This window comes from Pseudomonas viridiflava, assembly GCF_001642795.1.
GTDB lineage: Bacteria > Pseudomonadota > Gammaproteobacteria > Pseudomonadales > Pseudomonadaceae > Aquipseudomonas > Aquipseudomonas viridiflava.
On sequence record NZ_LKEH01000038.1, the window covers coordinates 461 to 42,587 of the forward strand.

Sequence of the window (42,127 nt, forward strand, 5' to 3'; positions counted from 1 at the left end):
GCTCTCGCAGGCCACGTGCATCAACTGCTTGAACGCCGACGGCGTCTGGTTCAGCACAGTGACCTGCTGCTCGACCAGCAAGGCGTGGAAGTCTTCCGGAGAGCGGCTGGTTTCACGGGGCACGATCACCAGTCGGCCGCCATGCAGCAGCGCGCCGAAGATTTCCCAGACCGAAAAGTCGAAGGCAAAGGAATGGAACAGCGTCCAAACGTCACGTTCGTTGAAGGCGAACCACTCATCGGTGGCGGCGAACAGGCGCATCAGGTTGTGGTGTGCGAGNTTTGGGCTTGCCGGTCGAGCCTGAGGTGTAGATGACGTACGCCAGATTGTCCGGCGTCGTGTGGTTGATCAGGTTCTCGGCGCTGTAGCCATCCAACGAGGTCTCGATCAGCAGGCACTGCACGTTCGCCGGAACCGGTAAGCCATTCATCAGATGACCTTGAGTCAGCAGCAGCTCAATACCGCTGTCCTGCATCAGGAAACTCAGCCGGTCCTGCGGGTAATCCGGGTCCAGCGGCACGTAAGCGCCACCGGCTTTGAGGATTGCCAGCAGGCCGACGATCATCTCCAGACTGCGCTCGGCCGACAGGCCCACGCGCACGTCAGGGCCGACACCCTGCTCGCGCAGTTTGTGGGCCAACTGATTGGCCCGTTGATTGAGCTGGTCGTAGCTCAATTGCTCGCTACCCAGACTCAGGGCGAGGGCCTGCGGTGTTTCTGCAGCCTGCGCCTCGAAACGCTGATGAGCGCACTGCGTGGTCGGCCAGACCTGCACAGCCTGCGTCCAGCCGACCGGCAGCGACAATTCACCGAGGCAGGCCGAAGGTTCGGCACTCAGGCTTTGCAACAAGTGATCAAAGTGCGCAGCCAGTTGCGCGACGGCTTCGGCGCTGAAGTGCTGACGGTCGTAACTGAAGCGTACCGACAGCACGTCGGCAGCCTCGATCACCAGTGTCAGCGGGTAATGCGCCTGCTCCTGATTGCGCAGCTCGCTGAACGTCAGACCGTCCGGTGCACGTTGCAACGCCTCGGACATCGGGTAGTTCTCGAACACCAGAATGTTGTCGAACAGCGCTTCGCCGCCGGTCCGCGCCCAGCGCTGGATGTCGTACAGCGGCGTGTGTTCATGTTCGCGCAGCGCGAGGTTTTTCGCCTGCACCTGCTGCACCCAGTCGGCAACGGTCTGCTCTGGGCGCGGGCTGGCGATGACCGGCAGGGTATTGATGAACAGACCGAGCTGTTCCTCGACGCCTGGCAGATCCGACGGACGTCCGGCCACGGTGGCGCCGAATGTCACGCTCGACTGACCGGTGTAGCGTTGCAGCACCAGCAGCCACGCCGACTGCACCAGCGTGTTGAGGGTCACGCGTTGCTCACGGGCAAACTCGGTCAGGCGTCGGGTGCCGTCGGCATCGATCAGTTGCACGTAATCGGCATGCCCCTGCCCGCTCGGCGACGACTTGAGCGCTTGCGCCAGCCGGGTCGGCTCGTCGAGTTCGGCCAGTTGCTGCGTCCAGAAACGCTGGCTGAGATCAGCGTCCTGAGCGCTCAGCCACTGGATGTAGTCGCGATATCGCCCGGCCTGTTTCGGAAGTGTCTGGCCACTGTAGCGTTGCAACACTTCGCCCAGCAGGCGCGAGCTGCTCCAGCCGTCCATGAGGATGTGATGGCTGGTGTAGATCAGTTGATAATTGTCTTCGCCGGTCTGTAGCAGTGCCAGACGCAGCAGTGGCCCCTTGGCCAGATCGAAGCCCCGCTGACGGTCATCGTTGGCCCAGTCGTCCAGCCAATGATCCGGCTTGCCACGCGCATCCAGCACCACAAATGGCACATCGGCCTGACGCTGCACCACTTGCAGCGACTGCTCTGCATGGCTGACAAAACTGCTGCGCAGCACGTCATGGGCGTCCACGGCAGACTGCCAGGCCGCCTTGAAACGCGGCACATCCAGCCCGCTTACGGACACGCGAAGCTGATTGATGTAATGACCCGCGTCCTGTTCGAACAGGCTGTGAAACAGCATGCCCTGCTGCATCGGAGCCAGCGGGTAGACGTCCTGAACGTTGCTGGCAGGCATCGGCAGACGATCAAGCTGCGCCTGACTCACGCGGGCCAGCGGGAAGTCCGACGGCGTGACGCCCTGATGCCCGGCCAGACAATGTTCGATCAGGGTGGTCAGGGCCTGCTCGTAACGACGCGCCAGCGCGTCGATGGTCGAGGGCTGGTATTGCTCGCGGCTGAAGGTCCAGTTCATCTGCAACTGGCCATCGAACACCTGGCCGTTGAGGCTCAGACTGTTGGCCAGCGGGCCGTCCTCGTCGAGCGCGACACCCGTGTTGTCTGAACTGGGCAGCCATAAGGCGTCCTTGCTGTCGAAGCTGCCATCGAACTGGCCCAGGTAGTTGAACGTGACCTGCGCTTCGGGCAGTTCAGCCAGTTGGCGGGCGAACGATGGCTCGCCCAGATAACGCAGCACGCCATAACCGATGCCCTTGTTCGGCACGGCTCGCAGCTGTTCCTTGATGCCGCACAGGCTCGCCCCCAGCGCGGGCCGGGGCGTCAGCCGGACCGGAAACAGACTGCTGAACCAGCCGACTGTGCGGCTGAGGTCCATGTCGTCGAACAGGTCCTCGCGGCCATGTCCTTCCAGCTGGATCAGCATCGACGGCTGTCGGCTCCACTCGCAAAGCACCTGCGCCAGCGCGGTCAGCAGCAGGTCGTTGACCTGAGTGCGATAGGCCGACGGCGCGACTTTCAGCAACTGATGCGTCAGCTCCCTGCTCAGCCAGGACGATGCGTGGGCCGCATCGCGGTTGCGCTGCGAGCCTTGCGGGTTGTCGCGTGGCAGCGGTTGATCGGTGCCCTGCAGGGCCTGCAGCCAGTAATCACGCTCGGTTGAGAGCGCGTCGCTCTGTGCATAGCGCTGCAACTGTTCGGCCCAGCGCTGCAACGCGCTGGTTTTTGCGGGCAATGTCAGTGGCTGACCAGCCGCCAACGCCTGATAACCCTGTTGCAGGTCTTCCAGCAGCACACGCCATGACACGCCATCCACAGCAAGGTGATGAATGACCAACAGCAGGCGTTGCTCGCCTTGCGGCAAGTTCACGAGCACGGCGCGCAGCAGTGGGCCGGTGTGCAGATTCAGACTGCGCTGGGCCTTGTCGGCCAGCTCGGTCAGCTGCTCGCGATTGTCCAGTTCATGAATCCACAGCAGATTGCGCGAGTCGTGCGCATTAAAGCTCGCGTGCCACTGGCCGTCCTGCTGAACGAAGCCGAGGCGCAAGGCGTCATGTTGTTCGATCAGCGCAGTCAGCGCGCCTTGCAGCAATGTCGCGTCGAGTACCGTTTGCGGTTTGAGCATCACGGTCTGATTCCAGTGATGTCGCTCGGCGATCTCCAGTTCGAAAAAGCGCGCCTGAATCGGCAGCAAGGGGAGCGTACCGCTGCTCTGCTCCACCGTTGCCACCGGCTTTTTCTGAATCAGCCTGGCGACCGACGCCAATTGGGCAATGGTCTGTTTTTCGAACAACTGCTTGGGGCTGAGCTTGATGCCCTGCCGCTTGGCGCGGGCGATGATCTGCAGACTGAGAATCGAATCGCCGCCCAGTTCGAAGAAGTTATCGGTGCTGCCGACCTGTTCCAGCTTCAAGACGTCGGCCCAGACCGCTGCGAGCTTTTCCTCGACCTCGCCGACCGGCGCGGTGTAGCGCTGCTGCACCACGCCCGGCTTGGGCAAGGCACGCTTGTCCAGCTTGCCGTTGGCGGTCAGCGGCAGGCGGTCGAGCAGCACAATCTGCGCGGGCACCATGTAGTCCGGCAACCTTGTCGACAGTTGTTCGCGCAAGATTTCAGCGCTGGCAGACGCTACGCAATACGCCACCAGTTGCAGGCGCGACTCATCACCTTCCATCGGCAGCGGCAGCACGCAGGCCTCGCTCACCGTTTCAAGCGCCAGCAGCACCCGCGCCACTTCGGCAGGCTCGACCCGATAGCCGCGCACCTTGACCTGATCGTCGGCGCGACCGATGAATTCCAGCAGTCCCTCATGATTGCGGCGCATGCGGTCGCCGCTGCGGTAGACCCGAGCGCCATCCTGCGCAAACGGGTCCGGCACGAAGCGTTCGGCGGTCAGCCCGGGTTGTCCGAGATAACCCAGCGCCACGCTGTCGCCGCCGATGTACAGCTCGCCCGCCACCTGCGTGTCGCTCAGGTTGAGCACGTCATCCAGCACATACGCCTGCGCCCCCGGCAAAGGTTTACCCACTGGAACCGGACGCATCGGGTCGAAGACGAGCACTTCATGAGTCAGCACCCCGACCGTGGTCTCGCTCGGGCCGTAATGGTTGATCACCCGGCATTCCGGTTTGAGCTGGCGAATCTGCTCGACCAGCGCCGACGAACAGGTTTCACCGCCAACGATCAACGCATGCTGGGGCAGCACGTCGGCGGGCTGGCTGGCCTGCATCAGTGCCGCCAGATGGCCGGGCACGATCTTCAGCACGCCGACCTGATGTTCGGCCATGTAACGGGCAAAACCGTCCGGGTCGAAACCCAGCGCTTCAGGCAGCACGTGCAGGGTGCGACCGGAACACAAGGCACCGAACAACACGGTGTGGCCCAGGTCGGCGGCGATGGTCGAGACCAGCGCCATGCTCGCCTCGGGAGCCAGTTGCAGCCTGTCCAGCAGACCCCGCACGTAACTGGCCAGCGCGCCGTGGCTGACCAGTACGCCCTTGGGCCGGCCGGTGGAACCGGAGGTGTGGATAACGTAGGCAGGCGACTCGGCGGCAAGCGTCGAGTCGAGGGTAGTGGCTGGCAAATCCTGCCACACCGCAGGCGTCCAACTGACGCCCTGACAACCCTCGACTTTCAGCGACTTGGCCCGCGCATCGCCTTCGGCACACAGCACTACTCTGACTTTCGCATTGACAAGCATCTGCTGCAGGCGCGCATCCGGTGCCTTCACATCCAGCGGCATGTAAACGCCACCGGCCTTGAAGATCGCCAGCACTGACGTCAGCCACTCCAGCGAGCGCTCCATCAGCACGGCGACCGGCTGGCCTTGCTGTACGCCCAGCCGAATCAGATGGCGGGCCAGTTGATTGGCGGCCTGATCCAGCTCCAGCGTGCTCAATGTGCAGTCCAGATAACGGGCCGCAAGCGTATGCGGCTGCCGTTCGACCTGACGATCCCACTGCTGCAGCACGGACAGCGCGGGCTCAAGCGGACATGGTGCCTGCTCGACGGCCAACGCGCCCAGGCTGAACAGCGGCGCGTCGGGCGCAGCCAGCAGGGTCTGGAACAGTGCCAGCAACTCGGGCACGAAACGCTCGACGGTAGAGCGGCGATACAGGTCGCTGGCAAAGGCCAGGTCGCCGTGAATCAGCGTGCCGTCGTCGGTGATGTCCAGTGCAAGGTCGAAGTGCGCGCCCTGTTTATCGAACGGATACTCGCTGACTTGCAGACCCGGTAGCCTGAGCGCGGTCTTCTGCTTGAGCACCACGTTCTGGTTGAACTTGGCCTGGAACAGCGGGTTGTGGCCCAGATTGCGTTCGGGTGCGAGATGGTCGACCAGTTGTTCGAACGGTACGTCCTGATGGGCCTGTGCGCCAAATGAGGTGTCGCGGATCTGAGCCAGCAGATCGCGGTAGCTCAGGCGTTCGTCCACCTGGCAGCGCAGCACCTGGGTGTTGATGAAGAAGCCGATCAGCCCTTCCGTCTCGGCCGTGCCGCGATTGGCGTTGGGCACACCGATGCGGATGTCGCGTTGCCCGGCCTTGCGCGACAGGAACAGCGAGAAACCGGCCAGCACCAGCATGAACAGGCTCATGCCGTGAGCGCGGGCAAAGGCATTGAGCTGACGCGAGAGGTCGGCACCGAAATCAAAGCGCAGGTGCTCGCCCTGATAGCTCTGCGCGACCGGCCGCGGGAAGTCCTGTGCGGCGTCGAGCAGCGGTTGTTCGTCGCCCAACTGATCGCGCCAGTAAGCCAGTTGCCGCTCGCCCTCGCCCGCCTCCAGCCAGCTGCGTTGCCAGATCGCGTAATCGGCGTATTGCAGCGGCAACGCCGCCAGGCTCGGCTCGCGGCCTTCGCTGTACGCCTGATAGGCGTGGACGAACTCCTGAATCATCACGTCCATCGACCAGCCGTCGGAGACGATGTGGTGCATGCACACCACCAGCACATGCTCGTCACTGCCCAGACGGAACAGATGGGCACGCAGCAAAGGACCTAAGCGCAGATCGAAAGGCTGCGCAGTGACCGTCGCCACCTGCAGGGCCAGTTCGGCGTCGCGCTGTTCGCTGTCCAGCGCAGACAGATCGATGCGCTCAAGCGCCACGTGCTGGTCATTCAGCACCACTTGCAGCGGCTGGTCGCCGTCGGTCTGAAACACCGTGCGCAGCACTTCGTGACGCTCGATCAGATGGTCGAATGCGCGGGTCAGCGCCGTCTCGTTCAGAGTGCCATGCAGACGCAGGCCTGTGGTCATCTTGTAGGCATCGCTCGACGGATCGAGCTGCCAGAGGAACAGCAGGCGTTGCTGAGCGAAGGACAGCGGGATCGCAGTGAAATCGTGGCGACTGACCGGCACCGGCAGCAGACTGAAGTCCTTGCCGTCCTGACGCAGCCGGGCGAGAAACTGTCGGCGTTGCTCCAGCGACAGGCCGACAAAGCGCTTCGCGATACGTGCAGCAGTGGTCCCGGTCATGCTTCAAATTCCTCCAGCGAATCCATGAACTGGTCCATGTTGCTCCAGTCGTTGTCAGGGGTATTGGCGGTCAGCAGCGCGACCTCGGCAGACAAATCGTCCAGCACCGGTTTTTCGAACAGCACGCGCAGCGGCAGGCTGACGCCCAGTTGCGTCTTGATACGGGCAATGACTTGCGCGGCCAGCAGCGAATGGCCGCCCAGTTCGAAGAAGTGATCATCGAGCCCGACCCTCGGCGCATGCAGGACTTCCTGCCAGATGGCGGCGAGGCAGACTTCCACCTCGCTGACCGGCGCGCGATATCGGGCCTGCAACTGGCTGACGTCCGGCGCGGGCAAGGCCTTGCGATCCAGTTTGCCGCTGGGCGTCAGCGGCAGGGTCGGCAACAGCAGCAGGTGGGTCGGCACCATGTAATCCGGCAGGCTGGCCTGCAACTCGGCCTTGATGCGCTGGCGCAACGTCAGTTGCTCGGCTTCGCTGACGGTCGCGGCTTGCGGCACGATGTACGCCACCAGTTGTGTGCTGCTCGCCAGAGGGACGGCCAGCACCACGGCTTCGCGCACGTCATGACACTGTTGCAGGCGCGACTCGATCTCTCCCAGCTCAATGCGGAAGCCACGAATCTTCACCTGATGGTCGACTCGACCGATGTATTCGATGGCGCCATTGAGACGCTGCCGGGCGCGGTCGCCAGTGCGATACAGGCGCTCCCCCGCCACGAACGGATCAGCGACAAAGCGCTCGGCACTCAGACCCGGTTGGCCGTGATAACCCCGCGCCAATCCCGGCCCGCCGATGTACAACTCGCCCACCGCGCCTTGCGGCAGCAGATTCAGATCGTCGTCGAGCACATACAGACGACGACCGGCCAGTGCATGACCAATCGGCACGCCACGCCAGGACACCGCTTCCGGCGTCAACGCGCTGCAATCGTGAATGCTCGACACCACAGTGGCCTCGGTCGGGCCGTAGGTGTTGAGCAGGCGCACATGACCCAGACCTGCGTCGCGCCACAGACGCAAGCCTTCGATGGCCATGGCCTCGCCGCCCACATGAATCTGCCGCAGCGCGCCGTAATGCGCAGGCGGACTGGCGGCGAAGTCCTGAACCAGCGTGAGCCAGTAGGCTGCGGGCAAGTCGGCCAGCGTCACGCCATGCTCGACGACTGTTTGATGGAAGGTCGCGCTGTGCCACACACGTTCGTCACGCAGCACCACGGCGGCGCCTCGGCACAGTGGCGGGTAGAACTGCTCGACGAAGCCGTCGAAGCTGTGGGTCGCGAATTGCAGCACCCGGTCGCCTTCGCGCAAGTCGCTGTAATCGGCACCCAGGGTCACAAATTCGGCGAGCGCTCCATGACTGATCGCCACGCCCTTGGGCCGCCCGGTGGAGCCGGAGGTGTAGATCACATACGCGAGGCTGGCCGGATCGACAGGGACATGCAGATCGCTTATGTCGGTCGTCATGTTGTCGACTTCATCGATGCACAGGTAATCGAGCCCCTCAGGCATCGGCAAAGCGGCGAGACGGTCACTGTGGGTCAGCAGCAGTTTGAGGCCACTGTCGTCCATGACATGCCGCAGACGCTCGCTCGGCGCCGACAGGTCCAGCGGCACGTAAGCGCCCCCCGCCTTGAGCACGGCCAACAGCGCTACGGGCGTATCCAGCGAACGCCCCAGCGCCACACCGACCAGCACATCCGGCCCTACGCCGCGTTCGCGCAAACGTCGGGCCAGTTGATTGCCGCGTGCGTTCAGTTCGGCGTAGGTCAGGCTCGGCGAGTCGCCGTGCCGAGGGAGGATCAGCGCAATGGCATCGGGCGTACGCCTGACCTGCGCTTCGAACAGTTGGTGCGCAGGCGTGCTGCTATCGGCTTTGATGAGGTTATCGACGTCCAGTAACAGCGCGCGCTCTTCTGCCGCCAGCATCGACAGTTGCGACACGGTTTGCAGCGGGTCGGCACAGACCGACACCAGCAGGTTGCGCCAGTGCGCGGCCAACCGGGCGATGGTTGCCGCGTCAAAGATGTCGGTGGCGTAAGTGAACGCGGCGTTCAACTGCTCGCCTTCGCCGCTGGTGGCCAGCATCAGGTCGCTGGCTGCGGCATGGGAGCGCTGGGCGAGTGCCTGTTGCTCGGCAGGCAGGTTGGCCACACGCAGACCGCAAGCCAGTGGCTTGTCGAGCAGATCGGCGACCACCGGCTGGTGATTGAACATCACCTGGAACAGCGGATTGTGGCTTTGACTGCGCTCGGGCTGGAGCGCGTCGATGACCGCGTCGAAGGGTAATTCCTGATGCGACTGTGCGCCGGTCGAGGCTTTGGCCACGGTTTGCAGCAGATCGACAAAGCGCGTCTGTGCCGTGACTTCGCTGCGCAGCACCTGGGTGTTGATGAAGCAGCCGACCAGCCCTTCGGTTTCGCTGCGGGTGCGGTTGGCAATCAGCCCGCCGACCCGGATATCGGTCTGTCCACTGTAACGGTGCAGCAGGCTCTTGAAGGTCGCGAGCAGGACCACGAACAGCGTCACGCCCTGACGCTGGGCCAGGGTTTTAAGGTTGCGCAACAATTCGGGCTCCAGCGCCAGTTCGAGGCGTGCGCCTTCGTGGCTGGGCAAGGCCGGGTATGGACGGTCGGTCGGCAGCTCCAGCACCGGATGTTCATCGCCCAGATGCGCGCGCCAGTAATCCAGCTGCCGTGCCTGCTCACCCGCTTCCAGCCAGCTGCGTTGCCACACGGCGTAGTCGCGGTACTGCACGACCAGCGGCTGGAACGGAAGCGGCTGACCGGCGACCAGCGCGTCGTAGCCTCGCAGCCATTCGTCGATCAGTACATTCATCGACCAGCCGTCGGTGATCATGTGGTGCAGGTTGAGCAGCAGCACATGCTCCTGCCCGGCCAGGCGCAAGACGCGCAAGGTGAACAGCGGCCCGTGTTGCAGATCGAACGCCTGCACCGCCTGCTCGGCCATGGCCTGACGCGCCGCAGCCCAGCGCTGATCGACAGGCATTGCACTCAGGTCAGTCAATTCGATACGGACGGGAGCCGCCGGCGCGACGCGCTGAAACGCCCGGTCGCCTTCCTGACCAAAGGTCGTGCGCAGGCTCTCGTGGCGCTCGACCAGCGCGCTGAAGGCCTGCTCGAGCAGCGGCAGCTCCAGCGCGCCGTTCAGGCACACCGACATCGGCAGGTTGTAGGCCGCGCTGGTCGGGTCCAGTTGCCAGAGAAACCACATGCGCTGTTGCGCATAAGACAGCCCGTCCCGCTCGGCCAGCCCTTCGCACGACGGAATCGGGAACAACGAGAAATCCATGTCTTCACGACGCATACCGTCGAGAAACAAGCGACGTTTTTCCAAGGGTAACTCGACAAAACGGCGAGCGAGTTTCTGGGCGTGTTCGGGGTTCATGGGGGCATGTCCTTGCTGAATGGGGCTGACCGTGTGGCGCGGCCGTCTCAACAAGAACGAATTGGCGGGGAAATATTTAGAAAGGTTTTGAGGGTATTGGCAGATGCTCCGGTGCGTCTTGCAGATCGGACGCGGAGCGTCCTGAGCGGCATTCCCACGCGGAGCGTGAGGAACGATCAGTAACGTACACTGATCGTGCCCATCGCTCCGCGTGGGCATGCGTCCCGTGACGCTCCGCGTCACAAATGGCGCAGACCGAGCGCTCGCTTGAAGTCATCTTCTACGCAGTAGACGAGGAACCCGGCGCTTATTTGTCCGAATGCCCCTGCGCCATGGCCACCACCACTTTGCGCTTGCCGGTGAACGGGGCGCGGGAGTGGGCGGTGAGCATGTTGTCGAGCATCAGCACGTCGTTTTCCAGCCACGGGAAACTCACCGTGCAGTCGTCCAGCGCGCCGCGAATCTCGTCCAGCAGGGTCTCTTCGATGGCCGAGCCGTCGCCGTAGTACACATTGCGCGGCAGGTCTTCCTCGTCCACGACGTCCAGCAGGGTTTCGCGCACTTCCGGCTGCAGGTTGGAGATGTGAAAAAGGTGCGCCTGATTGAACCAGACCGTGTCCTGAGTGACCGGATGGCGCGACACCGCCTGACAAATCTGCCGGGTGCGCAGTTCGCCGTCGTCCTTCCACTCGCACTCGATGGCGTGGGCGCGGCAGTAGGCTTCGACCACGCTTTCATCTTCGGTGTTGAACACCTGACTCCATTCCACGTCCAGCCCATTGCCGTAATTGCGCACGTACATCAGTTTCTTTTCGATGAAACGGTCACGGATGCGCGCCGGAATGCGGCGGTAGATCTCCCGGCTGTCGGCAATCGGCGTTTCGCCGCCGGTCTGCGCGGCAATCATGCTGTAGAACCAGATCTTCATCGGCCATTCCAGGGTGTAGGCCTGCTCGTTGTGCAGCGGAATGCTCTGGTGCGCCGGGTATTCGGTGGAGGTGTACACACCTTTGGTCACGTTGCTGCGCGGCGTGGAACCGAATTCGTAATTGAGCAGCGGATCGCCGAAGCCAGCAGCAAACTCGCGAAACACTTCAGGGCCGCCCACGTCGAAGCCGCGAAACAGAATGCCCCCGGCGCGATAAAGGTGTTCTGCGACCAGCGGCTTGAATTCGCCCAATGCTTCCATCAAGTCCAGACCTGGCTCGGGCGCCTGTACCAGCATTGGCAATGTGCCCGCCCCCGCCAGCAATGGCCGGATATCCAAACTCAACGCATGACTCATGATGACTCTCCCTTGATGGCAAAAGCGCCTGATCCCCTGCGGCCGGACGCAACGCCAATGTCCAGATTGAACGTAACCGGCGGGCGGAAAATTAGCCGGCACACGACATTCACCCTCCCCAAAACCTGCTCTGAAACATTTCCTTTCATTTAAGCGCGAGAAAAAACTACATCTTTCGTATTCTCATTCGTCTTTAACTGGATGCAGGGCCTGTCGGTAGAACCGCGCCCGTTTTTCAGATATTGCCCCACAGAGAGCCCATGCCTGACTGAAGGCCGCTCCATACCGTGAATCGAGACCGTTTACCCATGTCGAAGAAATCCCGCTCGAAAATCTGGTTTCTCGTCCACAGCTGGCTGGCCCTGCCCATCTGGTTCTTCGTGCTGATTGTCTGTGTGACCGGCACCCTGGCTGTGGTCAGCAAGGAAATCATGTGGCTGGCGATGCCGGAAATACGTGACAACCCGCCTTCGGACACGGCCGAGCGGATGAGTTTCGAGCAGATTCGCGCCACCCTCGAGCGTAACGAGCCGGACCTGATCGTCGGCACGATCATGCAGCCCGACGGCGACTATTTTGCCCTCAGCGTGTTCGTGACTTACCCCGACGGCCGTTCAGTCCCGGCCTACGTCAATCCGTATACCGGGGTGATTCAGGGCCTGACGCCGTCGTTCGATTTCCGCCGCTTCACCCGCGCCCTGCATGGCTGGTGGCTGGTGCCGTTCACCAATGGCTACTCGTGGGGCTGGTATCTGGTTTCCATTCTCGGCCTGCCGCTGCTGGCGTCGCTGGTGACCGGGCTGGTGGTCTACAAGAAGTTCTGGAAAGGCTTTTTCAAGCCGCTGCGCTTCAGCCAGGGACCACGGATCTTCTGGGGCGACCTGCACCGGCTCAGTGGTGTCTGGTCGATCTGGTTCATTGCGGTCATTTCCATCACCGGCACCTGGTTTTTGATTCAGGCAATCCTCGGTGACAACCAGATCAGTATCTCCAGCCGTTCCCAGGTCGCTTCGATCATTCCCCACAGCGCGGTGCCGCTGACCGCCGATGGCAGCCCGGCACCGACCATCAGCCTGGAAAAGGCCGTGGAAATCGCCAAGGAGCGCATTCCAGGCCTGGAAGCCAGTTTCATCACACCGCCGTTCAACGCCTACAGCAACCTGCAGGTCGGCGGCCGCAGCTGGTATCCGCTGATGTACCAGACCGCCGAGATCAACCCGTACAGCGGTGAGATCGCCGCCTCTCATTTGCTGTCGGACCGCAACAAGCTGGAGTTCGTGACCGAGTCCATGCGTCCGCTGCACACCGGCGACTTCGGCGGCATCTGGATCAAGCTGATCTGGGCGTTCTTCGGTCTGGTGCTGAGCATGATGGTGCTCAGCGGCCTGCTGATCTGGAGCAAGCGCACCGCACTGGCCACGCTCAATGCCTTGAAGCGCGAGAACAGAATCCAACCGCTTTCCACCCGGCAAACCCCTCGGCCGCCGCTGGCGACCGGCACCCCGGAGAACAACCTGTGAGCAAGGCCGCTGTCGCGCAACCCGCTTCGTCACTGAGCCGTTTCTGGCACAAATGGCGTTTCCACATCAACGTACTGCTGATCCTGATTCCGCTGGGTTTCATGCCCAAATACTTTGCCGACAACGCGCTGGATCGCGGCGACACGGGCCTCGGGCAGCGGGAGATTGGCGAGTTCAAGGTCGGCCCGTGGAGCCTGCGTCTGGCCGAAGACCGCAACGAAGCGCCGCGTCTGTCCGGTGCGTCGGGCTACATGAAAAGTTTCAATGCCGCGCTATGCAACGCCTGCATCGATCGGGTCAAGGCGACTTACCTGCGCATCGGCAAGCCCCGCAACCTGCGCACCGCCGGGGTAATTTTCTTCGGCGGCGGCTATCGCATGGGCGCCTTCATGCAGATCCCGGAAACCACCAGCCCCGACTCGGAACTGTGGATCACCATGGAAGGCTGGGACGGTTCCGTGCATCAAACCTCCATTCCCCTGCAACAGGCCTCGCCCACCACCGTGGCCTGGCTGAAAAAACAAGGAGCCAAACCATGAACGCCCGCTTCTCCCTCCGGCGGCTGACGGCCGCTGCGCTCTGCCTGATCGGCCTTGGCCTGAGCGCCAACGTGCAGGCCCATAACCCGATGTGTGAGTGCAAACAGATCGACAATGAACAGATCCGCTGCACCGGCGGTTTCTCTGATGGCAGCGGCGCGCCGGGTGTGACCCTGGATGTGATCGGCTATGACGAGACCATTCTGGTGCCCGGCAAGCTGGGTGAGGATTCCACCGTCACCTTCAAGCGCCCCGCCTCCGAGTTCTACGTGCTGTTCGATGCCGGTCCCGGCCATGTCGTGGAGATCGACCAAGCGGACATCCCGGCCCCATGAGCGCGCCGACCCGACAGATCGTACGGCCGGCCGGTGCCGGGCATGAAACCCTCTACGTCCTCCTGTTGTGTCTGGTGATTCTGGCGGCTGCAGCAGGTGTCGTCAGCCTGCACGGTGAGCGTCAGGACGACCACAGTGTCGCCAGCCATCAGCTCGATGCGCGTCGCGACCTGACGGCAGCCGAACAGGGCATCTATGCCGACCTGCGCGTGACGCTGGATGAAATCCGCCTGCTGACTCAGGAGCAATCAACGCCGGTCACGCCGCAGCAACTGGGCGAGGAAGGTTTTGCGCCGTTCGCTGAAGACGCAAGTTCCGTGAGCCGTGGCGCCCATGCGTGGCAGATGCTGGAGCAGTCTTATCTGGGGCTGAGCCAGACGCCGACGGTGGCGGGCTCGTTCCTGATGCGGGTGGGCACCTCGTCTGACGCTCAGGCCGACATCTGGATCAACCGCAAGGCCACGGCGGCACCGGCCGACCTCAGTGACAAGACCCTGATCGGCGCAGGCTGGCAGCAGGTTGTCGCGCAATTCGACGCTGGTGTCACTCGCCAGCATCAGCACTGAAATCATCAGAGAAGATCGCTCGCCCATGCCTAATTTTTTCAAACGCCGCCCCTTGCTGCGTGTTCTGCTGATCGGCCTGTGCGCCACGCTGATGACGCCGCTGAGCCACGCCGCCGACCCGGCCAAGCGCCTGCGCATCGGCATCACCCTGCACCCGTATTACAGCTACGTGGCCAATATCGTGGGCGACAAGGCCGAGGTCGTACCGCTGATTCCAGCGGGTTTCAATCCCCACGCCTATGAGCCTCGCGCCGAGGACATCAAGCGCATCGGTTCGCTGGATGTGGTCGTGCTCAATGGCGTCGGCCATGACGACTTTGCCGACCGCATGATCGCCGCCAGCGAAAAGCCGGACATCAAGACCATCGAAGCCAACGCCGACGTGCCGTTGCTGGCTGCCACCGGTGTTGCTGCACGCGGCGCGGGCAAGGTGGTCAACCCGCACACCTTCCTGTCGATCAGCGCATCCATCGCACAGGTCAACAACATCGCCCGTGAACTGGGCAAGCTCGACCCGGACAACGCCAAGACCTACACCGCCAACGCCCGCGCCTACGGCAAACGCCTGCGACAGATGCGTGCCGATGCCCTGGCCAAGCTGACCAAGGCACCCAACGCCGACCTGCGTGTGGCCACGGTGCATGCCGCCTACGATTACCTGCTGCGCGAGTTCGGCCTTGAGGTTACGGCAGTGGTGGAACCGGCCCATGGCATCGAACCGAGCCCGAGCCAGTTGAAGAAAACCATCGATCAATTGCGTGAGCTGGACGTGAAAGTGATCTTCTCGGAAATGGATTTCCCGTCCACCTACGTCGACACCATCCAGCGTGAGTCCGGGGTCAAGCTGTACCCGCTGTCGCACATCTCCTATGGCGAATACAGCGCCGACAAGTACGAAAAGGAAATGGCCGGCAACCTCGACACCGTGGTCCGGGCGATTCAGGAGGCAGGCGCATGACGGTTGCGCAAAACCTTGAGATCACCCATCAGGGGCCTGGCATTGAATTCAGCGACGTGAGCCTGACGCTGGGCCGCACCACGATTCTTGATCGCATCACCTTCAACGTGCGGGCAGGCAGCTTGCATGCACTGGTCGGCCCCAATGGCGGCGGCAAGAGTTCGCTGATCAAGACACTGCTTGGCCAGACCCCGCATCAGGGCCAGCTCAGCCTGCAATGGCCCGGCTCGCCCGGCCTGATCGGCTATGTGCCACAGGCGCTGGAATTCGACCGCGGCCTGCCGATGACCGTCGATGACTTCATGGCCGCCATGTGCCAGCGACGCCCTGCCTTTCTGGGCTTGTCGAAGCACTACGCTGCGGCCATCGGCGAAGCACTGGAGCGGGTCGGCATGCAGGACAAGCGCAAACGCCGCATGGGCGCGCTGTCGGGCGGCGAACGCCAGCGTGTGTTGCTGGCGCAGGGCCTGATTCCGGCTCCGCAGCTGCTGGTGCTGGATGAACCGATGTCGGCGCTGGATGAAGCCGGCATTCAGGTCTTCGAACGCCTGCTGGGCGACTGGCGTCGAGCCGGAATTACGGTGCTGTGGATCGAACACGATCTGGAAGCCGTGAAGCGGCTCGCCGATCAGGTGACCGGACTCAATCGTCGGGTGTTGTTCGATGAATCGGCGCAAACAGCGCTCACGCCGGAACGGCTGCTGACCCTGTTTTCCGCGCATCCGCGTGCGGCAGACGTCAAGAACGGGAGCGCTGCGTGATGGATTACGAGAGCTTTCGACTGTTCATTCAAGGCTTGGCGTCGTCCGGCTATCTGCCTGAAGCGCTGGCCTACGGCTTCGTGGTCAATGCCTTGCTTGCCGGGTTGCTGATCGGTCCGGTGCTGGGTGGTCTGGGCACGCTGGTGGTGGTCAAGCGCTTCGCGTTCTTCTCCGAAGCGGTAGGCCATGCGGCGTTGACGGGCGTGGCCATCGGCATCCTGCTCGGCGAGCCTTACACCGGCCCATATGGCAGTTTGTTCGGCTACTGCCTGCTGTTCGGCATCGTGCTCAATTACCTGCGCAACCGCACCGGCCTAGCGCCCGACACGCTGATCGGCGTGTTCCTGTCGGTGTCGCTGGCGCTGGGTGCGAGCCTGCTGCTGGTGCTGGCAGGCAAGATCAACGTGCACATCCTGGAAAACGTGCTGTTTGGCTCGGTACTGACCGTCAACGGCAATGACCTGCTGGTGCTGCTGATCGTCGGCTCGCTGGTCATGGGCCTGAGCCTGCCGCTGTACAACCGCATCATGCTGGCCAGCTTCAATCCGCAGCTGGCCGCTGTGCGTGGCGTGGCGGTGAAGACGCTGGATTACCTGTTCGTGATTCTGGTGACGCTGATCACTGTGGCGGCGGTGAAGGTCATTGGCGCGATTCTGGTCGGCGCCCTGTTGGTGATTCCAGCCGCCGCTGCTCGCCTGTTGAGCCAGTCGCTGAAGGGCTTCTTCTGGATCTCGGTGGCGATTGCGACCGTCAGCACCCTGTGCGGCATTCTGCTGCCCATCGTCTTCGACCTGCCTGTACCTTCCGGCGCAGCGATCATTCTGGTGGCCGGCGTCGCGTTCGCCCTGGCCGCCATCGCTCGCGGCACGGTGCCCAGCCTCAAAGGAAATATCGGATAAATGTTCACTCTGCGACGTATGACCCTCGCGCTGGCCATGACCGGCCTGCTCTGCAATGCCGTCTCTGCGGCTGATGCCACAGCGCAATCCGCCCAGCCGGTACGCGTGCTCGCCAGCCTGCCGATCACCTATGGCCTGGGGCAGATTCTGCTCAAGGACAGCGGCGTAGTGCTGGAGCGGGCTGCAGCAGCCAACCTGCCCGGCTCTCGCCAGACTGCCTACTTCACCGGGCGTGGTGCCGAGGCATTGCGTGGGCTGGCGGTCAACGCTGATGCGGTGATCGGGCTGCGCTCGATCTGGGCCGATGACCCGCTCTACCCCAATGCGCGCCGCAGCAACATTCGTATCGTTGAGATCGACGCCGCGCGTCCCGTGGACGGCAGCCTGCCCGGCATCGCGGTTCAGCCGGGGCAAGGTGTCGATGGCCTGAACAGTCAGCCGTGGCTGGCGAGCAACAACATGGGTCGCATGGCCGACGTCATGGCGGCAGACCTGGTGCGACTGGCGCCCGCCGCCAAGCCGAAGATCGAGGGCAATCTGGCAGCGCTCAAGCAGCAACTGCTCAAACTCAGCGCCAGCAGCGAAGCGAGTCTGGCCAGCGCCGACAACCTGAGCGTGGTGAGCCTGTCGGACCGGTTCGGTTATCTGGTCAGCGGGTTGAATCTGGAGCTGATCGACAACCTGGCATTGACCGACGAACAATGGACGCCAGAAGCGGTGCAGAAGCTGGCGAAGACTCTCAAGGACAACGACGTGGCCCTGGTACTCGACCACCGCCAGCCCCCCGAGCCGGTCAAGGCCGCGATTGACGAGGCAGGCAGCAAGTTGCTGGTACTGGGGATCGATGGCGCTGATCCGCTGGCGGAATTGCAGGGGGATATCGAGCAGATCATCGGGGCGCTGAAGTGATACTGATTGGGCGCAGTCGCGCTCATTGATATCCCCTGAGCATTACCACGCTTCGCGTGGTAATGCTCTCAGGACGCTCCGCGTCTGAGTGCCTGCACTGAATCATCGGCCTGAGTGATTGGCGTCGCCTGACCCATGGGACGCAGAGCGTCCCTGGCTGAATGCATACCCCGTGGGAGGCGGCTTGCCGGCGATGGCGTCTGTTCAGTCACTGATAGGTCGCTTCAGAAAAAGTATCGCCGGCAAGCCGCCTCCCACAGTCCGTGGTCGCAGCAAGACTCGGGCATAACGCTGAGCACAAGCATGGGCATGATCGGCGTGCTTCAGATCACGCTGATCGTTCCTACGCTCCGCATGGGAATGCCGCTCAGGACCGCTCCGCGTCCGCTCTCGAATGTGGCGCAGATGTGTGCCCAAGCTCCAGCGTTATCCACGTCATGCGCTCGGCTCACTGAATCCGCAATCTGTGCCATGTGTGACGCGGAGCGTCACGGGCGGCATGCCCACGCGCAGCGATGGGCACGATCAGTGTCGAGGCGGACCTGTGTATAACGACGAGCGCGAAGCATGGGCACGATCGTTAATCCGACTTGATCAGTGGCTCGCCGCCGTCTGCGCGTCCATCTTCTGGCGCAGGCTCAGGGGGCGCATGTCGGTCCAGACTTCTTCGATGTAGGCCAGGCACTCTTTCTTGAAGCCGCTCTTGCCCACGGTGCGCCAGCCGTTGGGAATGGCTTTGTAGTCGGGCCAGATCGAGTACTGTTCTTCGTGGTTGACCACCACTTGAAAGACGATGTCTTCCCGGTCGAATACTGAAGTCATTGTTGCTCTCCATGAGGGTTCAGCGCCGCCGTGCCAATTCATGGCGGCTATAGGGATTGAACGTATCGCTACGTCGAAAAATTAAAGCTGAGCGACTGCGGCGTTCAGCGCGCGGCCGAAGATGCCGGCGACTTCGTCGATCTGTTCGGCGGTGATGACCAGTGGCGGCAGGAAGCGCACGACGCTGCCGTGCCGACCACCCAGTTCCAGAATCAGCCCGCGCTTGAGGCATTCGCGCTGGATCAGCGGCGCCAGGCGTGCAAACACCGGCGGATGACCCTGAGCGTCACGCGTACCGGCCGGGTCGACCAGTTCAACGCCAAGCATCAAGCCACGTCCGCGAATATCGCCCAGTTGCGGGAAATCACGCTGCAGCTCGCGCAGGTGTGCAACCAGCCGCGCGCCCATCGCGGTCGCGTGCGCGCAAATGTTGTGTTCCTTGAGATAACGCATCACCGCAGAGCCGGTGGCCATGGCCATCTGGTTGCCACGGAAAGTCCCGGCATGCGCGCCCGGCAGCCAGGTGTCGAGCCACTGGCGATAGACAACGACCGCCAGCGGCAGGCTGCCACCGATGGCCTTGGACATCACCACCACGTCCGGAATGATTCCGGCGTGCTCGAAGGCGAACATCCTGCCGGTGCGGGCAAAACCGCTCTGGATTTCGTCGACGATCAACGCCACGCCTGCCTTCTCGGTGATACGACGCACGCCACGCAGCCAGTCGAGGTCAGCAGGAATCACGCCGCCCTCGCCCTGCACCACTTCGACAATCACCGCTGCAGGCAGTTGTACACCGGCTTCCGGGTCGTTGAGCAGGTTTTCCAGGTAATGCAGGTTGGCTTTCACGCCCTGCGCGCCGCCCAGCCCGAACGGGCAGCGGTAGTCGTAGGGATACGGCAGAAACTGCACGCCGGCACTGAGTAGCGCACCCAGCGGCTGCTTCGGACCCAGGCTGCCCATCAGGCTCAGCGCGCCCTGGCTCATGCCGTGGTAACCGCCCTGAAAGGACAGTACGGTGCTGCGTCCAGTCGCCGTGCGCACCAGTTTCAGCGCGGCTTCCACCGCGTCAGTGCCGGTCGGCCCGCAGAATTGAATCTTCGCTTCACGAGCCAGTTCTTCGGGCAGCAGACCGAACAGGTCCTGCACGAACTGATCCTTGACCGGCGTGGTGAGGTCCAGCGTGTGCAACGGCAATTCGTCGCTGATGACTTGCTGAATCGCTTCGATCACCACCGGGTGATTGTGACCCAGCGCCAACGTGCCAGCGCCTGCCAGGCAATCGATGAAACGCCGTCCTTCGACGTCTTCGACATGAATGCCCTTGGCGCGCTTGAGTGCCAGCGGAATGCGCCGCGGGTAGCTGCGGGCGTTGGACTCCTGGCGACTCTGGCGCGCCAGCAAGGGCGACTCGTCGAACTGGTAGAGCGTCTCGACCGGCGCCGGGGCAACCCGTGCCGGTTGATCATCGATAAACCTGGTAGCGACTGACATCTGTGCAACCCTCAATACGCTGTCTGATGAGCGAAACCGTTGTATGACCTGGGTCGACCGGGTACAGGCCCCGGCCGATTCAGGCATTTATTCCTTCACTTGAAAACGCGCCAGCGACCTGCGGATTTACACCCGGTAACGAGTTTTTCATCCGCAAGGCCGATGGCCCGACGACAGGCCGATCAGAGCCCTTCCAGTTCCGCCATCAGGTCGGCCAGCCGGTCGAATTTCTGCTCGTCGACCTTCTGTCCGCCCAGGCTTTCCAGATGCTGTGCCAGCGCCTGAACCGTGTTGAACTCGAACATTGCCCTTAGTGGCACGTTGCGCTGCAACTGTTTCTGCGCACGGGTCACCACTTGGGTGGCGAGCAGTGAATGGCCGCCCAGTTCGAAGAAGTTGTCGGTGATACCGACCCGCTCCACCTTGAGCACATCGGCCCAGATCGCGGTCAGTTGCTGCTCCATTTCGCTTTGTGGCGCGACGTAATCCTGCTGCGCCAGGCTGACGTCCGGCGCAGGCAGGGCCTTGCGGTCCAGCTTGCCGTTCGGGGTCAGCGGCATCTGCTCCAGCAGCACCATATGCGAGGGCACCATGTAGTCCGGCAGGCTGGCCCTGAGCTGGTTCTTCAGGTCGTCACGCAAGGCGTCGGGGTCCTGCACCACACCGTTGGGCACCAGATAGGCGGCGAGCACCTTACCCAGCGGACCGTCGATATCCAGCACCACCGATTCGCGAATCGCAGCATGCTCCTGCAAGCGGGTTTCGATCTCGCCCAGTTCGATGCGGTAGCCACGGATCTTGACCTGATAGTCGACCCGACCGACGTATTCCAGGACGCCATCACGGCGACGGCGTGCCAGATCGCCGGTGCGATACAGCCGCTCGCCCGGCGCACCGAACGGGTTGGGCACGAACACCGGCACGGTGCGCAGCGGATCGCCGACATAACCGCGTCCGACCCCTGTACCCGCCACGCAGAGCTCACCGACGGCGCCCAGCGGCACAAGCTCCAGCGCTTCATCGAGCACATACAAACGGTTGTTGTCGGTCGGCAGGCCGATGGGCAGGTAGGTGCTACGGGTGGACGCCGCATCGACCCGGAAGAACGCCACATCGTCCGAACATTCAGCCGGACCGTAGGCATTCACCAGCCCGATATCGGGATAGCGTTGCAGCCACTGGCTGGCCAGTTCCGGCGGCATCGCCTCGCCCGTCGGCAACATCCAGCGCAGTCCGTCGAGCGTCGCCTGCTCTTCGGCCAACAGCCCGGTGATCAGTGACGGCACGCTTTCCAGCACGCTGATGCCCTGCACCTGAACATGTTTGAGCAGCGCCTGAGGATCGCGAGCGATGTCGTTGGGGACGATATCGACCCGGGCGCCAAACAGTGGCGCAGCGAGGAACTGCCAGACCGAGATGTCGAAGCTCTGCGAAGCGGTCTGGGCAATCACATCGGCAGCGCTGAGGTTCAGGTAAGGCACCTTGCTCAGCTGATTGTTGAGCATGCCGCGCTGCTCGACCATCACGCCTTTCGGTTGCCCGGTCGAACCCGAGGTGAAGATCACATAGGCCAGGTTGTCCGGTGCGCTGTAGCGTCCCGGATTGTGCTGTGCGGTTTCCTGCTGCTGCACGGTTTCCCAGACCAGCAGGTGCGGACGATTGGCTTCGGGCAGCGCCTCCAGCAAGGCCCTGCCCTGTCCCACACAGTGCTCGGTACACACCAGAACCGGCGTACGGCTCTGAACGATGATCCCGGTCAGTCGTGGATTCGGCAACGCCGGGTCCAGCGGCAGGTAACCGGCGCCGGCCTTGAAGCTGCCGATAATCATGCCCAACAGCTCAGGCCCGCGCTCGGCCAGCAGCGCAATCGGCTGATCGAACCCGACACCGGCCCCGATCAAGGCATGGCCCAGTCGGTTGGCAGAGTGGTTCAGCTCGACATAGCTGGCGCGATGTTCCAGACAGCTGACGGCGATGCGCTCGGGATGCGCGGCAACCTGCGCCTCGAACAACTCGACGTAGCTGCGCTCCAGCGGGTAGGCGCGCTCGCTCTGATTACAGCCTTCCAGCAGGAATTCACGTTCCGGGTCGCCGAGCAGCGCCAACTCGGCCATGTCGCCGTGGAAGCCTTCGACCAACGCCAGCAGCAAGCGCTTGAACTCGCCAAGCATGCCCTGCACAGTCGGCTCATCGAAATAGCGCTGGTCGTAGGACAGGTGCAGACCCAGGTCATCGCCGGGGTAGCAGACCGCCGTCAGCGGGTAGTTGGTGTGGGTGCGACCTGAATCGGAGGTGGCGTTCAGGCTTTGGGCGCGGTCCAGCACCGAGACTTCCACCGGCGCGTTCTCGAAGACAAACAGGCTGTCGAATAGCGGTTGGCCCTTGGGCAGCTCGCTGTTTTCCTGAATGGTCACCAGCGGCAGGTATTCGTACTCGCGCAGTTGCATGTTGCTGTCCAGCAACTGACTCAGCCACTGGCGCACGCTGCAACGCTGCTCGTCCCCCGGCATGCCGATGCGCAGCGCAATGGTGTTGATGAACAGCCCGACGGTGCGCTGCATCTGCGGCAATTCCACCGGACGGCCCGCCACGGTGACACCGAACACGACGTCGCGATCGCCGCTCATACGCCGCAGGGTCAAGGCCCACGCGGCCTGGGCGAAGGTGTTGACGGTCAGTTGGTGCTGCTGCGCCAGTTCACGCAGCCGTGCGCCGTCCGCGACATCGAGACGGGTGTAGCAGTCGCCGACCACCATACCGCCGCTCTCGCCCGCGTGTTCCCGCAGGAACGGACGGTCGCTCGGAATCGGCGTCGGCCGTTCGAAGCCCGCCAGATTCTGACGCCACCAGTCGCGAGCCTGCGTCAGCCCCCGGCGTTGCAGCCAGCCGATGTAGTCGCGATAACGTGGCGCGGGCGCCAATTGCGCGTCACGGCCCTCGCCCAGCGCAGTGTAAATGTCGAAAAAATCGTTCATCAGCAGCGAGCGGCACCAGGCATCGATGAGGATGTGGTGGTTGCTCATCATGAACCAGTAGCGCGCCTCGTCCACACGGATCAGGCGCAGGTGGAACGGCGGTTGACGCAGCAGATCGAACCCGGCCTCACGTTCGGACTTGAGCAGGGCCTGCAGTCGCGGTTCCTGCTGGTCGCTGGCCACGTCGCGCCAGTCCAGGTAATCGATGGGCGTATCGCCCGGTTTGTGAATGACCTGCAACATGGTTTCGCCGATGTCCCAGCAGAACGAGGCCCGCAGCGCTTCATGCCGAGCGATCACCGCCTGCCAGGCTTGCGCGAAACGTTGCGGGTCCAGCGCGCTGTTGATGCGGTAGCGGTCCTGCATGTAGTACAGGCCGGTGCCCGGCTCCAGCAGCGTGTGCAGCAGCATGCCTTCCTGCATCGGTGTCAGCGGGTAGACGTCTTCGATCCGGGCGGCCGGAACCGGTAACGCGTCCAGCTGCGCCTGATCCAGTTCAGCCAGCGGGAAGTCCGACGGCGTCAGACCGCCGCTGCCTTCGGTCAGGCAATGGCTGATCAGCGCCTGCAGCTGCTTCAGATAATCCTGCGCCAGGGCTTCAATGACTTCAGGCAGATAACGCTCGGCGCTGAACGTCCAGCGCAGCACCAGTTCGCCGCCGTACACCTGACTGTCGATGCTCAGCTCGTTGGGCAGCGGCGCATGGGGGTCATGGGCCGCGCCAGCGGAATCTTCCAACGGCCGGAACAGCGCGTCGTCAGCGAAGCTCTGGTCGAACTGGCCCAGGTAGTTGAAGGTGATCGGGGCGACCGGCAACGCCTGCATGGCGCTGCGACTGCCCTCATCGGCCAGATAGCGCAGCACCCCGTAACCCAACCCCTTGTGCGGCACCTGACGCAGCTGTTCCTTGATGGCCTTGATGGACTCACCCGGTTCGGCATGGTCGAGCGCAGGGGTCAGGCGCAACGGATAGGCACTGGTGAACCAGCCGACGGTGCGGGTCAGGTCAATGTCATCGAACAGGGTTTCGCGGCCGTGCCCTTCGAGCTGGATCAGGGTCGAGACTTGCCCGCTCCATCGGCATACCACTAGCGCCAATGCGGTCAGCAGCAAGTCGTTGACCTGGGTCCGGTAGGCGCTCGGCGCCTGTTGCAGCAGATGCCGGGTGCTACTGGAGTCCAATCGCACGCTGAGGGTTCGGGCGTGACGATTCTGCTGACCGCCCTGCGGGGCATGGCACGGCAGCGCTGCGGTCGGACCGCTGAGCTGGCGTTGCCACCATTGAAGCTCTTCACGCAACGACTCGCTGCCGGCATAGGCCTGCAGGCGACTCGCCCAGTCCCGGAAGGCACTGGTCTTGGCCGGCAAACGAACCGGCTGGTTTTCGCTGAGCTGCCGATAAGACGTCTGCACATCGTCGAGCAGCACGCGCCAGGACACACCATCGACGACCAGGTGATGAATGACCACTAGCAGCCGTTGCTGCCCCTGCGGCCCATCGACCAGTACGGCACGCAACAGCGGACCGCTCTGCAGATCAAGGCTGCGCTGGGCCTGTTCGAACAGCGCGGCGCATTCGTCCATCTGCACCACCTGCGCGTGGATCAGCAGCGCGTCATGCGTGACCACTGCGCGATGCTCGGCGCGCCAATGACCGCGCTGCTCCTCGAATCCGAGCCTCAGGGCATCGTGCTGTTCGAGCACAGCGTGCAACGCGAGTTCCAGCGTCTGCGCGTTCAACCGGGCGACAGGCTCTAGCACCAGCGCCTGATTCCAGTGCTGACGCTCTGGAATCGGCGTGTCGAAAAACCAGTGCTGAATCGGCGTGAAGCCCGATTCGCCGCTCACCCGACCCTGTTCGGCCTGGATCAACTGCTGAGTCGTTGCTACGGCAGCAAGGGTATATACGGTCTGATGCTGAAACAGATCACGTGGTGTGAAATGAATGCCCGCCTGACGCGCCCGACTGACCACCTGAATCGACAGAATCGAATCGCCGCCCAGCTCGAAGAAGTTGTCGTCGAGCCCGACCTGCGCCACGTTCAGCACTGCGCACCAGATCGCCGCCAGTTGCTGCTCGAGGTCGCTGACCGGCGCCACGTAGTGCTGACGATTGAGCTCGGGGTCCGGCGCGGGCAAGGCCCGTCGGTCGAGTTTGCCGTTGGCCGTCAGCGGCATGCTGTCCAGCAGAATCAGGTGCGCAGGCACCATGTAATCCGGCAGTTGCGCCTTGAGGTGCGCTTTGAGCGAGTCACGCAGATGCGCCTGTTGCCCGGCATCCTGCGCGGCCACGTCAGTGACCAGATAACCCGCCAATTGCTTGCCTGACGGCGTATCCAGCGACAGCACCACGGCCTCGCGCACGCGCCCGTGTTCCAGCAGGCGGGTCTCGATTTCGCCCAGCTCGATGCGGAAGCCGCGAATTTTGACCTGATGGTCGATTCGGCCCAGGTATTCCACAAGCCCGTCGGCACGCTGGCGCACCAGATCGCCGGTGCGATACAGACGCCCGCCCTGCCCGCTGAACGGATCGGCCACGAAGCGCTCGGCGGTCATGCCCGGACGCTGGTGATACCCCTGCGCCAGACCCGGTCCGCCAATGTACAACTCGCCACTTGCGCCCTGCGGCACCAGAGCCAGATCGGCATCAAGGATGTAGGCGACGCGCGCGCCCACCACCTGACCAATCGGCACGCTGGCCTCGCCTTCCGGCAATTGCTGCGGCGCCAGACTCGCCAGCGGCATGACCACGGTTTCCGTCGGGCCGTAGGCATTGAAGAACAGCTCCGGCTGGAACACCGCACGAATGCGATGCAGGTGCTCGCCAGTCAGCGCTTCGCCGCCGGTGATACACATGCGCACCGGCAGGGTTTGACCCTGTGTCGCCAGCCATTGCGCCAGCTGGCTGCCGTAGCTCGGGGTGAAACCGAGAATATTGACCTGTTGCTCACGGATCAGGCCGCAGATTTCTTCGGCGTCCCACTGCCCCTGCGCCCGCAGCACCACACGTGCACCGGCAAGCAGCGGCACCAGCAGACGTTCGGTGGCCGCATCGAAATTGATCGAATAGAAATGCAGCTCGCAGTCGTCAGGCTGCATGTCGAAGCGTCGGATCACCGCCTGGCAGTGCATGGCGATTTCGCCATGGGACACCACCACGCCTTTTGGCTTGCCGGTCGAGCCCGATGTGTAGATCAGGTACGCCTGATGCTGCGGCAGGCTGAGGAACGGCAGTTCGTCGTGCGAGTAGCCATCCAGCAATGGCAGGTCATCCTCCAGACACCAGCGCGCCACGTCATCAGGCAGCTCGCCGAGGGCGGCAAACAGTGCGCGATCACTCAACAGCAGGCCGACGCCGCTGTCTTCGATCATGTACTGCAAGCGCTCCAACGGGTATTCCGGATCCAGCGGTACATAGGCGCCACCAGCCTTGAGGATCGCCAGCAGGCCGATCACCATGTGCTGCGAACGCTCCAGCGCCAGACCGACACGCACCTGCGGCCCGACACCCCGCTCGCGCAGCACCCGCGCCAGTTGGTTGGCCCGGCTGTCCAGTTCGGCGTAGCTCAGGGTTTCGCCCGCAAAGGTCAGCGCTGGCGCGTTCGAACGCAGGCGCGCCTGCTCGGCAAAAAGCTCATGAATGCACTGATCCAGGCGCTGCTCGCCCGCTTCGACGCCCAGACTGTCGAGCAGTTGCTGACGCTCGGCGTCCTGCAACAGCGGCAGTTCGCTGAGGCGTTGCTGCGGATCGGCCAGCAAGGCTTGCAGCAGGTTGAGCCAGTGCTCGGCCATTTTGGCGATGCGCGGCTCGTCGAACAGGTCGGTGCTGTAAGTCAGGCAGCAACCCAGACGATGATCCAGTTCGGTGACTTCCAGATTGAGGTCGAACTTGGTCGCCCGCGCATCGTTGACCAGATACTCGACCGTCATCCCGGCCAGCTCACGGCTCTGCTGGAATTCCCAGCGCTGCACGTTGCACATCACCTGGAACAGCGGGTTGTAAGCTGCACTGCGCGGCGGTTGCAGGGCTTCGACCAGATGGTCGAACGGCAGGTCCTGATGCGACTGGCCTTCGATGACCGTATGCCGGACCTGCTCGAACAACTGGGCCACGCTCATCTGCCCGTCGAGCTGCACACGCAGCACCTGGGTGTTGAGGAACGCGCCGATCAGGCCTTCGCTTTCCGGGCGAATCCGATTGGCCACCGGCGCGCCGATGCGCAGGTCGGTCTGGCCGCTGTAACGGTAGAGCAGCACCGCCAGCGTGGCGGTCATGGTCATGAACAGGGTCAGGCCGTTCTGTGCGTTGAACGCGCGAACCCTGGCGGCCAGATCGGCTTGCAGATCAAAACGGTACAACTCGCCCTGATGGCTCTGTACCGGCGGACGCGGACGGTCGCCGGGCAGTTCCAACAGTGGATGCTCGTTGCCCAGTTGCGCGGTCCAGTAATCCAGTTGGCGCTGACGCTCGCCCGCTTCCATCCACCGGCGTTGCCAGACGCTGTAATCCAGATACTGAACCGCCAACGGATCCAGTGGCGACGGCTTGCCTTCAAGAAAGGCTTCGTACAACAGCCCCAGTTCGCGAGCGAAAATGTCCATCGCCCAGCCTTCGGTGACGATGTGGTGCAGGGTCAGGACGAAGTAATGTTCCAGCTCGCCTGCCCGGACCAGACAGGCGCGCAGCAGCGGTCCGGTTTCCAGATCAAACGGCTGATGCGCTTCGCTGTCGGCCAATGCCTGAAGCCGCTGCTGACGAACCTCGGCAGGCAGCGCGGAAATGTCCTCCCAGCGCATCTGCAGACCGGTGTGCTCCGAGACGTTCTGATACGCCACGCCATCGACGCTGGGAAAGGTGGTGCGCAGGGTTTCGTGGCGCAGGATCAGCGCTTGCAGCGCCGCGTCGAAACGCTGGATGTTCAGCACGCCGTTCAGGCGCGCCATGCCGCCCACGTTGTAGGCCGGGCTGTCCGGCTCCATCTGCCAGAGGAACCACATGCGTTGTTGCGAGTACGACAACGGCACCGGCTGGCTGCGGTCGACGCGGGCAATCGGTTGCAGGCTGCTGCGTACGCCGGACGCCTGAATGCTCGCAATCTGCTCGGCGAACGCACCCAGTTCGCTGGCCTCGAACAGTGTGCGCAGCGGCAGGTCGATGTCGCAGGCCTGACGCACGCGGGAGATAATCTGGGTGGCCAGCAAGGAATGGCCGCCCAGCGTGAAGAAGTCATCACGCAAGCCGACACGCGGCACACCCAGCACTTCGCGCCAGATGGCGGCGATCTGCTTTTGCAGCGCCGACTGCGGCTCGACGTGCTCGCGGGTCTGCCATTGCGGTTCGGGCAAGGCGCGACGGTCGAGCTTGCCGGTAGGGCTCAAGGGCATGCTGTCCAGACGCACGAATTGCGTCGGGACCATGTAATCCGGCAATTCCAGCGCCAGTGCGGACTTGATGCGCTCTGCCTGTTCAGCTTCGCTTTGGTCCTCAAACGCTGCGGTGTAATAGCCGATCAGTTGCGGACCGGCGACCGTTTTACGCACCAGCACCGCCGCATGGCCAATACCCGGCTGAGCCAACAAACGCGCTTCGATTTCCTGCGGTTCGACCCGGAAGCCACGCAGCTTGACCTGCTGATCGAGACGCCCCAGGTATTCCAGCGCGCCATCACTGCCCCAGCGCACCCGATCGCCGGTGCGATACAGCCGCTCACCCGCCTCGCCCAGCGGATCGGCCACGAAACGTTCGGCTGTCAGCGCAGGACGATCCAGGTAGCCTCGTGCCAGACCGATGCCGCCAATGCACAGCTCACCCGCGACGCCTTGCGGCGCCGGATTCAGCTCGGCGTCCAATACGCGACACAGCACGTTGCCCAGCGGGCGGCCAATCGGCGAGCGCTCGCCGTCCGCCAATTGGCAGTGCCAGTGGCTGACGTTGATCGCGGTTTCGGTCGGGCCATAGCGGTTGTGCAGTTGCACGTTCGGCAGTTGCTCCAGCACCCGGTTGCGCAGCTCACTCGGCAACGCTTCACCGCCCGAGAACAGACGACGCAGGCTGTTGCACTGCCGGGTGAGCGGTTCGTCGATGAACACCTGCAACAGCGGCGGCACGAAGTGCAGCGTGGTGACGCCGTAATCCCTGACCAGTTGCGCGATGCGATGCGGATCGCGGTGCTCGCCGGGACCGGCCAGCAGCAATCGGGAACCGGTTATCAGCGGCCAGAAACACTCCCACACTGACACGTCGAAACTGATTGGCGCTTTCTGCATCAGCACGTCGCTGTCATCCAGCGCGTAGGTGGCCTGCATCCACTGCAGGCGCTCGGCCAGCGCGGCGTGGGTGTTGCCAACGCCCTTGGGTTGCCCGGTGGAGCCTGAGGTGTAGATCACGTACGCAAGGTTATCGCCCTGCAAATGCAGGCCCGGCGCACTGACCGGCCAGCTTTCCAGGTTCAGGGTGTCCATCGCCACCGTGCAGACACCCTCGGCGCTCGGCAGATCACCCAGCAGATGGCTCTGGGTCAACAACAGTTCGACGCCGCTGTCCTCAAGCATGTAGGCCAGGCGTTCGGTCGGGTAATCCGGGTCCAGCGGCACGTACGCGCCACCGGCCTTGAGAATCGCGAGCAGCCCGATCAGCAGTTGTGGCGAACGCTCGGCGGCAATCGCGACGTTGACATCCGGGCCGACGCCCTTGTCGCGCAGGTAATGCGCCAGACGGTTGGCCTGAGCATGCAGGCTGGCGAAGTCGAGGCTGCCGCCCTCCCACATCAGCGCAATCCGTTCCGGCGTCTGTCGGGCCTGATTGCTGAGCAGCTCAGGCAGCCAACGCGTCGCGGGCGCACAGGGCGCAACGCTCCACTGTGCCTGTTGCGCCTGCTCGTCATCGCCGAGCAGTTGCAGATCACCCAGCGCGATCTGTGCGTGCTGGCTGACCTGAGTCAGCACCCGTACATAGTGCTGCGCCATGCGCACGATGGTGTCGCGCTCGAACAGCTCGTCGGCGTAATCGAAAGACAGCGTCAGGCGACCGTTTCTGTCTTCCTCGCTATGCAATTGCAGATCGAACTTGGCTTCGCGGCTGTGCCATGGCAATTCGTCGGCGAGTAATCCCGGCAAGCGGCGCAAGGCACTCAGGTCGCGCTGCTGATGGTTGAACATGACTTGAAACAGACCGTGCTCGCGGGCCTGCGCAAAGGCTTCGACCAGTTGATCGAAGGGCACATCCTGATGCGCCTGAGCGTCCAGCGCCGTCTGACGGGTCTGGGCCAGCAATGCCGAGAATGGCTGGCGCGAATCGAGCTGCGCACGCAACACCAGGGTGTTGATGAAAAAGCCGATCAAGCCCTGGGTTTCATGACGCGGACGATTGGCACCGGGCACGCCGATGCGAATGTCGGTGTGTCCGCTGTAGCGATGCAACAGGGTCTGGAAGCTGGCCAGCAACAGCATGAACGGCGTCGATTGCCAGGCTTGCGCCGTATTGCGCACGGCGGCGCTCAAGTCGGCACTCAGGCGCAGGCTGTAGCGGTCGGCGCTGTGCTGCTGGCGCGCCGAGCGCGGATGATCGGTGTTCAGTGCGAGCACTGGCTGCTCGTCGCCCAGTTGCTGCTTCCAGTACTCGAGCTGGCGCGCAGCCTCGCCATGCGCCAGCCATTCACGCTGCCACTGGCCGTAGTCGGCATAACGCAGCGCCAGCGGAGCCAGTTCAAGCGACTGACCTTGAACAGCCGCCGCATAAAGGCGCGAGAATTCGTCGATCAGCACGTTCAGCGACCAGCCGTCGGCGATGATGTGGTGCAGGGTCACCAGCAACAGGTGTTCTTCGTCGTCCAGTTGCACCAGCGTTACGCGTAGCAGCGGACCGTTCTGTAAATCGAACGGCTGACGCGCCTGCTCTTCGCGAATCGCCAGCGCCCGGTTTTGACGCTCGTCGCCAGACAGGCCACTGATGTCCAGCACCTGTAACTGAAACTCACCGGCCGGATCGATGCGTTGCAGCGCTACGCCGTCCTGTTCGTAGAAGCGGGTACGCAGCGATTCATGCCGCTCGATCAGCCGCTGAAAGCTGTCGCGCAAGGCCGTGCGGTCCAGTTCGCCACGCAAGTGCAGACCGCCGGGAATGTTGTAGGCGCTGCTGTGCGGGTCCAGTTGCCAGACAAACCACAGGCGGTTCTGCGCCAGGGATTGCGGCAAGTGCTCGTCACCCGGCAGGCGGGTGATGGCTTTTTCGCTGGGCTCATCGCCTTGTTGTGCGGCCAGTTGCAGCGCTTCGATCTGTGCAACAAAGGCACCCAGGGTCGGCGCTTCGAACAGCAGACGCAGGCTCAGGTCGATGCCCAGCACCTCACGCAGCTTCGCCACCACCTGAGTCGCGGCAATCGAGTTGCCGCCCAGCAGGAAGAAGTGGTCATCCACGCTGATCTGCTCGCGCTGCAACTGCTCACACCAGACGTCGGCGACTTTGGCCAGCAGCTGCGAACCCGTGGCATGCGCCTGCGCCACCTGACTTGCGGTGCCTTCAGGAAACACCGCGTAGCTGTCCAGGCCGCCATCGGCCAGACGCGTGCGGCAGGCTGAACGTTGCAGTTTGCCGCTGGAGGTCTTGGGCAGCGCGCCAGGGTTGAGCAACACAACGACCGTCGGCGCTTCCTGGAATGCATCGGCCACGGCTTGTCGAATGAGCTTGATCAAGGCTTCGGGTGGCAGGGTTTTCTGCACACTGCGACCGACTTCAGCCGCAATGCCGATGCCTTCGATGCCCGCATGAGCCACAGCGAACGCGGCGATACGGCCTTTGCGCACCCCATCGACGTCGCGCTCGACGACTTTTTCGATGTCCTGCGGATAGAGGTTCTGCCCGCGCACGATCAGCATGTCTTTCAAGCGGCCAGTGATATACAGCTCGCCGTGGCGCTGGAAACCCAGATCGCCGGTTCGCAGCCAGGTCTGGCCGTCATGTTCGACGAAGGTCTTTGCCGTCGCTTCAGGGTTGCGCCAGTAACCATGGGCGATGCTCGGACCGGTCGCCCAGACTTCACCGACGTGGTTATCGTCCAGCGTTTGCAAGGTATTCGGGTCTGCGATCAGTACGCCATGCCCCGGCTGACCGGTGCCGCAACTCATCACCGGACTGCCCTCACCCAGCTCCACGACGTTGCGCGCCAGCGCCGCTTCGTCCAGACGCAACGACGGAATGCCGTGGCCGCGCTTGCCTCCGGCCACATAGAGCGTGGCCTCGGCCAGCCCGTAGGACGCCATGAAGCTGTCGGGCGTGAAGCCACAACTGGCAAACTTGTCGGCAAACGCGTCGAGGCTGTCCTGCCGGATCGGCTCGGAACCTGAATAAGCGACGCGCCAGCGACTCAGGTCCAGACGCTCCAGCGCCGACTCGCTGACCCGTGAGCTGCACAGCTGATAGGCGAAATCCGGTCCACCGCTGATGGTGCCGCCGTACTCGCTGATCGCTTCCAGCCAGCGCAACGGGCGGGTCAGAAAGTACGCAGGCGCCATCAGTACGCAGGGCACGCCGCTGAAAATCGGCTGCAACAGACCGCCGATCAGGCCCATGTCGTGGTACAGCGGCAGCCAGCTGACGATGACATCGTCGGGATTGAGGTCAATGCCGAAGCCGTGACGGATCAGCATTTCGTTGGCAACCAGGTTGCCATGGCTCACCTGCACGCCTTTGGGCAAGGCAGTGGAGCCGGAGGTGTACTGCAGAAAGGCGATGTCATCGGCCTGCAATTCAGGTCCTTGCCAACCCTCGGCCAGGGCGCGGTCCAGCGTGTCCACACAAAGCAGTTGCGGCGCATCCGCAGCCGCCAGCTCGTCCATTTGCAACAAGGCGGATTTCAGGTCGGAACCGGTCAGCAGCAGACGCGGCTCAGCGTCACCGATGATCGACAGCAGACGTTCCTGATGATGACGGCGATTGGATTCCGGCGGATAGGCCGGTACGGCAATGACCCCGGCATACAGACAACCGAAGAACGCTGCCACGTAATCCGGCCCGCTGTGGAACAACAGAATCGCGCGATCTCCCGGTACTGCCTCACGCTTCAGAGCGGCGGCAATGGTGCGCGCACGCAGGTCCAGATCACGGTAGGTCAACACCAGGCCCTGGCTGTTTTCGTCGGTGAGAAAACGCAGCGCCAACTGGTCAGGCGTTTTCGCGGCGCGACGTTGCAGCGCCTGAGCCAGAGTGTCGGGGAGTTCGAAAGCGTCCATGATGGGTTTCCTGCTGGATTCGGCTTGCCAGAGCGGGTCTGGGTATCAAAAAAAAGCGCATCGCAGGATCAGCGACGCGTCGGGCGAGCGGGCATCAGCCAGCTGCGCGGGTCAGGTGCCGAGCCGCGCTGTTGCGCCAGCGAGTCAGGTGCTGTTCGGCGTAACGCCGCAGATGGCGTAGCAATTGAGCCTGCTCGTCGACCAGGTAGAAGTGGTGGCCTTCGAACATATCCAGAGAAAACCCCGTCGCGGCGTCTTCCTGCCAGTCGAGCAGTTCTTCGACGCTGACGCTGTCCTGCTTGCCGCCGAATACGTGAATGGGGATCTGCAGCGGCTCGCGCACGCCATAGACAAAGCTGCCACACAGCAGAAAATCGGCGCGCAGGATCGGCAGCATCATTTGCATGAGTTCATCATTGGCGATCACTTCTTCGCGGGTACCCTTGAGCGTGCGAAGCCGGTCGATCAATTGCGCATCGGTCCTGGCCACGGCGTAGTCACTGACGTCGCGACGCGCAGGCCCTGCCGTGGCCGAGGTGAACAGCGCCAGCGGCGCGGGCAGCCCGCGAACGCGCAGTGCATGCGCCAGTTCGAAGGCCAGCAGTCCGCCCAGGCTGTGCCCGAACAGCGCATAAGGGGTGTCGAGTTCGGCGGCGATTTCATCGGCCAGTTGACCGGCCAGTTGCACGATATCCGTCTGCAACGGCTCCGCCATGCGCATGCCGCGGCCCGGCAGTTCCAGCGGGCGCACATTCAGCCAGTCCGGCAACGTGCGCCGCCAAGGGCTGTAGAACATCGCGCTGGCACCGGAATACGGCAGGCAGAACAGCTTCATGCCTGTAGAGCTGTTCATATCAGGGCCGTCCGTCCATTGGATCCGGTGTAAAAGCCTAGATGCGCGCGATTGATACGCATGGTGTTCTCCTGATGTCATCCCCGGCCTGCGCCATGGGCGGGCCTGTCATCAATGAGAACGGACGGCGTTCGGAAATAATTAGTCGCATTCGGCCGCCTTGCACGCGTGTCGGGCGCGCTGGTCGGAATCGCCCCTTTAAAGTGCGCTGATGCGCTTTCGCATTTGACAATAATTATCATTAAGACTAATTTATCGCCCCACGTGATGGCGCGACCCACAAGGCCGCTCCCCTCCAATGACTTTGCAGCAAGGTGAATTCCATGACGGAACAAGTATTCACAAGTAAGTGCGATTCACCCCTCCTACAGGCTTTCGTCGACAATTACCTGCTGCTGGTCAAGATTGCCGCACGCATCGTGGGTTGTCGGTCCCGTGCCGAGGATGTGGTTCAGGACGCTTACTTCAGGCTGCGTTCGGCCCCTCAGGTCACACTGACGTTCAAGGCTCAGCTCAGCTATCTGTTTCAGATCGTGCGCAATCTGGCCATCGACCACTACCGCAAGCAGGCACTGGAGCAGCGATACACCGGCCCCGAGGCAGAGGGTTTGAATGTGGTGATTCAGGGCGCGTCACCGGAAACGTCGCACATCAACTTCTCGAGTCTGGAAAAAATTGCCGACGCGCTTTCGGAGCTGCCACCCCGCACCCGTTACGCGTTCGAGATGTATCGCCTGCACGGTGTACCGCAAAAGGACATCGCCAAGGAACTGGGCGTTTCACCTACCCTGGTCAACTTCATGATTCGCGATGCGCTGATTCACTGTCGCAAGGTCAACGGCGTCAGAACCGAGCCTTGAGCCTTTTCAGACGACAAAAAAATCCGGAGCCTGGGCTCCGGATTTTTCGTTTTGGCTCGACGCTTTTTATCAGCGGCTGACCTGGTACTCAGGCTGCACTTCCGGCATGGCCGAGGAGTGGTGGTTCAAGATCTTCCACTCGTTGCCGACACGATGGTAAAGGAAGGTATAGCGAGCCTGGACCTTGCTCTGCTTGCCTTCGGCCGACGTCAGGGTGAAGGTGTAGACACCGCTGTCCACTGCTGCATCCGGACCCAGACGGCGGATTTCCCGGTAGTTGATCTCACCGACCGGCTTCAGGGCCAGGAAGTGCTCGAAGTAGTCCTTGATTTCGGCCGGGTTGGCTCGCACCTTGTTCGAGACAGTCGGCTGCAGCACCGCATCCTTGGCGTAGAGAGAGACAACGGTCTGCGGATTGCCGGTTTTCAAAGCCTTGTTCCAGCGGTCGAACAGACCTGCAATCTCTTTATCGTTTACGTTGCTTGGCTGCTCGGCCACCATGCGGTAGGTGTAACCGCCGGCCGGTTCGGCAGCTGCCTGAACCATTGGGGCGCTAACAGCGAGGAACAGGGCCAGGGCGGTCAATTTCAGTTTCATTGCAACTCTCCTACGGGGTAATCGGTTCAGGGATTCAGTGGTTGCCAATTTGCCCTGTAGCGCTGTTTGCTCCATCGGCCGAACGGGGTTATTTGCCTATGCCAACTGGCAGATAGGCGCACAATCGCCTTACGCGTTCTAATGGCTGTACTCAAGGTGTGCTCGCGCGCGCATCACCCTTCGCTGGAGCCCTCCCCTATGCAAAGCCCTCCCCATGACCCGGCAAGTGCCCTGGCGATCCGTACCCAGTATCGCCAGTCACAAAGCCGTGCCGCACGTCTGCGACTTCTGGTGGACACGGGTCAGGAACTGACTCAGCTGCCGCCCGAAGCCATGCGCCAGCGGGTGCTGCAGCGGGCCTGTGCCTTCGTGGCCATGGACCATGGTCTGCTGCTTGAGTGGAACAGCGATAACGTAGTCACGATCACGGCCAGCCACGGCAGCAAGGAACGCTTGAACTCGATGGACAAGGTGACCGACACCCTGGCCGTCGGCCCGCAATGGCTGGATTGTCCGCAAGACCGACTGCCCAGCGTGCTGATGCTGCCGTTGCGCGGTGCAGATGAAGGCGCGTTCGGCACGCTGCTGCTCGCCAACAGCGTCGGGATCAATGCTCCGGACAACGAAGACATTGAATCCCTGCAACTGCTCGCCACGCTGCTGGCGGCGCATCTGGAGAACAACCGCCTGCTCGAAGCGCTGGTGGCGCGGGAGCGGACCATGTCCGAACTGGTTCATCAGTTGTTCACTGCTCAGGAAGACGAACGCAAGCGCATGGCCTATGACCTGCATGACGGTCTGGCACAGACCCTCGCCGGACTGCATCAGCGTCTGCAAGGTTTCGCCGGGCGCTGCCCGGAACTGCCGGAGCCCATGAGCGCCGACCTGCAGGCCATCCTCAATCTGGCGCAACACTGCGTGGGCGAAGGACGGCAGTTGATCAGCGGTCTGCGCCCTACCGTGCTCGATGACTTCGGCCTGCTTCAGGCGGTCGACAAGGAAGCCGATCGCCTGCGCGAAGCCGGCATTGCCGTGCACTGGAGCTCGCGCTCGATGGTCCGCCTGCCCAGCCATCTGGAGATCGGCCTGTTTCGCATCGCTCAGGAAGGCATCAACAATGTGCTCAAACATTCGGGGGCTGGCAGCGTGCAGCTGGCACTGGACATCAGTGACAGTAACGTTTCGCTGCTGCTCGAGGATAATGGCCGCGGTTTCGTGACCGATCAGCGCAGCGACGGCAGCGGCGTTCAGAAACTGGGGCTGGTGGCCATGCAGGAGCGCGCCAGCCTGATGGGTGGCCGCCTGACCTGTGTCAGCCGTCCCGATTGCGGTACGCGATTGCGCGCGACCGTCCCTTTCACTGCTGACAAGGCAATTCAATGACTGACACCCTGCGACTGGTCCTTGCGGACGACCATGAAGTGACCCGTACCGGATTCGTCTCGCTGCTGGCAGGACATCCGGAATTCGAAGTGGTTGGCCAGGCCGCCAACGGCCAGCAGGCCATTGAGCTCTGCGAAGAACTGCAACCGGACATCGCGATACTCGACATCCGCATGCCGGTGCTCAACGGACTGGGCGCAGCCCGGCTTCTGCAGCAACGCATGCCGAAGCTCAAGGTGGTGATCTTCACCATGGACGACAGCACCGATCACCTGGAAGCGGCGATCAGCGCCGGTGCCGTGGGCTACTTGCTCAAGGACGCCAGCCGCGATGAGGTGATTGCCAGCCTGCAACGCGTGGCACGTGGTGAAGAGGCTTTGAACAGTGCGGTCAGCGCACGCCTGCTGCGCCGCATGACCGAGCGCAACACCAGCGGCGCGTCACTGCCCGAAGCCCTGACGCCTCGCGAGCGCCAGGTGCTGGGGCTGGTGGCAGGCGGTTTCAGCAACCGGGAGATCGGCGAAAAACTGGGCATCACCACCGGGACTGCCAAGGCTCACGTGGAAAAGGTGATCGGCAAGCTCGGCGCATCTGATCGCACCCAGGCGGCCGTGCGTGGTGTGGCGCTGGGACTGGTCACTCAGGCACCGGGCGACTGGCAATGACAGCACTGTCCACCAGCCGCTGGCAGGATCTCCCCCTGCGTGGCAAGGCACTGCTGGCGATTTCGATGCCGCTGGTGGTGTTGATGTCCTCGCTGGGGTTGATCTATCACGCCGAGCGCCAGACCGCGCAGGCTGAAGAGGATGTGCGTCGAGCACTGCTGGTGCAGGGTGACATTCAAACGGTGCACACCCAGATTGCCGAAGCGGCCGCCAGCGTGCGCGGCTACCTGCTGACCCGGCAGGCGGATTTCCTGCCTGGTTATCTGAACGCGCAACCGCTGATCGACGCGGCGCTGGTGCGGCTCGATGCCAATATCCAGGACGAGCAGATGCGCGCGTATCTGACGTCGATCGAACCCCTGATCCACGCCAAGGCGGATGGACTGGCAAAACTGCAGGCACTCAGCCTGGATGTACCGGAAAATATCACGCGCATCCTGATTGAAAACAAATACGTACTCGATCAATTGCGCGAACGCATCAGCACCATGCGCGAGCGCGAGGACACGCTGCTGGCCGAACGCACTGCCGCCGCGTCGGCCACTCGCCAGCAACTGTTGCTGTCCACGCTGCTGGCCGCCGCCTGCGGCATCATCGGCGCCATTCTGGCGGTGCTCATGCTGTCGCGAGGCATCGTCACGCGGGTCCAGCAGGTGCAGCGCAACGCCCAACGCTTGGCGCTCGGACATCCCTTGCGGCCACAACCTCCCGAAAAAGACGAGATCGGTCAGTTGAGCACGCGTCTGGTCGAAGCCGGGCAATTGCTTGCCGAGCGTGAGCGCGCCCTGCGGGACAACGAAGAACGCCTGCGGCTCATCATTGAAGGCGTGAAGGACTACGGCATTTTCGCGCTGGATAAGCACGGCTACATCACCACCTGGAACGCCGGTGCCGAGCGCATCAAGGGCTACACCGAGCAGGAAATCATCGGTCAGCACTTCTCTGTTTTCTACCAGCCAGAGGAGTGCCCGCAGCATCCGGACATGGCGTTGCATGAAGCCAGGGTCGAAGGGCATTACATGGAAGAAGGCTGGCGCTGCCGCAAGGACGGCAGCCGTTTCTGGGCCAGCGTGGTGATCACAGCACAGTACGACGGCAACGGCGAACTGCGTGGTTTCTCCAAGATCACCCGAGACATCACCGACCGCCGTGCCGCAGAGATCGCGCTGGGTACGGCCCGCGAAGAAGCCGAACGCGCCAGCCGGGCGAAGAGCGAGTTTCTTTCGCGCATGAGTCACGAGTTGCGCACGCCGCTGAACTCGATTCTGGGATTTGCCCAGTTGCTGGACATGGATTCGACGGCAAGCCAGCGGCCGCAGGTCGGGCACATCCTGCGTGCCGGTCAGCATTTGCTGAAGCTGATCAATGAAGTCCTGGACATCGCCCGTATCGAAGCCGGCCACCTGTCCCTGAGCCTGGAACCGGTCGCCCTGTCGGCAGTGCTTCAGGAAGCGCTGGTGCTGGTTTCGCCGATGGCGGCGGACGGCAACATCCGGCTGATCGAACTGCCCGACATGCCGGACGAACTTGGCGTGATCGCCGACCGCCAACGCCTGATTCAGGTGCTGCTCAACCTGCTGTCCAACGCCATCAAGTACAACCGGCCCCATGGTCAGGTGCAGATCGAAGTCGAGCAACTGGATGAGCACACGACCGTAACCGTCATCGACACCGGCCACGGCATCGCTGCCGAACGCATTGATCAGCTGTTCAAGCCGTTCGAGCGCCTGGGTGCCGATCCGAATGTTGAAGGCACCGGCCTGGGTCTGGCGCTGAGCAAAAGCATGCTCGAGATGATGCAGGGTCAGCTGTCGGTGGAAAGCACGCCCGGACAGGGCAGCCGCTTCACCCTGAGACTGCCTCACGTTCAAGTGCAGGCTCCCGTCGCACCCGCACCGCGTCCGACCGAACTGCTACCGGCTGTGCAACGCCCTGCCACTGCCGACTATCACGGCAAGGTGCTGTGCATCGAGGACAATCTGTCGAGCATGGCGCTGATAGAAACGCTGCTGCAGCGCAGGCCGGGCATTCGGCTGCTGTCGAGCATGCAGGGGCAACTGGGTCTGGACCTGGCCAGGCAGCATGCCCCGCAATTGATCCTGCTGGACCTGAATCTGCCGGACCTTCAAGGGCTGGAGGTCCTGCAGCGTCTGAGACGCCTGCCTGCGACCGCGCATACGCCGATCCTGATGATCACCGCCGACGCCAGCGACACCGTTCAGCGAACCTTGCAAGCGGCCGGCGCAACCGCCATCCTGACCAAACCCATCCAGGTGCCGGCCTTTCTCGCGTATCTGGATCAATACATACCGGAGCCGACATGACCGGAGATTTCCGTATCCTGATCATTGATGATCAGCGCCCCAACCTTGAGTTGATGGAGCAACTGCTCGCCCGGGAAGGACTGACGAACGTACTGAGCAGTACCGAGCCATTGCGTACGCTGGACCTGTTCAACAGTTTCGAGCCGGATTTGGTGGTACTGGACCTGCACATGCCCGAGTTCGACGGCTTTGCGGTCCTTGAGCAACTGAACCGGCGCATTCCCACCAATGATTATGTGCCGATCATGGTTCTGACTGCCGACGCCACACGTGACACTCGCCTGCGCGCCCTGGCACTGGGTGCACGGGACTTCATCAGCAAACCGCTGGATGCGCTGGAAACCATGCTGCGGATCTGGAACCTGCTGGAAACACGGGCGCTGTACAAGACCCTGCGCAAGCTGGTGCCGCCCGAGCATATAGAACTGCTGCGCCAGCCACGTTCGCTGGCACAGCAATAGCCGACGGCTTACTTGATAAGCGTCACCGGCACTGACGCTTCATGAATTACCCGCGTGGCGACCGAGCCCAGCAACAGGCCCGTCACGCTGCTCAACCCACGGGTGCCCATGACGATCACGTCGCAACCCAGCTTCTGCACCTGCGCCTCGACCTGCTCCGCAACATTTCCCAGATCGACGTGCGCCTGAAAGGGTGTTCCGGCAGCGGTCAGCAGTTCGATCGCATCATCCAGCACACGTTTGCCTTCGTTGTTCAGGCCGGCCTTCACACCCTCGATCATGTCCGGTGCCAGATAGAGGCTGTAATCGATTGGACTGGCCTGCACGTTCAGCAGATGAACCTCAAGCGGCTTTTTGAGATCGGCAGACAACTCAATGACATACCCGACAGCCCGCATCGCGTGCTCGGAACCGTCGAAAGGAACAAGAACTTTATGCATGGCGGCTTTCCTTGTTGGATTATGCCGTCAACATAGCCTGAGCCGGGCGGCGCAGCTACAGGAAAGAACGGTTGATTTGATCCAGCGCAAGCAGGCGACGCCTGGACTGCCAGACGTCACTGAGAAAACACCTGTTTGCTCGCCTTTAGCGACCTTCGAGGAACGCTGCCGCCTGATCCAGCAGCATCAACGGGTTTTCATGCTTGTGGATATCGACCGAGAGCAACTGCCGAAAACGTCGCGCGCCCGGGAAGCCCTGAGCGAGCCCGAGCACGTGCCGGGTGATGTGGTGCATGTTGCCGCCACTGGCCAGATGCGCCTCGATGTAAGGCCGCAGTGCCTCCAGCGCTTCGGCGCGACTGATAACCGGCGCGGTGCTGCCGAACAGTTGCTGATCCACTTCCGCCAGCAGGTAGGGATTGTGATACGCCTCACGGCCCAGCATCACGCCGTCGAAGGTCTGCAGATGCTCCTGGCACTGCTCCAGCGTCTTGATACCGCCGTTGAGGACGATCTCAAGCTGTGGGAAATCCTTCTTCAATTGCGCAACCACGTCATAACGCAGCGGCGGAATGTCCCGATTCTCCTTCGGCGACAGACCCTCGAGAATCGCGATTCGCGCATGCACCGTAAAACTCTGGCAACCTGCCTCATGCACCTTGCCGACGAAATCACACAGTTGCTCATAACTGTCACGACCATTGATCCCGATACGGTGCTTGACCGTGACCGGAATGCTCACCGCATCGCGCATCGCTTTAACACAATCCGCCACCAACTCCGGATGCCCCATCAGGCACGCGCCGATCATGTTGTTCTGCACCCGATCACTCGGGCAGCCGACATTCAGATTGACCTCGTCATACCCCACCCCTTCCGCCATCCGCGCACACGCCGCCAGATCCGCCGCCGTACTGCCACCCAACTGCAGCGCCAAGGGATGCTCGGTCTCGTCATGCTGCAAGAACCGCGCGCTGTCGCCGTGCAGCAACGCGCCGGTGGTGACCATCTCGGTGTAGAGCAACGCGTGTTTGGAGAGCAGGCGCAGGAAGAAGCGGCAATGGTGGTCGGTCCAATCCATCATCGGCGCAACGGAGAAGCGACGGGACAGCGGCTGCCTTGATTCTCCCGCATTTAC

The 42,127-nt window shown here is 62.7% G+C and carries 22 protein-coding genes and 1 pseudogene; 13 read left to right on the plus strand and 10 right to left on the minus strand.

Going from position 1 to position 42,127, the window contains the following annotated elements:
• The 3 genes and pseudogenes from AO065_RS20225 to AO065_RS20235 all read right to left on the minus strand — a co-directional run.
• Nucleotides 1–6,709: pseudogene (locus tag AO065_RS20225) on the minus strand (amino acid adenylation domain-containing protein); the annotation flags it as partial.
• Nucleotides 6,706–10,116, minus strand: coding sequence for a non-ribosomal peptide synthetase (locus AO065_RS20230; protein ID WP_004888030.1), 3,411 nt, complete (start codon nucleotides 10,114–10,116; stop codon nucleotides 6,706–6,708). The gene AO065_RS20230 and the pseudogene AO065_RS20225, both read right to left, overlap by 4 nt.
• A 307-nt stretch (nucleotides 10,117–10,423) precedes the next feature.
• Nucleotides 10,424–11,401, minus strand: coding sequence for a TauD/TfdA family dioxygenase (locus tag AO065_RS20235; RefSeq protein WP_004888029.1), 978 nt, complete (start codon nucleotides 11,399–11,401; stop codon nucleotides 10,424–10,426).
• Between the two features lie 308 nt (nucleotides 11,402–11,709).
• Between AO065_RS20235 and AO065_RS20240 the strand changes: the two genes are divergently transcribed.
• The 8 genes from AO065_RS20240 to AO065_RS20275 are packed head-to-tail and all read left to right on the plus strand — an operon-like array spanning nucleotide 11,710 to nucleotide 17,888.
• Complete coding sequence (locus AO065_RS20240; RefSeq protein WP_004888027.1) at nucleotides 11,710–12,921, plus strand: PepSY-associated TM helix domain-containing protein; 1,212 nt, start codon at nucleotides 11,710–11,712, stop codon at nucleotides 12,919–12,921.
• Nucleotides 12,918–13,460, plus strand: coding sequence for a hypothetical protein (locus tag AO065_RS20245; RefSeq protein ID WP_004888024.1), 543 nt, complete (start codon nucleotides 12,918–12,920; stop codon nucleotides 13,458–13,460). Before AO065_RS20240 ends, AO065_RS20245 begins: the two co-directional genes overlap by 4 nt.
• Nucleotides 13,457–13,795, plus strand: coding sequence for a hypothetical protein (locus tag AO065_RS20250; RefSeq protein ID WP_004888023.1), 339 nt, complete (start codon nucleotides 13,457–13,459; stop codon nucleotides 13,793–13,795). Before AO065_RS20245 ends, AO065_RS20250 begins: the two co-directional genes overlap by 4 nt.
• Nucleotides 13,792–14,361 (plus strand): DUF6162 family protein, encoded by a 570-nt coding sequence (locus AO065_RS20255; protein WP_004888021.1) that lies wholly within the window; start codon nucleotides 13,792–13,794, stop codon nucleotides 14,359–14,361. Before AO065_RS20250 ends, AO065_RS20255 begins: the two co-directional genes overlap by 4 nt.
• Nucleotides 14,362–14,386: 25 nt before the next feature.
• Entirely contained in the window at nucleotides 14,387–15,319 is a 933-nt protein-coding gene (locus AO065_RS20260; RefSeq protein ID WP_032652510.1) for a metal ABC transporter substrate-binding protein, read from the plus strand.
• Complete coding sequence (locus tag AO065_RS20265) at nucleotides 15,316–16,080, plus strand: metal ABC transporter ATP-binding protein (RefSeq protein WP_004888017.1); 765 nt, start codon at nucleotides 15,316–15,318, stop codon at nucleotides 16,078–16,080. Before AO065_RS20260 ends, AO065_RS20265 begins: the two co-directional genes overlap by 4 nt.
• Nucleotides 16,080–16,979, plus strand: coding sequence for a metal ABC transporter permease (locus tag AO065_RS20270; protein ID WP_004888015.1), 900 nt, complete (start codon nucleotides 16,080–16,082; stop codon nucleotides 16,977–16,979). Before AO065_RS20265 ends, AO065_RS20270 begins: the two co-directional genes overlap by 1 nt.
• On the plus strand, nucleotides 16,980–17,888 hold the full coding sequence (locus AO065_RS20275) for a metal ABC transporter solute-binding protein, Zn/Mn family (protein ID WP_004888013.1): 909 nt from the start codon (nucleotides 16,980–16,982) through the stop codon (nucleotides 17,886–17,888).
• Between the two features lie 594 nt (nucleotides 17,889–18,482).
• Here AO065_RS20275 and AO065_RS20280 read toward each other — a convergent pair.
• From AO065_RS20280 to AO065_RS20295, 4 genes are all read right to left on the minus strand, one after another.
• Nucleotides 18,483–18,710: an MbtH family protein gene (locus tag AO065_RS20280; protein WP_004881201.1), complete on the minus strand. Its 228-nt coding sequence runs from the start codon at nucleotides 18,708–18,710 to the stop codon at nucleotides 18,483–18,485.
• Between the two features lie 81 nt (nucleotides 18,711–18,791).
• Nucleotides 18,792–20,204, minus strand: coding sequence for an aspartate aminotransferase family protein (locus tag AO065_RS20285; protein ID WP_004881199.1), 1,413 nt, complete (start codon nucleotides 20,202–20,204; stop codon nucleotides 18,792–18,794).
• A 182-nt stretch (nucleotides 20,205–20,386) separates the two neighbouring features.
• Nucleotides 20,387–33,406: a non-ribosomal peptide synthetase gene (locus AO065_RS20290; protein ID WP_004881197.1), complete on the minus strand. Its 13,020-nt coding sequence runs from the start codon at nucleotides 33,404–33,406 to the stop codon at nucleotides 20,387–20,389.
• A 94-nt stretch (nucleotides 33,407–33,500) separates the two neighbouring features.
• On the minus strand, nucleotides 33,501–34,259 hold the full coding sequence (locus AO065_RS20295) for a thioesterase II family protein (RefSeq protein ID WP_004881194.1): 759 nt from the start codon (nucleotides 34,257–34,259) through the stop codon (nucleotides 33,501–33,503).
• Between the two features lie 323 nt (nucleotides 34,260–34,582).
• Between AO065_RS20295 and AO065_RS20300 the strand changes: the two genes are divergently transcribed.
• Complete coding sequence (locus AO065_RS20300; protein ID WP_004881192.1) at nucleotides 34,583–35,119, plus strand: RNA polymerase factor sigma-70; 537 nt, start codon at nucleotides 34,583–34,585, stop codon at nucleotides 35,117–35,119.
• 69 nt (nucleotides 35,120–35,188) lie between these two features.
• On the opposite strand, the gene AO065_RS20305 is transcribed toward AO065_RS20300, so the two are convergent.
• The gene (locus AO065_RS20305) at nucleotides 35,189–35,716 is read right to left on the minus strand and encodes an SgcJ/EcaC family oxidoreductase (RefSeq protein ID WP_004881189.1); all 528 of its coding nucleotides are present in this window, start codon (nucleotides 35,714–35,716) and stop codon (nucleotides 35,189–35,191) included.
• 198 nt (nucleotides 35,717–35,914) lie between these two features.
• Here AO065_RS20305 and AO065_RS20310 point away from each other — a divergent pair, with 198 nt between their 5' ends.
• The 4 genes from AO065_RS20310 to AO065_RS20325 are packed head-to-tail and all read left to right on the plus strand — an operon-like array spanning nucleotide 35,915 to nucleotide 40,549.
• Nucleotides 35,915–37,099, plus strand: a complete 1,185-nt coding sequence (locus AO065_RS20310) for a sensor histidine kinase (RefSeq protein WP_004881188.1) — start codon at nucleotides 35,915–35,917, stop codon at nucleotides 37,097–37,099.
• On the plus strand, nucleotides 37,096–37,764 hold the full coding sequence (locus AO065_RS20315; RefSeq protein ID WP_004881185.1) for a response regulator: 669 nt from the start codon (nucleotides 37,096–37,098) through the stop codon (nucleotides 37,762–37,764). The genes AO065_RS20310 and AO065_RS20315 overlap by 4 nt, the downstream gene beginning before the upstream one ends.
• Nucleotides 37,761–40,088 carry an ATP-binding protein gene (locus AO065_RS20320; protein WP_004881184.1) on the plus strand — a complete coding sequence of 776 codons (2,328 nt, stop codon included), beginning with the start codon at nucleotides 37,761–37,763 and terminating at the stop codon, nucleotides 40,086–40,088. The genes AO065_RS20315 and AO065_RS20320 overlap by 4 nt, the downstream gene beginning before the upstream one ends.
• The gene (locus tag AO065_RS20325) at nucleotides 40,085–40,549 is read left to right on the plus strand and encodes a response regulator (RefSeq protein ID WP_004881182.1); all 465 of its coding nucleotides are present in this window, start codon (nucleotides 40,085–40,087) and stop codon (nucleotides 40,547–40,549) included. Before AO065_RS20320 ends, AO065_RS20325 begins: the two co-directional genes overlap by 4 nt.
• An 8-nt stretch (nucleotides 40,550–40,557) precedes the next feature.
• Here AO065_RS20325 and AO065_RS20330 read toward each other — a convergent pair whose 3' ends face one another.
• Both AO065_RS20330 and dusA read right to left on the minus strand, forming a co-directional pair.
• Nucleotides 40,558–40,989 (minus strand): universal stress protein, encoded by a 432-nt coding sequence (locus AO065_RS20330; protein WP_004881179.1) that lies wholly within the window; start codon nucleotides 40,987–40,989, stop codon nucleotides 40,558–40,560.
• A gap of 145 nt (nucleotides 40,990–41,134) precedes the next feature.
• Nucleotides 41,135–42,100, minus strand: coding sequence for a tRNA dihydrouridine(20/20a) synthase DusA (gene dusA / locus AO065_RS20335; protein ID WP_155737753.1), 966 nt, complete (start codon nucleotides 42,098–42,100; stop codon nucleotides 41,135–41,137).
• Nucleotides 42,101–42,127: the final 27 nt, after the last annotated feature.

Bases quoted from the DNA above. Each gene is read 5' to 3' on its own strand.
- AO065_RS20295 (WP_004881194.1), bottom strand. From the start codon at position 34,259: ATGAACAGCTCTACAGGCATGAAGCTGTTCTGCCTGCCGTATTCCGGT.
- AO065_RS20235 (WP_004888029.1), bottom strand. From the start codon at position 11,401: ATGAGTCATGCGTTGAGTTTGGATATCCGGCCATTGCTGGCGGGGGCG.
- AO065_RS20300 (WP_004881192.1), top strand. From the start codon at position 34,583: ATGACGGAACAAGTATTCACAAGTAAGTGCGATTCACCCCTCCTACAG.
- AO065_RS20325 (WP_004881182.1), top strand. From the start codon at position 40,085: ATGACCGGAGATTTCCGTATCCTGATCATTGATGATCAGCGCCCCAAC.
- AO065_RS20240 (WP_004888027.1), top strand. From the start codon at position 11,710: ATGTCGAAGAAATCCCGCTCGAAAATCTGGTTTCTCGTCCACAGCTGG.
- AO065_RS20330 (WP_004881179.1), bottom strand. From the start codon at position 40,989: ATGCATAAAGTTCTTGTTCCTTTCGACGGTTCCGAGCACGCGATGCGG.
- AO065_RS20290 (WP_004881197.1), bottom strand. From the start codon at position 33,406: ATGGACGCTTTCGAACTCCCCGACACTCTGGCTCAGGCGCTGCAACGT.
- AO065_RS20305 (WP_004881189.1), bottom strand. From the start codon at position 35,716: ATGAAACTGAAATTGACCGCCCTGGCCCTGTTCCTCGCTGTTAGCGCC.
- AO065_RS20315 (WP_004881185.1), top strand. From the start codon at position 37,096: ATGACTGACACCCTGCGACTGGTCCTTGCGGACGACCATGAAGTGACC.
- AO065_RS20320 (WP_004881184.1), top strand. From the start codon at position 37,761: ATGACAGCACTGTCCACCAGCCGCTGGCAGGATCTCCCCCTGCGTGGC.
- AO065_RS20310 (WP_004881188.1), top strand. From the start codon at position 35,915: ATGCAAAGCCCTCCCCATGACCCGGCAAGTGCCCTGGCGATCCGTACC.
- AO065_RS20230 (WP_004888030.1), bottom strand. From the start codon at position 10,116: ATGAACCCCGAACACGCCCAGAAACTCGCTCGCCGTTTTGTCGAGTTA.
- AO065_RS20250 (WP_004888023.1), top strand. From the start codon at position 13,457: ATGAACGCCCGCTTCTCCCTCCGGCGGCTGACGGCCGCTGCGCTCTGC.
- AO065_RS20260 (WP_032652510.1), top strand. From the start codon at position 14,387: ATGCCTAATTTTTTCAAACGCCGCCCCTTGCTGCGTGTTCTGCTGATC.
- AO065_RS20275 (WP_004888013.1), top strand. From the start codon at position 16,980: ATGTTCACTCTGCGACGTATGACCCTCGCGCTGGCCATGACCGGCCTG.
- AO065_RS20280 (WP_004881201.1), bottom strand. From the start codon at position 18,710: ATGACTTCAGTATTCGACCGGGAAGACATCGTCTTTCAAGTGGTGGTC.
- AO065_RS20265 (WP_004888017.1), top strand. From the start codon at position 15,316: ATGACGGTTGCGCAAAACCTTGAGATCACCCATCAGGGGCCTGGCATT.
- AO065_RS20255 (WP_004888021.1), top strand. From the start codon at position 13,792: ATGAGCGCGCCGACCCGACAGATCGTACGGCCGGCCGGTGCCGGGCAT.
- AO065_RS20285 (WP_004881199.1), bottom strand. From the start codon at position 20,204: ATGTCAGTCGCTACCAGGTTTATCGATGATCAACCGGCACGGGTTGCC.
- AO065_RS20270 (WP_004888015.1), top strand. From the start codon at position 16,080: ATGGATTACGAGAGCTTTCGACTGTTCATTCAAGGCTTGGCGTCGTCC.